Genomic DNA, 56,455 nt, shown 5'->3' on the forward strand with positions numbered 1-56,455 from the left:
TTAATCTTACTGTGTCACAAAATAAGTGGGGAATCTATCTGCCGCTCGGGAAGAGAGCCATCGTTGCATGAGCCGCATTCCAAGCAGGATACGCAACGTAGTAAGGGAATCAGGAACGTGGCGTTGAGCGCGCTGGACTACCCCGGGGGATGTAATCCGGGGGAAGGGCAGACAGCGCGCGTTCAAGGAAGTTTTTTTTATCGCGTCCATCTGATTGCATTCTGAGTCGCTGAGCCATCAGAAACCCATACGCAGCGATACTCAGTGTGGCGTGGTGGTGAAAGCCACGCCAGCCTCGCCCTTCGTAATGACCGAGCCCGAACTCCTGTTTCAGGTCCTGATAGTCGCGCTCGATGCGCCAGCGCATTTTGGTCACGAACACAAGCTGCTCAAGTGTTGCCTCCCCGGGGGCGGTAGTGAGAAAGTATTTGAGCGGCTCCGTATCGCCATCAGGCCATTCAACAAGCAGCCATTCTTCGTCGCGAACGGTGCTTCGCCAATAGTCGCGATGTGCTGGACGAACCCGTACAGCGGCAAAGCGAGACGAAAGTGCTGCGTTGCTGCCTTCGCGCCAGGTTACGGCTTGCCAGGCGTTCACGGGTAATTGCATGGCCAGTTCCTTCACGGCGATCGGTTCATGGCCAGGCGCACGGCGCAACAGCGCCGGTGGCCTGCCGCGCCCGCTCCAGGGTTTAGGAGGCAGCGGCGCCGTACCGGGTGCCCACACCGAGGTGCCCGGCCGGATCCCTACTGAATACAGCAAACCCAGTTCAGTTATCCCGTCCCGGAAAGCAGTTTCGTCGCCGTATCCGGCATCGGCCAGCACGATGCCCGGTGCAATGCCGGATGCCATAGCCTCGCGAAGCTGGGCCAGCGCAATCTGCGGCTTGGTCTCGAAAGCCAGATCGTCGGGAATGCCAGCGCGACGGGCACGTTCCCGGTCGTCAATCCATTCTTTGGGGACATACAGTTGCCAGGCAATCGGCAAACTGCCGCGTTGTGTCGCGATCGACAGGCTCACGGCGACCTGACAGTTGTCCTGTTTGCCGAGCTGCCCGCAGTACTGACGTGCCACACCAACCGAATGACGTCCCTTCTTTGGAATACCGGTGTCGTCGATAATCCAGTAGTAGCCGGTCTCTTCCGCAGCGTGCGCGTCTAACGCGGGCATCACCCATTCGCGTACCCGCTGCAATACCGCACAGTCAGACCAGTCTGCCTTGGCCACAAAGTGGTGGAGCGACTGGTGCGTCGCGCTCGCGTGAAGTGGATCAATGTGCGCGGCCATCGGCTCGACGCTCTTGCGCGACAGCGGCAACACCAAGCCCGAACAGTAACCCTTGAGGCCGGCATGGCGATCGGCGTGCCCTAACGCCTGCCCCAGATGATTCAGATACGCGTCAAATTCGTCGACATCTCCACTCATCGTGATCGCCCGAAGTCTGTATTATTTAATACTACCAGGTATCACCTTGCTGCAAATGAATTTTGTGACACAGTAAGATTAATGAACGGAAGCTGAAGTTATCGAAGCGGTTGCGAGCATACGTTCGAACACCTCGAATGGCGAATGAAATACATGCGTAGCACGCGGTCGGCTGTTGAGGCTGTCGGCGATGGCATCGAGGTCGTCCTGGCTGTAGATCGAGAGGTCGGTTCCTTTTGGCAAGTACTGACGCAGCAGCCCGTTGGTGTTCTCACAGGTGCCGCGTTGCCAGGGGCTGTGCGGATCGCAGAAGTACACGCGCACGCCGGTGGCGGCGCTGAGTTCCTGATGGCGGGTCATTTCCTTGCCCTGGTCGTAAGTGAAGCTCTGGCGCAGAGGGGCAGCGATCGAATTCAGCTTGGCAGTGAAGCCCGCCAGTGCCGAGGCGGCGGTGGCGTCTTCCATCTTCGCCAACAGCACCAGGCGACTGGTGCGCTCAACCAGCACGCCGACGGAAGACTGGTTGCCAGCGCCCTTGATGAGGTCGCCTTCCCAATGGCCTGGCATCACCCGGTCGTCGACCTCAGGCGGGCGCACATGGATGCTCACCATGTCGGGGATCTGGCCGCGCCGGTCAGTGCCCCGCTTGCGTGACATACGCGTGCTGTGGCCGTGGCGCAGACAGGCGATAAGCTGGCGGCGCAGCTCACCGCGTGGCTGGGCATAGATGGCTGTGTAGATGGTCTCGTGGGAGACGTGCTGGGTCGGATCGTTGGGCCACATGCGCTTGAGGGTACCTGAGATCTGCTGGGGCGACCACTTCCATTCCAGCAGGGTGAGTACCACGCGCCACGACACGCTTTGAGGGCGCAGCTTGGGACACGGGCGCGCAGCCTCACGTCGGCTCCTGCTGAGCGCCTGCGCCGGTGCAGACGCATAGCCCACGGCAGAACACGCGTTTCTGGTCAGCTCGCGGCTCACGGTTGATGCTGCGCGGCCGAGTGTTCGGGCCATGGCCCGAACACTCGAACCCTGCTGCTTCATGCTTGCAATCGTCATGCGTTCTTCAGGCTGCAGTTGTTGGTAACTTCTTTTTTGCATTGGCACACCTTACACGAGCAAGGTGTTGCACTTCAAATTTGATCGCGCCAAGCTTAAGCTTATCGGTTCCATGTGGATTACCGACGAGAGGCCCGCGAACTTTGTACCCAAGTGGCCGCACAACCTTTTCTATGACGCTGCTTCACCCAGGTCAGTTCTCTTCACGAACTCAGGGAGTCCCGAAAAGATTGAGGAAGTCAGTTCCTACTTGAACAACCGGTTCAATCAAGCCTTCAGATCCAACTTTCAAGGCGAAAAAGGTCTTCACGCGATGGAAGCCGACGTCAACTCGTGCGTGACTACGAGACCGTCCAATTTATGGATGGGATAAAACAGCCACCGTTGCGATGAATTCAATATTATCGTCCGGACTGCGACATAACGGGCAACTTCAGCGACAACGTTTCCGCGTCGCCATCGACTTCACGCGACACCGTCGTCGCCTTGCCGTCAGCCACCACAACCTTCGACGCGAAGATCGCCTGCGGCAGATTCGCCAGCGCAGCCGGCATCTGGCCCGTCTGGTTCGAATCGTCGTCGATGGCCTGCTTGCCGAGGTTCACCACTTGCGGTCGCTCCTCGTCGACCAGCGCCTTCAGCAGCTTCGCGACTGCAGGCCTTCATTCGATTCGATCAGAATCGCGCGGTACGCGCCCGATCGCCAGCGCCGTGCGCAGCGTTTCCTGACATTGGGCGACCCGCCCGCCGACACGGCGGCCACTTCCGTCGCCACGCCGGCTTCCTTCAGATGTACCGCCTCTTCAACGGCGATTTCGTCGAACGGGTTCATCGACACCTTCACACTCGCAATGTCGACACCCGTGTTGTCCGACTTCACGCGGACCTTCACGTTGTAGTCAACCACCCGTTGACTGCCCCAGGTATTTTCAACGCGCTCTTCCGATGACGGGCACCGCGCTGCAGCCATCGATCTTCATTGCGATACCACTTATGTAGAAAAATCGCACCGCTAGGGTCTTCGTGCAGTCTCTATCTGATCCGCAGGTTGCAATCGACAAAAGGTGAGCTAGAATCAGGTGCATTCTTCACCAACGGATTGCTCACCGTGCAAATGGAAAGCTGGGTTGGGACGATCGAGCGTGAATGGCATCAGTTGCGCCGCGCCGACCCTACACTGGATGTCGAAAAGTTCTCCCGTCACGTCATTGCGGCAAACAAGACTGGATTCCTGTCACCGGAGTCGCTCGCTGCCATCGCAAATGCGCTGCTCACCAGCACGTTAAACCGCGCACCCGATCTGGGACGCTGGTTACTCGAGCGCCTTGGCGCGAACCGTCATCCAGCCTGGCGACTGGCAATGGCCATTTCTCTGGTCACCCCGACTGGAGCGGAGCCGGACCTGGGAAGAGGTAACGCGATTCTCGAGGATGTGATGAAGGATGAAACCGCCGAAGGTCGTCTGCGCGGCATGGCCGCCGCCGCGCTGGCCGATAGCGCGCGCCTCGGAAGAGGCATGCAGGTGGACGTGAGCCGCGCGCGCTCGCTTTACGAGCAGGCCATTGAACTGGGGCATAAAGCCTCGGCACACAATCTCGGTCTTTTCTGGGAAGGCGTGTGGGGCGCAGAAGACAGGAGCGTTGCCCCGGACCGCACAAAGGCCATGCAGAGCTATCGACGCGGTGGAGACGACAAACGTTGCCAACGTCGCCTGGAAGCGCTGCGTTGAGGCAGTACCGCCTGCGAGTCGGGCGGGTGGAAAATCCTGACAGGCACCCGACGGTTTTCTCTCATCAATTGATAAAAGCAAGGTTACGGAGAAGAGACTCCCCGTCCTCCGTGATGCGAGGGCATACTGCCCCGCCCGCAAGTCGCTCCAGTGCGACAAGCTGGCGTTCAAGCAATGTTCCAAGTTCTTCCCGATCGGCAATGTGATCGGCGGAGTCCTTGACCAGCATCAATGTTGCAAATTCGTGGGCGCTCAGCACGGGATGCTCCTGATGCAAAGGGAGAAACGATCGTCGTCAGGTGTTGCGGTGACGGGCGTTCGGTGACCGACACAACGGTGGGCTTACTACCGAGGGCGAAAAAGCTTAACGTCGAAATGTGACAGCATGAGGACGGTCTTTTGGGCGCTGGAGGCCGGTGGCGGAGGACGCATATGTAGCAACTGACGCATTAGATGACAACGTCGCCTCTATAATCAAGATATTCAGAGTATCAACATCGCATGGAGCCCTACGTTATGAGTCAAGCCCGCGGGCGATATGCGGGATCCCGGGACAGCGGCCAACGCCAACCTCGCCACGAAAAAAAATCCCCGCCCAGCCGGCAGGGACAACCGTATGTGAAGGCGCCTCCTCGAGACCCCGCCCAGACTGCCTCAATTTTCAAAACAAGATCGTTTCAGTTTCTGGTCGATGCGGTGGGCGCGGAGAATATCGCGATAGCACTTGAATCGAACATGACGCGCGTGGCCGAACTGATGAAGGGCGAGCGGTTCACGCCCGAGACCGCCTTTCACATGGAAACCACGCTTGGATTGCCGCACGGCTTTTTTGACCAGCCCAATCCCGTACTCGCGGCAGAGACAATCACTCGTCTGAAGTCACCGCTCGACTTCATTCAAACGGACGACGAATCAAACGTGCCTGAAGCAACCACGCGGGCTTCTGCCCTGAACGTCGATCAGCAATCATTTCTTAAAGATAGTTTATCCGAGGAAGCGCAAATGCCAAAGAAAGCAACTGGCGTGTCACCCAGAGCCGTCAAGAATAGTCGAAGCGAAATGGCCGGAGAGACTAAACCTCACGCGCCGCTCAAAGCTTCGCCTTCGAAATACAAGACGTCTCCTAAGACACCCCAACAGCAACCGCTGGCTTTGAGCGACAGCGCTGAGGTGGAGAACATCCGACGCGCTAACCTCCACGTTCTCACGAGTCGCAACGGATCGAAAGTAAGACTTGGCGTGGTCATGGAGATGAGTGCATTCAACATAGCCGATCGACTACATGGCAAGAAGCGCATGGACAGTGTCGAAGCAAACCGGTTCACGGAGCAGTTGGGATTGCCAGTTGGCTGGTTGGACACGCCGCGCTCCGAGGCCGAGATCCCAGAGTCGGTGTCGCGTATGCTTACGCCTGCTTCGCGCGGTCGCGTATCGGTTCAACAACACGAGCCGCTTGCGGCCGCTGCAAATGATGGCGTACCAGGAAAGCTCGCCAATGCGAAGGCGCGCACGGGGCGCGCGCGGGCGGGCGCCCTGGGCGATCTGGAAAGGCCCTCACCTGTTTCGGCGGATGTTGCAGCAGAGAATGAGACGATCGTCGTCAGCCCGCAAGATCATGCAAGTGATTTCCCCGACGATCTTGCCAGTCACTCACTTGAAGAAAGTAATGGGGAAGCCGCGGCAACCACACCGGCAACCCTTGAGTCGCTCCCCGCCTCCGCCATACCGCAGCCAAACCCGGTACTGGTCCCCTTCGCTTGCATGACCAGCCTGGACAATCTTCATGGTATTGAACCGATAGCGGAAGCATTGATCAAGACGCTTGCAAGTAAAGCACGCACGGGGCAATTGGACGAATTGAAAGCGCTCGAGCTTTTGCAGCAAGCTGTCCTGTTGTGAGTAAGTGGTAGCGTGGCAGGCCCCCTCGTGCCATGATGCATCAAGCGCATCAAGCGCATCAAGCGCATCGAGGTGGCGGGGCCCGGTGCGCGAAAGTTCGGGTTCTGTCGCGCTAACGATTACAGCCTGAGCAAAGCGTGATAGCGGTAGTACTGCTCACGCTACCAACGAGTAGAATTGTTCAGCTGCAGTCGGGGCGACGTCATCGTCACACATCTGCCCCTTGCGGATCATGTGTGCGATTTCTATGCCAGACAGGATGATGCGCGCACAGCGGAAATCCTTGAACCCCAGCATCGGTTTGATGATGCGTTTGATGGCACGGTGATCCTGCTCGACGACGTTGTTCAGGTATTTGTTTTGACGGACCTTGATCGGTGTTAAACGCTCGGCATTGAGCGCTTCAAGCGCAGCCAGATTCGCGCCGCTCCTGTCCACGGTGATTGTCTCGGGCTCGCCGTTCTGTTCAATCGCCTTCTCGAAGTAGCGGCGCGCCGCGGCCTTGTCCCGATGGGCGCGCAGCAGGAAATCCACCGTATTACCTGTCTTGTCGACGGCACGGTACAAGTATTTCCATTGGCCTTTGACCTTGACGTAGGTCTCATCGACGCGCCAGCTCTTGCCCACAGGCCGTTTGCGTTTGCGGAATGCTTCTTCAAGCACCGGCAGCAGCTTGATAACCCACCGGTGTACGCTCGAATGATCCACCTCGATACCCCGCTCGGCCATCATTTCCTCGAGGTTACGTAGGCTCAGTGAGTACGCCACGTACCACCGCACGCACAGCAGGATCACGTCCAACGGGTAGTGCAGCCGCTTCAGTACCTTGCCAATGCCAGCGGGCGGCGTCTTGCGCGGCGTTTTCGTCTTTGCCATGATGCTTATCATGCGTTGCGGTCGACGGATTTTACTTGACCGCGTTAATGCGACAAAACCCACCCGACTGGAAGTAACCTTTGCGCGCTTGATGGTCATGTCCAGCCGTGCAGCGAAGGCTCGCCTGGAACAATGGCGCCGCTAGCTGCGAAGTCGCATCACCGTTCCGTTGCCGTTATTCACGGACGCTATCCGTCTCCCGCGACCACAGAGGCACGCCAGCGTCACTCACTCGTTGAAGAGGTCGCGGCACGGGCCGCCATATCGAACGTCGAGCGATGACTCGTCCATGAAAACGAGTCGCTTTACAACTCCACAATCCTGGACTTTTTGAACGGCGTCCCGTTTCACGAAGACGCCTGGACGTTCGTCGGGTAGAACCAGCTGCATCAACGGTCCGTATGTTTGCATGGCGTTGAAAAAGCTGGGTTCCGCAGAGGGCTCCGTCACCCCCAGCCAGTAAACCAGGGCTGCGCCAGGATTTCGGGCGTCGCGTGCAAGAAAGCGCAACGTCTTGCGGGTACCCTGGTAGGACGAGGGTTCGATATGCGGCACATCGCACATGCCGGTCTCCGGTTGGTTGTCCGTCTGTTTTGCGAAATGGGCCGCATTACGGGCCCATTCATCGCGACGAGTGTCGGGCTTGTTACAGCGGCTTGATGTTGGCAGCCTGCTTGCCCTTCGGTCCCTGCTTCACTTCGAAGCTTACCTTCTGATTCTCCTGCAATGATTTGAAGCCGCTGCCCTGAACCTCAGAGAAATGGGCGAACAGGTCTTCTCCGCCGTCGTCCGGCGTGATAAAGCCGAAGCCCTTGGCGTCGTTAAACCATTTTACTGCCCCGGTTGCCATATTCATTCCACGAAAGTTTAATGCCGCATTTTCGTTTGCTGGATTTCACAGCGCAGCGAATCAGGAGGAAGAGGCTTACCACGCTGACACCGTTTCTGCGCGTCACATCGGTCGTTAATGTGACGCGACTGGTCCTGTATTGAGCCATCAATGTGCGTGCCGCAAAGCGGCTTGAATCTCGTCGTCACCTTGTCAAAAACGCAGGCCGGGACCTCTAGCGACCTGCGCGGACCACGCGTCCAAAGAGGCCTCAACCCATATGAAGCCCACCGTTGAGCGAAAAATCAGCACCGGTCGCAAAGCCGGATTCATCGCCGGCAAGCCACGAGACAATTGACGCAATTTCCGACGCCTCCCCAATACGGCGCACCGGAATGCCCTGAATGATTGCGTCCAGCACTTCGGGGCGCACCGCCCGAACCATGTCGGTTCCGATATAGCCTGGTGAGACCGTATTCACCGTGATGCCCTTTGTCGCTACCTCCTGCGCGAGCGACATCGTAAAGCCGTGAATGCCAGCCTTCGCTGTGGCGTAGTTCGTTTGGCCGAACTGTCCTTTCTGACCGTTCACGGATGAGATATTGATGATTCGCCCCCACTCCCTGCTGACCATCCCCTCGATGACCTGCTTGGTCACGTTGAAGAGGCTTGTCAAGTTCGTGTCAATGACATCGTTCCAGTTCTCCCTGGACATCTTGCGAAACGTCCCGTCCCGCGTAATGCCGGCGTTATTCACCAGCACGTCAATCTCACCGACCGCTTTCTTCACTTTCGCGAAAGCGGCCTCTGTCGACTCCCAGTCGCTGACATTGCCCTCTGAAGCCGTGAAGGAGAACCCAAGCTCAGCCTGCTCGGCCAACCACCGTTCCCGTCGCGGCGAGTTCGGTCCACATCCGGCCACGACAGTTAGCCCGTCCTTGTAAAGCCGCTGACATATCGCAGTACCAATTCCACCCATACCCCCGGTTACGTAAGCGATTCGCTTTGACATGCTCTGCCCTCAGTTGCTGTTACGGTTAGGGAATAGAATAGTTTTCCTCGTTAAGTCACTCGGGACACCGACGTGGCGGCTTCGGTATGACTGCTTTTCCCGTGCGAAGAGCGACGCTCCCGTGTCCAGCGGCATCGCGCCAGAGATTTTCACTCTTCTGCTCAGTCCGCCCTCTGCGTCCTGGCGTTCCGGGAGTGCAAGCTCTGGACGCTTTCGGGGCCTGCGAGCAGAGATGGGGCCGGAGGGCGCAGTGGGTGGCGCCTCTGGCAAGCGGCCACGCTCGATGAAGTCGAGAAGCACCTTCACTGCTTCAGGCTTTCCACGCTTTCCCAACCTATCAAGAAGTGCGCGCGCGAACGGCTCCATGTCGTCGCGTCCGCGAGATGCCTCAAACAGGAGAACGGTTTCCCTTATCGCTGCCGCCATGCTTTCCGCGCACAGCGTGCTCGAAATGAGCGAGGCAGTTCGCGCCAGCTCCCTCTGGTAATGCCCGAGGCACCGCGCCTTAGCGGATGCGAGGTTGTGTTTGCCAGCTTTCAAAGCGCTACCCGACTCAACGGTAAATCCTGGGTGGACTGGACTACCCGCAGGCGGCGTTCGTGCAGACGGGACGCCGAGCAGGAAGGAACAGCAAGAGGCATCCAGACCGACGGGAGGACTGCCTGACTTGCTGCGCGCGAGTACGCTCGCTAGACGACGTGAGTCTGCCCGGTGCAGAGCCAGTGAATATCCAGATTAAGAGCAGCGGCGAGACGCGTACAGGCGTTCAGCGGAGGCACTGTGATGCCGCTGCGCCAATACTGCACGTCGTCTTCACTCACGCCTAACCTCTTCGCTGCGTGGGCTGAGCTGATTCGGGCCCGTTTGAATGCCCTGTCAAGCCGTGCGGCCAACGCGCGCCTGAGGCGGTCGTCCTCGACGCTACGCTCGAGGTGGCCAATATTTTGTAGATGCCGATTCATCGCTCAGGTCTCTCAGCTTTATTCTTTATAGATTTCAGCGCCGGTTTGTCCGCGGCGTCGAGTGACGTTACTGGTTCGTCATGACAACCTCGTGACTCAATGTGGCGGACTACATCACCTTGTCAGTACTCCAAAATTCTGTCCCGTCTGGTAGCACAACGATTTACCGGAACAAACATCTGCGTCAAGCGAAAAGCAGTTCCTGGAAAATCCGAACGCAACATCAAGCGGTGAGCCGGACTTTTCCGCTTACGAAACGTGCCGAACCGCCCTCACGATGGCAATCACCCGTCCGTTGAAGCTCGATGCCAGCACTGTCCCCCTTGCCCAAACAGGGCGCCGTTAAGGCGATGGGGCCGATGACGCTTTCACACCGGGTGCGGACGCTGCGGTCTCGCCCTCTAGCTTCCTCGATCACTCCACCATTGAAGCACGAAGCCGTGCACCAGCCTTCTGGCGAACCGGGTAGGTACCGCGTCGCGACCAGCAACTGAACGCGCGAGCGGAAACAACTCCGCACAACGTCGGAACGAGCATGACTGTACAAATTTTCTGCGGCGCTGCACAAGTCATCGTAAACACCAATATGTGGGAAGCCTGTACCGTTTGACTGCTGGGGTTTCTACTTAAATTCATCTTCGCCAATGCCAGTAAGGCTTTCGGCGTCGACCTCCTAGGTCGCGCCTGATGCGTGCCGAAAGGTCATTGACATTCGCCCGAGCCGCTCTAGAATGATTTTGCTGCATCGCATCAATTGCTCGACGTTGTGGCTTTTGGTGGCTGATAGCTCGCGATTCCGTGCATCGGAACCTTGGACGCTGGTCCCACATCCTCTATGGAGTTAATGATGAGCAGTATTCCCCCGGAACAAATCGTCGCTGCGCAGAAAGCTGGTGTTGACACAACATTCGGCCTCCTGACGAAATCATTTGGCGCCGTCGAAAAGCTGGTCGAATTGAACATGCAAGCAGTCAAATCAGGCCTCGCCGAAAATCAGGAAATCCTGGTCAAGGCGTTTTCGGCCGGAGCGCCGCAGGAGTTTTTTGCTCAACAGGCAGGCCAGGCTCAACCCGCCATAGAAAAAGCACAGTCATACTGGCGCCACGTTTACGAAATTATCTCCAGCACTCAAGCCGAATTCGCCGCCGTCGCCGAAGCAAAAATCAAGCAGTTCCAGCACGATGCACAGGCATTTGTCGACAGCATCGCGAAGAACGCGCCGGCAGGAAGCGAAAACGCCGTGGCTGCGTGGAAGACCTTCATCACCACGGCAAGCGAGACGGCGAACACGACGTATGAAGCTGCGAGGAAGGCCGCAAAGCAGGCGGTAGAGACTGCGGAGAGCAATATCAGCGCGGCGGCGTCGACCACGGCAAAGCGGACTCGACAGCTTGCAGCACCGGTCGAAACCAGTGAGAAGTAATAGCGTTTTGTCGTAGCTCACTACTGTCAAATCGTTCAGGCGAGCACCCCGCCCGCCTTGTTTGCGGGGTGGCCGCCTGTGGCGGTGCGAGGCGCCCGGTGCGCCTCGCACGCGGTCGCGGAACTCGTCTCCTGCGCCAGAAATTTTCAAGCGCCGTTGCGCAGGTCGCCTGCCGTAGCTTCGTTTGATTTTGTCCGGCATCCATCACGCGAAGTGACCACTTTCTTCGAGGCCGCAGGCACATCGAGGTGAGTGCCACGGGGCAACGCCGAGCCGACGGTAACGAAACTGAAGGAGGAGCGGATGAACACGGCAGAAAGGTCCCTGCGTTCGCTGGTTGAAAAATGGCTGACGCCAACTGCGGCGACGCCGGTTCGGGTAATCCGATTCAGTCGCACAGGCGCCAGCCGCAGGCGTTACGCACGTGTCGAGGTACAGCGACCGGAAGGTTCGGTTGCGCTTTTTTTCTTCCGGCACGATGACGGCACATGGCACGTCTTCCCGCCCGAGACCCGCGCGGCAGGCGTATGTGCTGGCGCTAGCGCCGTGTGATTGGGTCATCGCAGCAGTCTGTTTGCTGTATTGCTTGATTTCAAAATCCCGACCTATTTTTCGTATTTTTCATATCAGTAAAGTTGGGCGCGACCGTTTTTTCGGACACACGCGGGAAAGTAAAAGCAGGTAAATCAGAGCGCACGCAATGACCTTCACTGACAGAAACCCGACGGGCGTGAGTCCCTACACATTCCGTAATATCGACCCCGCGACTGACCATCTCGAGCAGGTGCTGGGTGCGGAAGGAGCGGAGTCTCTATTCACCAGAACTTACTGGCGCAGGCGCGTGCTTCAGGCACTTGCGACGCAGGGACTTTCACCGAACCAGCAACAACGACTGCAGAGACTGCTGGAAAGCATCGATGCATTCCCGCCTGAAATATCCGTCTCCAGTCCGGAACAGGCGATGAGTTAGGCAAACCCGCGGAGGGCTCGCACATTTAGGCGGAACTCGCCTCATCGATAGCAACTTCGGAGTTTCTATTGCACCATGCCATCGAAGTCGGAGTTGGTTGCAGATGCAACTACAAGGGAAAAAAGTCTCGGGCTATCGTTCGGGACAGGCGCCGCTGCGAACCATCCCGACTGCACTGCGCCCGGTTACTCTATGGGCTGCGGTGACGCTTCCGCTTAACGATAGGGCTCGACAGCGGTCAACCCCGGGGGCCATCTGATTTATTATTGACCGGGTAAGCCAGCGGGTGCTTTCGGCGGCAACCCTGCGTTCGGTCAATAAGGAATCTATGCAACTATGGACGACACCTTCACCGCGGAAACGTGCGTTTCTTCAGACGGAAAAGTCGTTGCTTTCGTTGCATCTTTTCGCAACCAGTCGGTGCACTGCTCAATCACGTGCGACGCGCTCGAACGGCATTTCTGGTTGCCGGCCGGTGCTAACGAGGCGCGCACATTGAAAGCATTTGCCGACGGACACCAGCGCATAACGGCAGCCGTTGAAAGAAGACTGCTCAAGAAGACCGGCGCCCCGATAGTATTGTCGGCAGCAGACTTTGCGGACCGATGACGCGGCTCCAGCGGCGACCATCTATGACGTCTCGCACCGATTAAATCGGACGCATCTTTTAGAGTCGGCACATTGCGTGCTTCCAATGCAGGCAGCCTCAGGGAAGCAACGCCAAACGCCAACCGAAGCGTCCGGACGGTGGTCGCGCCCAGTCCCCAGGAAACAACCACGATGAAAGAGAAAAAGGTCTCGGCGGAGGCACACGCCCTCGAGCGCGTGGTGACCGCCGCGCGAGAAGTACAAGCCGCGTCACTACGGCTGGAAGCGCACTACGCAGGAGACCCACATGAGCAACCATCGACCTTGGCATTGGCCAGATTCGCGGCGGCCATGCAGGAACTGAAGGACGCGCGGGAAGCCTTCGATGCGCTGCTCGAGAAAACAGACCTGACCTCACCCAGACGGCAATCTCACGAGTGAGCTTTGTGAGGCGGCAGTCGCTAGACATTAGCTTTTTCCCGCACTCGCCCTGATGGAATGCCGCAGCCGCATTACCATCGACTGTTCACACCCATTAAGCTGGAGTTCCTGATGGCCCTTCCACCCTCTGTGCAAGACGGGTTTCTTCAGATGTTGTCCAGAGACAAGATGGCTCGCCTGTGCCCATTCGGACACGATGCCGCTGTCGAGAGGGCGCGGAAATTATTGTGGTCCGGCCTGGGCGTTTCCGAGCAACAGAAATCCAATTCATTGACGGTCGGGATTGCCCGCGAACGTAACATTCCGAACATAACGAAGCGCTGCGACGTTTTAGACTGACACATCGCATATACCCGAGGCACGGCATGGAGTCCAAGCCAATCCATCACAAAGAACACGTCATCGTGCCTCTCCCCTCGATGTCGGTGCCAGGGTATGCGGCAAGCGCGTTTGTCACCAGCCCGACCGGAAAGCGCAGCGCATTCGGCATACTCGCCTATTTTGCCTCGGAGAAGGCCGCGCTCAAATTCGCCATCGCGTACGCCAAGGCGGTTCTGTTGCAGTAAGGCGGTCCGCTATGATGGGCGGAACGACACGGACGACTGAAAGCTCGATGAAGACGATGAATCCGGCGATGGCCCGAGTGCTCAAACGCCTGCACTATCCGCTCGACGTGATGCTGACTTGCGTGCGCTGGTACGTGGCTTATCCGCTGAGCCTACGGCACCTTGAAGACATGACGGCTGAGCGCGGCGTTTCGGTCGATCATTCGACTGTGCACCGCTGGGCCATCAAGGTGTTGCCGGTGCTGGAGAAAGCGTTTCGCCGCCGCAAGCGCCCCGTGGGTAAGAGCTGGCGGATGGACGAAACGTACAGTACGCGTCAAGGGGGACTGGCGGTATCTTTACCGGGCCGTCGACAAGGACGGCAACACCTGGTCGAGCAGGATCATCGGGCGATCAAGCGACGAACGCGGCCCATGCTGGGGTTCAAGACCTTTCGCTGTGCCCGGATCCTTCTGGCCGGCATTGAGATTATGCACATGATCGCCAAAGGACAGATGAAATGTGCTCGCGGAGCCCATCCGTCCGCCGCTGACCAATTCTACGAGCTCGCAACATAAGCAGTACTTCGCATATCGATTCCGCTCGCTCTTTGAACCTTACCGCGACAAAGCCCTTTATCCCCGGTCCCCTGTGGCATCGGTGCTCTCCGTTCCCGCTCCCGGGACGACGCCGTCAACTAAAGTTGTAATGCCATGTGCGATTCCAACCAAAGTTGCAACGCAATGGCCGGCCCGGGCGCCCAAAGCGGTCATGGCACGGAAGCCGAGTGACCTGCTCAGGCGCATACGCAGGAAAAAGCGCACACGTGGTAGCAAGACACGCGGGGCGTTACAACTTTAGTTGAAATTTAGCTACAAGATTAGTTGCGTGAACGATGGGGACGAGTGAAAAAAAGCATCGCGAAACCAGGCTATTTGGATAATTTACTTCTCACAACAGCCGTATCTCGTTGCAAAACTTAGCCGATGCAATTCTTGCCGGTTAGCGTGGCCGCGGCCTCGTCGGCAGTGTTGAGTCATTCCTGCGCGGGGCTGCGGCATTTGACTGCCATGTAATTGGTAATCCATATTACTTGCACGTTGCGATTACGCGAGTGTTGGCTTTAGCTCGATGACAGGCCGTACGTCCCTGCCACTTTCGCGGCATTCCTCGAATTTTCGACAAGCGAAGCAGTCACCGGCTTCTGCGTCAGCGGCCCGGTTGCGCGCGGCCGAGACGGCGCTGTCAGGTTGAGAAGGCGCTCGGGTAAGATGTCTGGATGAAGAAAGCAAAATCCCTGTATCACACGCATGAAAGGATTCCGCAGCGCACGCAGGCGTTGCGGTCGGACCGTTCCGTCAGCACTTCGCATTACCCAGACACCGGATGAACGCATCGTGCCATCGAAACGAACTTGAGGCGCGACTCACCGCCTAGCAGCGGCGGACAATTGTCGAAGCCGCCAACCGTGACCATTAATGATGGATGCCATACGTTATCTGCAGAACTCATGCGGCCCACGTCAAGTCGACCACGCCGGAAGGCCCATTGATTGCACTACGGCGACGCAAACACTCATGTAACAACGCCATCCCACTGCATGCATGACGGCATCGCTGGGCGCGTCACGGTCCGCTGCAGAAAATGGCCGTTAGCAAGAGGGGGACAACTTGATGAATGACAGCGCCGCTGCCGGTCTGGCGCGCGTGCGCTTCTACTGACTCGGTGGGGCCGATTACTACCACCCCATAGGCTGAGTCCGGGACGGGCCGGCCATCTCCGCGTTTGAACAGTGCATCGTCGTGTTCATACCCGAGGACGGCGTAGACGGGAAAGCCAAATGCCGTCAACTTGCTGCCGTGCGCCGGTCGAAATGCATTGACCGAGTTTGCTTCGACGCGCATCGGATTCGGATCGATATACTGGCTCTTTAGCAGCGGGGCGATGAACGCGTGTGCGTTCGATCGACAGTCGAGTTGCGGATCGAGCGCGTAGGCGTAGGACGAGCCCGAAGCGAGCCCCGCGGCGATAGCAGTAAGCACCGTTACCCAGGTGTAGATTGCGGAAACCTTCATCAGTCGCTCCACTCAATCGAGCTTGCTCACGATCCGGAACCAGCATGTCCTGCACCCGCTCCGGTTTCATGGCCAGCGCTCATATGCGCATTCCAGGTCAGCGTGAGGGCCTCCCTGGTGGCGCTCCGGCACCATGTCTTCATGGATGACGAAGACTCGGCGCACAGGCCTCCCCGACACCGAGACCAATCGGATTCCTCACCATTCTTCAATGCCGACTCCAACGCATGAACAAAACGCTGAAACGCATCCAGGGTTCCATGGACGCTTCGGTAGTCGGTGCAACCGATCCTGCCATCAAGTACGACCAGCATTCCGGCATTCCCCGCCAGTTCCAGGATGTTCATTCCGTTCTCCTCAGATCGCTCGACTATCGACCCGTCGCTCACGCCGCAAGCCGGTAAGCACGCATCGCGGACCTCCCAGCATCCAGCAAGACCGGGTTCCTCAAACAGAAATCGGTCCGACCTGATGCCGGCATTGCCTTGCCAGCAGGATCCGGCCCAGGATCTCTACTAGTCTCGATGAACTCCTGGGAACATAGGAAAGTGCCCAGCCGGGAACGGGACGATAGACATGCAGTTCCACGCGTGATAAGCGCAGTGCGCTTCGAATACCTGCTCATTGGACAGGTCCCAGGTTCGTCGTACTGCCAGGACCCTCACAACGGCCACCGCCCCCCACTGCTCCAACACCGCCCGCACGCCGTTTCATCGCAGTCCCCTCCGAGGCAGGATCTCCTTGGCGCTCGCCATCCGCAAATATGGCGAGCACCAGGCAGCATTTAAGGCCGGGCGATTCCAGACGTCCGTAACGCGAAACCGCGGCTTGTACTAAAAATGCGAGCCCGGCCGTGTTATCACACGGCCGACCAGGCCGCCCAGACTTCCCAAGCTGACTTGCCAGGTCTGTCTATCCAGTTCATGGGTAGGCATGCATCACTGGCCGTCTGGACGCGGGCGGGAACACGCGCCACGATCCGTCATCGTGCCGGAAGAAGAAAATGGCCAGCGAGCCGGTCGTTCGCAACGACTCCACGCGCACGCAGCGTCTATGGCTCGAGTTTGCACGACCGTATCGGGTCAGGCGGACCGGCATGGCCGGCGTGGGCGCCAGCCATTTGTCGATCAACCATCGCAAGGACTTCTGATCGGTGTTCATCTGCTGCTCCTTCAACCCCATGGCCGTTGATCGGGCGCGCCCCTTGCCGTGCGCCGTCAGGCCGCCACGTCCTCGAGGACACCGGTGTGCAAGTCGGCCGCCGATTCGTTGCTGACGTGCGATTCGTGCTGATAGATCAGGTCACGAAGTTGCTGATAGATCGCAGTGCGCCAGGCATGGCCCGAGAAAATCCCGTAGTGGCCGCAGCCGCGGGCCGTCACCCGGTGTTTGAGCAACGCGTCGAGTCCCGTGCACAGATCGTGAGCCGCGTGGGTCTGGCCCCGCCCGCAGATGTCGTCCCGCTCACCTTCGACGGTGATCAGTGCAGTGGCCTTGATGGCGCCCGGGCGGACGTGTTCGCCGCGCACCTGCCAGGTGCCGCGCGCCAGGCAGAACTCCTGAAAGACCACCCGAACCGTTTCCAGATAGTATTCGGCCGCCATGTCGAGCACGGCGTTGTACTCGTCGTAGAAGCGGCGATGCGCGTCGGCGGCTTCGCTGTTGCCGGCTGCCACGTCGCAGTAGTAGCGCACGTGCGAATCCAGGTGGCGCTCGGGATTCATCGCCACGAAGGCCGCGTGCTGCAGGAAGCCGGGATACACCTGGCGGCCGGCACCGGGATAGTTACCCGGCACGGTCTCGATCAGTTCGTGTGCGAACCAGTCGAGCGGTTTGCTGACGGCGAATTCGTTGACGGTCGTCGGGCCGCGACGCGCGTCGATCGGGCCGCCGATCAGCGTCATGCTTCTGGGCGTCGTCTCGCCATGGGCAGCCATCAGCGAAATAGCGGCGAGCACCGGCACGGTCGACTGGCAGACCGATACAACATGAACGTCCGGTCCCACGAAACGCAGAAATTCGCGCAGATACGCGACGTAGTCGTCCAGGTGAAAGGCGCCCTCGGCGAGCGAAACCGTGCGGGCATCGCGCCAGTCGGTGATGTAGACGTCGAAATCCTGCAGCATCGCCGCCACGGTGTCACGCAGCAGCGTCGCGTGATGGCCCGACAGGGGCGCGACGACCAGCGCGACGGGATGCCTGTGGGGCGTGGCGCGCTCGAAATGCAGCAGCCGGCAGAACGGCTGGTCCAGCACGACAGTTTCAGTCACCGCGACCTGCTGACCCTCGACGACGGCGTCGGTCAGGCCGAATTCCGGTTTCGGGTAGCGCTTGCAGAGCCGCGCCAACAGCTCGCAGCCGGCCACGAGCTGACTGGTGGGCAGCGCGGAAGCGGCGTTGCCGGAACCTGCAAGGAAGCTGGCGGTGGCCTGCAGCCAGGGAAGGAACGGCGCCCAGATCGCAGTTTGCAACTCGCGCAGGGGGTAGGACATCAACACGTCAGCTTCTCCTTGACTACGGCAGCCGCCTCGACGCATTCAGCAACCTGAGCTGCTGAAATAGGTCTTATGACCAAATACTAGTGGTCGTTAGACCAATAATCAAGACCAGTAACGAGGGGAGAAATACCAATAAGTACGAGGATTTAGCAACTGCTCGGTGGGTCAAGCCCAAGCAATTGGTCGTTAAGCGGGTGTTGGGCAGTATGTTAACTGTGCTTAATTGGTTTCTTGACCTACCATACATAGGTCGAATGACAGGAAGGGACGGCTGCTTCCGCTTTGCGGCGGCCCGGCGACACTGACTGACGAATCCCCTCTTGAGCCAGGCGCGAGCCGAGTCAGGCGCACCATTTCGGCGGCCGGAAGGAACTGTCCTGCGGAGATAACCCGTCACTGAGGAGTTGGGCGCAGATGAAAGAAATGACGATCACATCGGCGGAAATGCTAGGCTCGAGCGCGCCAGGCGAGCCCCGGCGGCGAGGCAACAGAACAACGCGCGTGCCGGAGATCCTCGAGGTCGCGATCAGCGTTTTCGCTACCGAAGGTAACGCAGGGTTCACACAACGCCGTGTGGCGAGCGATGCGGGTATTCGCCTGAGCACCTTGCAGCACTATTTCGGTACCCGGGAAGACCTGTTGCGAGCCACGTTGAGAGCGATGGCCAACCGCTACCTTGAGCTTTATCGAACGCTCGCCAGGGATAAGCTTCGATCGCCGGAAGCCCGCCTCGATGCGATCGTCGACGAGGCGTTTGCTGCACTGACGCGGCCTGGCACCAGCACGAGCGCCTTCGCCCTCGAATCGTGGAGTTTGGCCGAGCATGAGGAGTTTGCGCGCGATTTGACGGCGGAAATCACGGGAGAATTCCAGGAAATCTTTACGAGTCTTGTTGCGAAAATAAACCCGGCGCTGACGTCTGGGGAATGCGCGCTCCGAGGTGCTTTGCTCGTCTCGCACTTGCAGGGCCTGGTCGTTTTTATCCGTCGAGCTGGAGATAACGCGCCTGATCTGGGCGCATTTCAGACCGCCGCAAAAGTCGTTTGGAAAGCGCTGAGTAAAGCGCCTCAATAAGCGCGTTCAAATTCGACCACCTGATACGAGCGGGTCGCCGCGGGCGTCCCTGCCTCGTCGTCTCAACGCGGCAAACCCTTGTGGGCGGCGACAATGACTACGTCCGGTCGTGTTGCCTCATGAAGGAATGTTACCCGGACGGATTGTTGTCGTTTCGCTTTCTTTCTTCTCTTCTTTCGTGGTTTGCCGGGCGCGGAGCGCCCGGCCCCCGGCGACTTTCGACGTCTCCGCAACTACACTTCGGCTGGCGCATCAGCGGACTTTCGCAGGCCGCCCAGAATCAGTTCTTTTACGCGCTCTGCTCGCCATGCCTTGCCCCGGCGCTGCAGCGTTCGTAGTTGTGCCTGACTTGCGTACGCCTGCGGAAACATCTCGGCCAACCGATCCATCAATACGTTGGCCGGCATAGAGGGCGGATTCAACCGTCCTTCGATTAGCGGCCACGTCGGCGAACGGATCCACCCGACTTCTCCACCAGTGCTTTGCCTTAGGTTGCTTTCGGTGCGTTGGACGTGCCTCACCTTCCTTCCATGCCGAAGAGAGGCTGGCGAGGAAGACGGCAACGTCTGATTCGCCAGCCGGCGCTGCTTCAGCACGCACGCCGTGGGCTGCGAAGTCGTTCAATGTGGTACAGCGAATTGACATTTTTATTGTCTCAACGTTGACGGCTTTAACGCGTTCTACGCATGACGATTTGCTCAGTCGGCGCGCCGACATCGAGCACGCCTTGCCGCAGCGCATAGATCGGGCTGGTGCCGATGTCGCCGAGCACCACGCCGAGTGCGCCGAGGATTAAGAGGGGCGTTCCGGCGCGGTGTTCGTTGCGCTCAGGCCCAGGCGCTCCGATGACCTACGTGTTCGCGCATGAATGGGGGCTTGGGTGAGCCTCAGATACGAAGGCGTGCTGCAAAAATTGTTCCGCGCGATGCGCGGCCCGACGCCATCGGAGATCGTTCGTTGGATCATGGCTTTTCACCTTCTGTCGGCAAGGGCAAGGGCAGTGGAGGAAAAATTCGTACCGCGCGCGAAGACGGACGACCTGTGCCGGCGGTCGGCCCCAGCAAGGAACAGCGCTTGCTGCACTCCATGTTGCCGCCGCGCAATCCGTTTCAAACGGCAAGTTCCGCAAACCCGGAGCAGGTCTTTTTTCTGGTCTCGTGAGGAGCATGAACATGGAATACATGTCGGTGGAAGAACGCATCAGGACCAGGGCTTACCGTTTGTGGGAAAAGGCGACCGAGCCCAAGGGGACACCTGAGGAATACTGGGAACAGGCGCGTGCCGAGATCGACGATGAAGACGCGCATGCCGACGCTTCGGGTGTGCCCACGGAGCCATCCGGAACGCTGTGACGGATCTCCCGCGATCCGCCGCCCGCGCGGTCCACTGCCTGGGGGCGCGCCGTCGGGCCTGCCCGGCATTCGAAAGGGTTTTGTCGCAGTGAGGAATGCGGGGTGAACGAGCTCGATATGCACAGTACTGCTTATATTGCGAGGTCGTAAAATTGATCGGCGGTGGACAGATGGGTTCCGCGAGCACACTTCATCTGTCCGTTGGCGATCATGCAAGCTTCCGCTGTCGCATAAGACACCTCCCTTGCTTGTGCCAACCATGCCGTCGTTGGCTTCGAAATCAGCCCGCCCCGTTCAGATCCAGCGACAACTGCTTTTTCGCATTTGCGCCTGGCGCTTCACCAGATGCATTCCGTTGTAGCGATGCGGCTTTTAGCACATCAAGATGAAAACCGCCCCCGCGCCGACGCTGACAATGCCATCGAACTCCTGCGCGGGATAATAGCCGCCTGCGGGGACATCGCTGCGCCCCACCGCTTCCTGAAGCGCCTCGCTCAAGCGACGTCCGCCAGTATCGACTGGCGACAGTCCGACGCAGAACACCGGCACGCATACTGCGCCCCACGGAGGTATCGAAACCTGCCGCCTTGAAGGCTTCAAGCCCCTTTCTGTAACCCGCACCCATGATCGAATGTGCAGTGGCGAACTGCTCCATCAACTTACGGCTCCTGCCGTCGCCCAGTTTCGCCAGCAGCATGGCGGTCTGCTCGTGGACGGAACGCTCCTGCTGCTCGAAAGCCGCCCATCCGCTCGTGAGTTTCGCGGGGTTCTTCCCGCGCAGCAGAATGTCCTTCCACTCCTGAACCTGCATCTTGAATGTCACCAGTATGCTGGTGACTACCCGTTCGTTGGCGACGTTATCGCGGACAACGGTGTGGTATGCCGTAATCGACTGATCCTGCGAATGAAGTCCGTACATCGCACCGGCGATCATCGGAAATAGCGAGGCTGCGAACGCCACGGGAAGCTTGATCGTCAGTTTCGTTGATATGGTCGGGTCAGCTACAGAACGGTAGGTGAGCGCGTCATCTTCATGTCCTCAGCGCGGGCTTGACCCACGCGGCTTGACGGTGCAACGACGCACATGCCCGGTTTACGGCCAACCGGTATACGAAATGAATCCATCCCTAATTGTTGAACGCACCTCAGCAGTCCTGGCCGCAAATTACCGGAACGATCACGGGTTGTACGCTTCCGTTATGGGTTTCTGAAAGCGCTGTTGCGAAAGTTGGTAAAAAGCGAGGGACGCATCGAACATAATTTTCGAGGAAGGTCGGTTACCTGAGCGAAGCCGACGTTCGAATGTCCACTTGACAGGGGCGCGCAAACGGCCGTGGATGGCCGGCTAGCGCCAGCTACAGCCATGAATCACGGTCCGAGGCGCCAACGTTCGAGAGGCATAGCGCCGTCCTTCTTCGGTGCTCTGTCGCCCCATGCTGGGAGAGGCTCACGGCAATAGGTATAACGGGGTGCCATGGCGGAATAGTCCTGCGACGCAGCCCAGTCCCCTCGACACTCCGTGCGGCCTGCTTCATCCTTCGCCCAGGAAGAAGCGTTAAATATTTGATGCTATAATTGATGCGATTCAGCATCAACCGGGAGTCATCAAAATGCGAACCACTGTTACGATCGACGACAACCTTTACGAGCGCGCTCTTGAGCTCGCCGACCCTGACATGGATAAGGCCGACCTGTTTCGGGTGGCGATGCAGACGTTTGTTCGCGTTCAGGCTGGTAAGCGTCTGGCGTCCCTGGGTGGCACCGAGCCCGGTATGCCCGACATCCCGCGGCGCCGCTCGGAGCCTGCGGCTCAATGAGCGTCCTCATCGATACATCTGTGTGGGTTGATCATTTCCGTCGCGCGAATATGAGACTTGCCCAGCTGATCACCAGCGATCAGGCGCTCACACATCCAGTCGTGCTTGTTGAACTCGCCTGCGGCACTCCGCCTGCACCCCGCGCACGTACGCTCCACGACATCGGGCTGCTGCAACATGCGACGCACGCGACATGGACCGAGGTGATGGAGTTGATCGAGGCAAGACAAATTTATGGTCGAGGCTGCGGCAGCAGCGATCTTACGCTGCTTGCGTCAACTTTGATGACTCCCGGTGCGTCACTTTGGACCTTGGACAAACGACTCGCCCAGTTCGCCGGTGAACTCGGCATCGCGCACATGCATGACATGCACTAGGCACGGCATCCACCAGGCACGTCATTCGGCACTTTCCAGGATCAGCGCTATCGTTGTGCAACAACCTGCGGTCTTACAGCTCACCCACCTAAGCAGATCCTCACGACGCTTTTCCGGTCTGCAAGTGGATTTTATATACCGCACGCTACTTAGTTATACTAATGAAATTTTGCCAATTCCTTTTATGTCAAATTGCGGTTTTGCATCGTCGCGATGAGATACGTGGGAAAACGCATGATTGCATCTCCTTCCTGTCGTCGAATCCGCGCACCCTGAAGCAGTTGCGGATCCTTGGGCCGATCAGCATTGCGGCTTAGATTTCAGAGACGCCGGAACCCAGATAGCCGCAGACTGCGCGTGCCAACGGACGGGGCCAATACCATGGCTCAGGCGGGAGGACCGGTGGGGCGTCGGGGGCTGTCAAGGGCAATTCTTACCGGGCAAATTTTCCAGATTCTTTCACAGTACTCATCAATCGCTCGATCGGACGAGAATTTCTCCGAGTGCGCCGTATTGAGAATCGACATGCGCGTCCAGCGCCCGGGGTCCTGCCAAGCGGCGCTTACCCGGTCCTGGCAAGTCACGTAGTCCGCATAGTCGGCGAGTACGAGAAATGGATCGACCTGCAGCAGGTTCTCGACGAGTGGGCGAAACGCCTGCGGGTCCCCACGCGAAAAAAATCCGCCTTCGATCAGATTGAGCGCTTCGCGCAACTCGGCATTACTTTCGACATGCACAGCGGGACGATAACCTTCGTGCTTGACCCGCTCTACCTGTTCAGCAGTCAGACCGAAGAGGAAAAAGTTCTCGTCGCCCACTTCTTCGCGGATCTCGACGTTGGCACCGTCCAATGTTCCGATAGTGAGCGCGCCATTCATCATGAACTTCATGTTGCCGGTACCGGACGCTTCCTTGCCGGCGGTCGAGATCTGCTCGGACAAGTCGGCGGCCGGATAGATGAAGTGCGCGTTCTTCACATTGAAATTGGGAAAGAACACGACCTTCAGTCGGCCGTCCATGGCCGGATCGTTGTTCACGACTTCGGCCACGCCGGTGATCAGTCGGATCATAAGCTTTGCCATCGCATAGCCTGGCGCCGCCTTCCCGCCAAAGATGAAACAGCGCGGTACGATGTCCTGCCCGGGATTGAGGCGCAGACGCTGATAAAGCGTGACGATGTAAAGCGCGTTCAGGTGCTGACGCTTGTACTCGTGAATACGTTTGACCTGAACGTCGAACAGCGCATCGGGATCAAGGAGGATGTCCGTGACGTTGCGGATCCGTTGCGCCAAGACCTGCTTGTTCGATCGTTTGACCTCACGCCATTCCTCCTGGAAGGTCGAATCGTCAGCATGCGCGTCGAGATTCCGAAGCCGCCGGAGGTCGGTGACCCACCCATCACCCACCGTCTCGTCAAGAAGCCGCGCGAGGCCCGGATTGCTGAGCAACATGAATCGGCGCGGTGTGACGCCGTTTGTAACGTTGTGGAAGCGCTCTGGCCACAGTTCAGCAAAATCCCGCAGTATGGTCTGTCTGAGCAGCGCGGAATGCAGCGCGGCCACACCATTGACAGCATGGCTGCCGATCGTCGACAGATGGGCCATGCGGACCCTCTTCTCCCCTCTCTCGTCGATCAGCGACATTCGCGCGATGCGGGCATCGTCACCGGGATGCCTTTGCCGAACCTCGTCGAGGAACCGGCGGTTGATCTCGTAGATGATCTCGAGCGGCCGCGGCAGCAGGCTTTGAAACAGTGGTACTCCCCACGTCTCAAGTGCCTCAGGTAGCAGTGTGTGATTGGTATAGGCGAACGTGCGGCGGGTGATGTCCCACGCCTCGTCCCATGGCACGAGACGTTCGTCCACCAGCAGGCGCATCAGTTCGGCTACCGCGATGGACGGGTGGGTGTCGTTCAACTGCGCGGTGAACATGTTCGCGAAGTGTTCCACCGGTTCCCGCCTGCGGTCGAGCAGGCGCAGCATATCCTGCAGCGAGCAGGATACGAAGAAATATTGCTGGGCCAGGCGCAATCGCTTGCCGGCCTCGGGCTCATCGTTGGGATACAGCACCTTTGAGAGCGTCTCGGAGATCACCTTCTCCTGTACCGCCTCATAGTAGTCGCCGGCGTTGAAATCCTGCAGGTCGAATGATTCGACCGCCTCGCTCTTCCACAGACGCAACGCGTTACACGTGTTGACCCGGTAACCTAGTATGGGCATGTCGCAGGCCACGCCCTTGACCTGATGCGCCGGTATCCACCGAACGACAAAACGGCCCTGCGCGTCGATCTCGTTGTTGGTGTGCCCGCCAAAGGCAACATAGAAGCTCACGTCCGGACGAACGAATTCCCATGGATTTCCCCACTGGAGCCACTTGTCAGTCAACTCGACTTGTGAACCGTCACGGATATCCTGGTGGAAGATGCCGAACTCATAGCGGATGCCGTACCCGATGGCAGGGATTTCGAGCGTCGCAAGCGAATCCAGGTAACAGGCAGCAAGCCTCCCGAGACCTCCATTGCCCAATCCCGGCTCTTCCTCGATCGCCAGCAGCGTATCGAGATTCTGGCCGAGCGACCGTAATGCCGCCCGCGCGTTGGCCTCGATGCCAAGGTTAATCAGATTATTGCCCAGTTGCGGTCCAATCAGGAACTCGGCAGAGAGGTAGCAGGCAACCCTTATCTCGCGTTCCGTATAGCTTTCGACGGTCGCGGACCACCGCGCGAGCATCCGGTCGCGCACGCTGTACGCGAGTGCCATGTACCAGTCACGTGGCGTGGCGAGCGCGAGATGGCGTCCCTGCAGGCAGACAAGGTTGTCAACGATGCCACGCCGCAGCGCGTCCGCGTCGAGACCACTTCGTGCAGATTCGGCGCCTTGGGTCATGCTTACACTTGGGGCACTGGCCATGATGCTCCCTCCGGTTTATCGCAACCACCCTCAGAACTGGTCCTCCGACAGCGCCAGCCCCCCGCATCGCCATTCGCGCTGACAATCGACGCTTTCAGCGCCACTGCCTGGGGCAGCACATGTTCGGCAAAGAACTGCGCGGTCGCGATTTTCGCGCCGTTGAATAAAGGATTCTCGGCTTGTTTCTGCGATGCGGCAAGCAGCGAACGCGCCATCTGCCATTGTCTACGTCCTCCGCGAATCCGATGAAGACAGCTGCGCCGGATTACACGTTCCTGCGCTTCTTCGCTTTGCTATTCGACGCGCTTTCACGCGGCGCTCCGTGTCAATCGAATCAGACAAGTTCGCTCACGAGTTCGGGGATGACCGTGAACAGATCGCCGACCACGCCATAATCGGCGACGCTGAAGATGGGCGCTTCGGGATCCTTGTTGATCGCGACGATCTTGCCGGTCTGGCCGACCTGACAGTCGTCCGGCACGAAGCTCGCACCCACTGCCGCACCCGATCCGCCGAGCGCCGCGGTCAGCTGCTTGTCGGCCAGCGGTTCGAGCACCTTCGTGTAGTCCTCACCGTAGCCCAGACCGCGGCCACCCGAGACGATGATCTTGCGGATATGAGTTCCGGACGGTCCAGCTTCATCACTTCGCAGCTCACCAATTGCGAAATTCCGCTGTCTGCGGCGGCTTCGATCTTCTCCATGATCGGGTCAGCCGATTGCACCGTCGTGATGGCGCTGCCCGCGTAAATCGGACGCTCGAACGTGTCGGGGGAGTCCACGGCGGTGACGTCGCTGATCTGCGCGACGTCGAGCTTTGCGGCGATACGTGGCGTGATGTTCTTGCCGTAAGCGGTCGCCGGCGCGAGGATGTGCGAGTAGTCCTTCGCGATCTTCATCACGGTCGCTTCGACGTTTTCCGCGAGGCCCGCTTCGAGCTGCGGCGCGTCGGCCAGCAGCAGCTTCGACACGCCTGCAATCTTCGCTGCCGCATCCGCCGCGGCCTGCGCGTTGTGACCTGCCACCAGCACATGAATGTCACCGCCGATCTTCTGCGCCGCTGCGATGGTGTTCAGCGTCGCAGCCTTGATCGACGCGTTGTCGTGTTCTGCTATCACCAGATTCGTCATTTCGTCCGTCTCCGCGTTTTCCTTAAAGCGCCTTGGCTTCGGTCTTCAGCTTCTCGACCAGCGTCTTCACATCCGGCGCCATCACACCGACGCACGGCAAGCTTTATCTCTGGAAAGCTCGCGATCATTGGATTTCCTGCGCGTCACGCCTAAGAATAATATCTGGCCGATTTCTCAAATGCATCACGCGTCGGTCCGGCATGCGCCGGCCTTCCCCGAAGACGCAGGACACCTATCTGCGCATCGTGCGCGAATTTCCGCGATTTCTCGGGCGCTCACCGGGCCCGCCCACCGTCGGGAACCTGCGACTCTACCAGTTGCATCTGGTCGATCACCGCAAATCACCCGTGTAAATGAACCATGCAAATACCGCCTGAAGTTCTTCTTCGAGGTCATCGACTACGCGCGCCTCTCTTCTGCGATCAACCCGGCGAACGCGTTGCTGCAGGCAGCGTTTCACGGCGCGCTGCCAGGTCGGTCCGATTTTTGGCAAATATACGTCCTCTGCCCACTGGCGTCGCCCGAACTCGACACGACAACCTCTTCTACACCTATATAGGTGTATGATTCAGCTGTTCTCGTCCTGCTCACTTTCGCACCGGTAGTCAGCAGCCTCATCGACTCGCAGGCGCGGTCCTCGAAGTCAGCGGGATCGCAAATTTCCGGGTCCAACGCAGCCGCCGAAGCAATATGACAAAGCTCTCCAGCGTCTCTGACGCGATCATCCGTCACATCGAATCCGGGTCACTGCGCGAGGGTGACCGCCTTCCCTCCGAGGGCGAACTCGCGGCATCTCATGGCGTAAGCGTTGGCACCATTCAGAAGGCTCTCGCCCGTCTCGTGCACTCCGGACTGATAACCCGCGAGCAAGGCCGCGGCACGTTTGTGTCGGGTACGCGTGTGGTCCCCGCAGACGTCCGCTACCTGCGCTTTCGCGACGCCGATGGCAACGAATTGCCGTCCTATGTTCACGGGCGCTCCGTAAGGCGTATGAAACGCAAAGGACCGTGGTCAGAATTTCTCAACGGTGACGGTTTCGTTCGCATTGAGAGAATCATCAGCGTCGGTGGACGCTTTGACCTCTATAGCGAATTCTGGCTGCGCGAGGAGCAATTCGTCGGACTGGGCAGTCTCGACAATGAGGCTCTTGATAAGAACCTGCGTGAACTCATCGGTCAGCGACTATCACTTCCCACGCTACGAGTCGACCAGTGGATCCGCTTCGGTGCACTTCCCCCGACGGCCGCTCGCGAGCTTGGGCTTGAGGCCGACGCGCCCGGCTTCATCATGGAGTTGCGCGGCTACACCCTGCGCGACCTGCCGCTTTACTATCAGAGCGTCTATTCCGGGCCATTTTCGGAGCGCCTCGTGGTCGTGCGTGAGAACGCAGCATAAGCCTGACGGCTTCATCGTCCGCGCACGCAGGAGGCGCTCTCGGGCGCCTCCTGTTTTTGGAGCTGCAGTTGCCCGCGAGCGTCGCATCAGAACTGATCTTCCGACAACGCCAGCACACCCTCGTCACCCTTCGCGCTGACGATCGCCACTTCGAGCGCCGCCGCCTGCGGCAGCACATGTTCGGCGTAGAACCGCGCGGTCGCAATCTTCGCGTCATGGAACGCGGGATCCTCGTCGCGCCTGGCCGCCGCGGCCAGCTGCGCACGCGCCATCTGCCAGCCGCCGAGCACGATGCCCGCGAGCTTCAGATACGGCACGCTGCCCGCGAACACCGCATTCGGATCGCCCTTCGCGTTCGCAACGACAAAATCGACGACCGCGCCCAGCGCGCGTTGGCCCTGCAAGAGTTGCGTCTTCATCGACGCGAACGCCGCGCCCTGCTGCGCGCCAAGCGCTTCCACCGTTTCGGCGATACCAGCGAGCAGTTCCTTGGCGACCTTGCCGCCGTCGCGCAGCGTCTTGCGGCCGATCAGGTCGTTGGCCTGGATCGCCGTCGTGCCTTCGTAGATCGGCAGAATGCGCGCGTCGCGGTAGTACTGCGCGGCGCCGGTTTCCTCGATGAGACCCATGCCGCCGTGCACCTGCACGCCGAGGCTCGCGACATCGATCGACAGCTCCGTGCTCCAGCCCTTCACGATCGGCACCAGGTATTCGTAGATCGCCTGATGCTTAGCGCGCGTCGCGTCGTCCGGATGACGATGCGCGAGATCGCAATGCGAGGCCGCGACGTACCCGAGCGCGCGCGACGCCTCGGTGAGGCTGCGCATTGTCGCGAGCATGCGGCGCACGTCCGGGTGCTGGATGATCGCCACAGACTGCTTCGCGGAGCCATCCACCGGACGGCTCTGCACGCGATCTTTCGCGTAGGCAACCGCCTTCTGGTAAGCGCGATCCGATATGCCGACGCCCTGCATCCCCACCGCGAAACGCGCCGCGTTCATCATGATGAACATGTATTCGAGGCCGCGATTTTCTTCGCCGATCAGCTGACCGAGCGCGCCGCCGTGGTCGCCGAACTGCAGCACCGCGGTCGGGCTCGCCTTGATGCCGAGCTTGTGCTCGATCGACACGCAATGCACGTCGTTGCGCTCACCTAGCGAGCCGTCCTCGTTGACGAGAAACTTCGGCACCAGAAACAGCGAGATGCCCTTCACGCCTTCAGGCGCATTCGGCGTACGCGCGAGTACGAGATGGACGATGTTCTTCGCCATGTCGTGCTCGCCCCACGTGATGAAAATCTTCGTACCGAACAGCTTGAACGAACCGTCGCCCTGCGGCTCGGCGCGCGTGCGCACCATCGCGAGATCGGAGCCGGCCTGCGGCTCGGTCAGGTTCATCGTACCGGTCCATTCGCCTGAAATCAGCTTGGGCACGTAGGTTTGTTTTTGCGCTTCACTGCCTCCTGTGAGCAATGCCTCGATCGCGCCATCGGTCAGCATCGGACACAGTGCGAACGACAGGTTCGACGCGTTCAACATTTCTATGCACGCGGCCGCGACCACCTTGGGCAGGCCTTGCCCTTCATATTCGACGGGATGCTGCACGCCCTGCCAGCCGCCCGCTGCGAACTGGCGAAACGCGCTGGCGAAGCCGGGCGTCGCGCTGACGTTGCCGTCCTTCCAGCTGCTCGGATTGCGATCGCCGTCGACGTTCAGCGGCGCGAGGACTTCGCCGCACAGTTTCGCGGACTCTTCGAGCACGGCCTGAGCCGTATCGAAGTTCGCATCCTCGAAGCCTGGCAGCGTCGCGGTATCTTCGAGACCGGCCAGTTCTTTCATCGCGAACAGCATGTCCTTGATGGGCGCCGTATAGCTCATTTCGGTTCTCCTCCCTTGATATGAAAAAAGGACGCGGGACTCGGTCGGTCCTGCGCCCTTCATGTGCTGCCAGACGCATTTTATTCGGCGTTGCGGCGCTACGGCTGCTAACCGAGTTCGCTGACGAGTTCCGGCACGAGCGTGAACAGGTCGCCGACCAGACCGTAGTCAGCGACGCTGAAGATCGGTGCTTCGGGGTCCTTGTTGATTGCGACGATCACCTTCGAGTCCTTCATCCCGGCCAGATGCTGGATCGCACCCGAGATGCCGACGGCCACGTACAGCTGCGGCGCGACGATCTTGCCGGTCTGGCCCACCTGATAGTCGTTGGGCACGAAGCCCGCGTCCACTGCCGCACGCGATGCGCCCAGTGCTGCGTTCAGCTTGTCGGCGAGCGGCTCCAGCACCTTGGTGTAGTTCTCGCCGTTGCCGAGACCTCGGCCGCCCGAGACGATGACCTTCGCCGAAGTCAGTTCAGGACGGTCCAGCTTCGTCACTTCGCGGCTCACGAACTGCGAGATGCCGGCGTCTGCTGCGGCTTCGATCTTCTCCACCGATGCGCTGCCGCCAACGGCTGCCACCGCATCGAAACCGGTCGAGCGCACCGTGATGATCTTGATCGGATCAGCCGATTGCACGATCGCGATTGCGTTGCCCGCGTAGATAGGACGCTCGAACGTGTCGGCGCTATCCACTGCGGTGATGTCGCTGATCTGCGCGACGTCGAGCTTTGCGGCGATACGCGGCGTGATGTTCTTGCCGTAGGCGGTCGCCGGCGCGAGGATGTGCGTGTAGTCCTTCGCAATCTTCATCACGGTCGCTTCGACGTTTTCCGCGAGGCCCGCTTCGAGCTGCGGCGCGTCGGCCAGCAGCACCTTCGACACGCCTGCAATTTTCGCCGCTGCATCCGCCGCGGCCTGTGCGTTGTGACCTGCCACCAGCACATGAATGTCACCGCCGATCTTCTGCGCCGCTGCGATGGTGTTCAGCGTCGCAGCCTTGATCGACGCGTTGTCGTGTTCTGCTATTACCAGGTTCGTCATTTCGTCCGTCTCCGCGTTTTACTTAAAGCACCTTGGCTTCGGTCTTCAGCTTCTCGACCAGCGTCTTCACGTCCGGCACCTTCACACCGGCGGAGCGCCTGGGCGGCTCGGCGACTTTCAGCGTTTTCAGGCGCGGCGTGACATCGACGCCGAGGTCTTCGGGCTTGAGCGTTTCCAGCGGCTTTTTCTTCGCCTTCATGATGTTCGGCAGCGTCACGTAGCGCGGCTCGTTCAGGCGCAGATCGGTGGTGACAACTGCGGGCAGCGTCAGCGACAGCGTTTCCGCACCGCCGTCCACTTCGCGCGACACGGTCGCCTTGCCGTCAGCCACGACCACCTTCGACGCAAACGTTGCTTGCGGCAGGTCAGCCAGCGCAGCCAGCATCTGGCCGGTCTGGTTCGAGTCGTCGTCGATGGCCTGCTTGCCGAGAATCACGAGCTGCGGCTGTTCCTTGTCGACCAGCGCCTTCAGCAGCTTGGCGACGGCCAGCGGCTGCAGCTCTTCGGAGGACTCGATCAGGATTGCCCGATCCGCACCGATTGCGAGCGTGGTGCGCAGCGTTTCCTGCGCCTGTGTCACACCGGCCGACACGGCGATCACTTCAGTCGCGACGCCCGCTTCCCTCAGAGGCACCGCTTCTTCCACCGCGATTTCGTCGAACGGGTTCATCGACATTTTCACGTTTGCGATGTCGACGCCCGTGCCGTCCGATTTCACGCGGACCTTCACGTTGTAGTCGACCACACTCTTCACTGGCACAATAATCTTCACAACGCTTTCCTCACTAGTTCGAATCCGATGGACCGGCAAAAGTCATTAATACCGGTACACACCGTGGCCTGATTTACGTCCGAATCGTCCCGCCGCCACCAGTTCGCGCAGAAGCGGACATGCGCGGTACTTTGGATCGCCAAGGTCTTTCAACAAGACATCCATAACCGAAAGACAAACATCGAGCCCGACGAGGTCTGCGAGTGCCAGAGGACCGACCGGCTGATTGGCGCCAAGCCGCATTGCGGCGTCGACTTCCTCGGCGCTGGCCACGCCCTCCGCCAGCACGAAAAACGCTTCATTGATCATGGGCACCAGGATACGGTTGACAACGAATCCCGGCGAGTTCTTCACGTCGATTGGCGACTTTCCAAGCCGCACGGTCAATTCACGAACTGCTTCAGCGGTATCGGCGCTGGTTTGCAGACCGCGAATGATTTCCACCAGCGACATCAGTGGAACCGGGTTGAAGAAGTGCATGCCGATGAAGCGCGACGGATCGGCCAGCGATGCAGCGAGCGTCGTGATTGAAATCGACGATGTGTTTGATGCGACTATCGTATCGCGTCTGACTACCGACTCGATCTGCGTCACGATACGCAGCTTGAGCTCGATGCTTTCGGTGGCTGCCTCGATCACCAGATCGACGGCAGCCAGTCGCTGATAGTCAGTCGAAGTTTCGATACGCGCGAGCGCCGCATCACGCGCTGGACGCTCGAGCTTCTCTTTTGCGACAAGCCGGTCCATGCTTGCGCTCAGGGCGGCCATGCCATTCGCGAGCGCCTCATTGGTGACGTCGACCATCACGACCTTCACGCCAGCGATGGCCGCCGTCTGTGCAATGCCATTGCCCATCGTGCCGGCGCCGACGACACCTATCGTTTCAATTGCCATGATTTGTCTCTCAATGCGCTATTGCGCACGCACTATGCGCGACGAAGGTTTTCGAACACGGCCGCGATGCCCTGGCCTCCGCCAATGCACATCGTGACGAGCGCAAAGCGTCCATCGATACGCTGAAGCTCGTACAACGCCTTGACCGTAATCAGTGCGCCGGTCGCAGCGATCGGATGGCCCAGCGCAATGCCTGATCCGTTCGGGTTGACCATGGCCGGATCGAGTTCGAGCAGTTGCGTCACTGCGCAGGCCTGCGCCGCGAACGCTTCGTTCGATTCGACGACATCCAGATCCGTTACATCCAGTCCCGCCCGCTGCAACGCGATGCGTGTCGCCGGCACCGGGCCGATACCCATATAGAGTGGGTCGACCCCGGCGTGCGCGTATGAGACAAGCCGCGCGAGCGGCTCGATGCCGCGTTGCTCGGCTGTCTTGCGCTCCATCATCACGACGGCTGCGGCGGCATCGTTGATGCCGGACGCGTTGCCGGCCGTGACCGTGCCCCCATCCCGCAGGAATGCAGGACGCAGTCCCGCGAGTTCGTCGAGATCGAGTTGCAGACGGACGTGCTCGTCGGTGTCGAACACTGTCGACTGTCCCTTGACCTTGCGCGTGACCGGAACGATCTGCTCCTTGAACCTGCCTTCGGCAATCGCGTGCGCTGCCCGGCGGTGCGACTCAAGGGCCAGCGCATCCTGCTGCTCGCGCGTAACCCCATACTTGCGCGCAACATTCTCGGCGGTCATTCCCATGTGCATCGAATGGATCGGGTCGTGCAGCGCGCCGAGCATCATGTCGATCAGACGTGTGTCTCCCATGCGCGCGCCAAAACGGGCGTCAGGCGTCACGTAAGGCGCGCGGCTCATGTTCTCGGCGCCGCCGCCGATTGCTATGTCCGCATCGCCAAGCAGGATCGTCTGCGCAGCCGAAATGATCGCCTGCAAACCCGAGCCGCAAAGGCGGTTGACAGTGAACGCAGGGGTCGCTTCGCTCACGCCCGCGTCGAGCGCCGCAACGCGCGCGAGGTAGAGATCTTTCGGCTCCGTCGCGATCACGTTACCGAACACCACGTGGCCGACCTCGTCTCCCGACACGCTGGCTCGCGAAAGCGCTTCGCGCGCCACCAGTGCCCCGAGCTGGGTCGGCGGCACGTCTTTGAGACTGCCACCGAACTTGCCGATTGCGGTGCGCACACCGCTTACAACGACGACTTCCCTTTCCATTGCTACTCCTTTGCCGACAGCGAATGCGCGCAGCGTGCGCTAGCGACGCTCGCGATACGAAAAAACATCGCTCTCAAGCCGATTGCGTGCGCCGGTAGCGGGCCAGTTCCAGCCTGGCGATCGCGTTGCGGTGAACTTCATCAGGTCCGTCGGCAAGACGCAGCGTGCGCTGGTTCGCCCACGCATAGGCAAGCGGAAAATCGTCCGATACACCAGCCGCTCCGTGCACCTGGATTGCCCAGTCGATCACCTTCAAGGCCATGTTGGGCGCGACCACCTTGATCATCGCAATCTCGGCCCTGGCCTCCTTGTTGCCAACCGTATCCATCATGTATGCGGCCTTGAGCGTCAAAAGACGCGTCATTTCGATTTCACACCGTGCCTGTGCGATGCGTTCCTGCGTGACGCCATGCTCGCCGAGCGGTTTGCCGAAAGCGGCGCGTTCCAGGCTGCGCGTACACATCAATTCGAGCGCACGCTCGGCGGCGCCGATGCTGCGCATGCAGTGATGAATACGCCCCGGACCCAACCGCCCTTGCGCGATCTCGAAGCCGCGCCCTTCTCCAAGCAACAGGTTGGAAACCGGAACCCGCACATCGCGCAACTCGATCTCCATATGACCATGCGGGGCATCGTCGTAGCCGTACACCGGCAGGAAGCGCTTCACCGTGATGCCAGGCGTATCCGCCGGCACGACGATCATTGACTGCTGTGCGTGGCGTGGCCCGTCGGGATCGGTTTTACCCATGACGATATAGACTTTGCATCTCGGGTCGCCGGCGCCAGACGACCACCACTTCGTGCCATTGATCACGTAGTGGTCGCCGTCGCGATCGATCCGGCAGGCAATATTCGTTGCGTCCGATGACGCGACTGCTGGCTCCGTCATCAGGAACGCCGAGCGGATCTCGCCGCGCAGAAGCGGCTCGAGCCAGCGGTCCTTCAGTGCCTCGCTCGCATAGCGTTCGAGCGTTTCCATGTTGCCCGTGTCGGGCGCCGAACAGTTGAATACTTCCGGCGACCATGGCACCCGGCCCATGATTTCGCACAGCGGCGCATATTCGAGATTGGTCAATCCCTCAGGCGCACGCGTCGAGCGCGGCAGGAACAGATTCCACAAACCCGCCTTTCGCGCAAGCAGCTTTAGCTCGTCTATGATGCGAGTTGGCACCCAGGGATTGCCCGCCTGCCGGTTGGTCCGCACCTCCTCGATGTAGCGCGCTTCGTTCGGGTAGATGTGTTCGTCAAAGAACGCCAGCAACCGCTCCTGCATGTGCCTGACGTTCGGCGTGTAGTCGAATTCCATGATGTCTCCGTTGTTGCTGGCGTCAGAGGGTCAATCCACCGTCGACGACGATGCATTCACCGTTCGTGTAACTCGCGGCGTCGGACACGAGGTAGAGTACGGTACCCGCCATCTCGTGCGGCTCAGCGTGACGACGCAAAGGAATCCGCCCCATCCATTCGTCGTAGATCGATTTCGTTTCGAACAGTGCCCCCGCGAACTTCGTTCTGGTCAAACCTGGAAGGAGCGCATTCACGCGTATTCCGTAGGGACCGCATTCTTTCGCGAAAGCCTTCGTCATGTTGACGACGGCCGCCTTGCTGACCGAATAGATGCCCTGCATGTCCCCCGGCTGCAATGCGTTGATCGACGCAGTGTTGACTATCGAACCGCCGCCCTGTTCCCGCATCATCTTTCCGGCTTCGACCGACATGAAGAAATAGCCGCGGATATTGACCTCCACGGTCTTGTCGAATGCCGCAAGGTCCGTGTCGAGTATGTGGCCGAAATAGGGGTTCGCCGCCGCGTTGTTGACCAGAATGTCCAGTCGCTTGTGGACTGCCCGGATGTGCTCGAAGGTCTTTGCGATGTCCTCCATGCGCCCGACGTGGCATGCGAGTGCCTCGGCACTCCCACCGCTTTCACGGATGCGCCGGCATACGGCTTCGCAGTCTTCCAGCTTCCGGCTCGTCACAATCACATGCGCGCCCTGTTGAGCAAGCAGGCTGGCAATCTCTTCACCGATTCCCCTGCTTGCACCGGTGACGAGTGCAACCTTGCCGGTCAGATCGAATAAATTAGTGCTCATGTCGATGGTTACTCTTTAAATGAATAGGTCTGGCCGGTCGGCATCGGCCGGAGATCGACTCCGTTCCAGTGCCCGCCGACACCCGGATGTCACCGTCGGTTCGTCATTGACCTGACGGATCAGCCTTGTTCCTCGAGGACGTCTACCGCCATGCGTGCCAGCGCTCCCACCATTGCCCCGACCTCCTGCGCGTTTGCATGTGACGCGTTACCGTCGATCGCACGCTTTTTGACCCCTTGCACGATGGCGGCCAGCCGGAAGAAACTCATCGCCAGGTAGAAAGACCAGCCGTAAATCGCCGAAATGCCGCGCAACTCGCAATATCGGGCAACGATTTCCTTTTCGCCCGGCAGGCCTAGTGCGGCTCTGTTCTCGCCTTGAAGCCCGACGATGGGGGCGTTCGCGGGAAGCCGCAGACACATGCAAAAATAGGCAAGGTCGGCAAGCGGGTGACCCAGTGTCGACAGCTCCCAGTCGAGCAATGCCTTGATACGGCATTCGTGCGGATCAAAGATCAGATTGTCGATGCGAAAATCGCCATGCACGAGGGAAGGCGCAACCTGTTGCACGGGGCAATGAACAGGCAACCATTTGATCAGGGTCTCCATCGCTTCCATGCGCTCTGTCTCGGCGGCGCGATACTGCCGAGTCCAGAGGCCGATCTGTCGCTCGAAGTAATTGCCCGCACGGCCGTAATCGGACAGACCCACGACGTCGATATCCACATCGTGGAGCGTCGCCATCGCGCGGACGATCGCGTCGTAGTAGTCCCGCCGCTGTTCGCGAGCGATCTCAGGCAACGCCGGGTTCCAGAAAATGCGCCCCTCTTCGAAGCTCATCACATAGAACATCGTGCCGATTACATCCTTGTCTTCGCACAGGTGATACGCGCGAGCGACCGGCACATCTGTCTTTGCGAGCGCGTCCAGTACGCGAAACTCGCGATCCACCGCGTGAGCCGATTTCAGCAGCGGTCCCGTGGGTTGTCTGCGCAACACATAGTTGCCACTGGCGGCCTTGAGCAGGAAGGTCGGGTTCGATTGACCGCCCGCGAATTTGTGCGCGGACGCCGGACCGCTGAAGCCCCGAATCGACCTCTCGAGATAGGGTGCGAGTGCGCCGATATCGATATCGGTAGTATTCGTAGTCGTCATTCAATCGTTTCCTGTCATTACGCGTAGGTCTGATACCGTCGGCGGTCGACGCGATCAAGATGCGGATCGCTATTGAAGCTGCCAAGATGCCACGCACGTTCGTTAAAGAAGATCCGGCAAAAGCTGCTGTTGCCGACCTGCATGTTCAACGCAATAGCCGTCTCCGCCGGCGCCCTCAACGACTGCTGCGCCATCACGGCCATCACACCGCCCGAGGTCACCGCCAGCACGCGTTTTCCCGGACCGTCCTGGATCGCGCGCCTTGCCTCCGACACGCGATGCTCAAAGCTCGCCCATGCTTCGGGAATGGGTCCGTCGATCCGGTCTTCCGACCACAGTTTCAGCACCTGCCGCAGCCCCCGTTGGAAGTCGCCTTTCGATCCATGCCGTAGCGACTTCAGCGCCCCATGCTCCGGCCCAAGTGCTTCGAACAGTGCGTGAAAGTCGTATTCGTCCAGTCCGGCGTGCTGCTCGATATGCGTCACGGGGTAGCCGAGGCCCTGAATGATCGCGTCGAGCGTCTGTCTGTGCCGACGCATCGTGCCCGTGATGACACGATCGAATCTCGCGTCCTGTTGCGAGAAATATTCGCCGAGCCACACGGCCTGGCGCTCGCCGACCTCGGAAAGCAGGTCGTAGTTGCCGCTGCCGAACGATGCCTGCCCGTGCCGGACCAGATAGAGTTCCGCCATACATCCTCTCGTCTGTTTTGCAGTGAATGCGCGGACTTACGCCGCTGCCTTCACCATGTCCTCGATCACCTTCTTCGCATCGCCGAACACCATCATCGTCTTGTCCATGTAGAACAGATCGTTGTCGAGCCCGGCGTAGCCCGCTGCCATCGACCGCTTGTTGACGATCACCGTGCGCGCCTTGTACGCCTCGATGATCGGCATGCCCGCGATCGGCGACTTCGGATCGTTCTTCGCGGCCGGATTCACCACGTCGTTCGCGCCGAGCACCAGCACCACGTCGACCTGACCGAATTCGCCATTGATGTCTTCCATTTCGTGGACAATGTCGTACGGCACTTCAGCTTCTGCCAACAACACGTTCATGTGCCCCGGCATGCGGCCCGCGACCGGGTGAATTGCGTACTTCACCTCGATACCCTTCTCGATCAGCTTGTCGGTCAGTTCCTTCAGCGCATGCTGTGCGCGCGCCACGGCCAGCCCGTAGCCCGGCACGATCACGACGGTTTCCGCGTTACCGAGCATGAACGACGCGTCATCGGCCGAACCTGATTTCACCGGACGCTGCTCCGCCGCGCCGCCGGCCGCCGCCGCGCCCGGTTCATTGCCGAAGCCGCCCAGCAGCACGTTGAAGAATGAGCGGTTCATCGCGCGGCACATGATGTACGACAGAATCGCACCCGACGAACCCACCAGCGAGCCCGCGATAATCAGCATCGCGTTGTTCAGCGAGAAGCCGATGCCCGCCGCCGCCCAGCCCGAGTACGAGTTCAGCATCGACACGACGACCGGCATGTCCGCGCCGCCGATCGGGATGATGATCAGCACGCCGAGCACGAACGCGATTACCGTCATGATGATGAACGGGAGCCAGGACTGCGTGATGAAGAAGAGGATGCCGAAGCCGAGCATCGCGAGCGCGAGCATCAGGTTGATCAGATGCTGGCCGCCATAAACGACGGGCGCGCCCTGAAACAACCGGAACTTGTATTTGCCCGATAGCTTGCCGAATGCGATCACCGAACCCGAGAACGTGATCGCACCGACAAACGTGCCGATGAACAGCTCGACGCGATTGCCGTATGGCAGAAATCCCGCCACGCCCTCTTCGGCGCCGAGCCCGAACGCAGCCGGTTCCGACACGACTGCATACGCGATGCACACTGCGGCGAGACCGATCAGTGAGTGCATGGCCGCGACCAGTTCGGGCATCTTCGTCATCTCGACGCGCGCGGCGACGAACGCACCAATCGCGCCGCCGACAATCAGTGCGACAGACACCAGCGACAGACCGAGCGCAAGGTTCGAACCCAGCGCCGCCGCCTGCTGCGCGATCAACGCGACCGTCGTGAGAATCGCGATGGTCATACCGGCCATGCCGAACATGTTACCGGCGCGCGCACTCTTCGGATTGGACAGCCCCTTGAGCGCCTGGATGAAGCACACCGACGCGATCAGATAAAGGAGCGTAACGACGTTCGTGCTCATTACACACCCTCCTTTACAGCGATGCCATGAACTGCCTTCTTCTTCGGCTCTTTCTTCCGGAACATCTCCAGCATGCGCCGTGTGACGAGAAAGCCGCCGAACACGTTGACCGCCGCGAGCGCGACAGCGACCGTGCCGAACAGCTTGCCCGTGCTGCCGACGGTCAGCCCCGCCGCCAGCATCGCGCCGACAATGACGATCGCCGAAATGGCGTTCGTCACGGCCATCAAGGGCGTATGCAGCGCCGGCGTAACGTTCCAGACAACGTGGTAGCCGACATAGATCGCCAGCACGAAAATGATCAGATTGATCACGGTGTGGTTGATAACTTCCATCACCCGTCTCCTCTTAAGCCTTGCGCGTAACTTCACCGTCGCGAGCCAGCAGTGTGGCCGCGACGATGTCGTCCGCGAGATCGATATTGAGTACGCCTTCCTTCGTGATGATCAGCTTCAGGAAGTCGAGCAGATTGCGTGCATAGAGCGCCGATGCGTCGGACGGCACCATCGATGCGAGATTCGTGTAGCCCACGATCTGCACACCGTTCTCCGTGACGATGACCTTGTCCGGCTCGGTGAGCGGACAGTTGCCGCCGCGGTGGCCGTTCAGGACGCGACCCCGTCCCGCTGCGAGATCAACGATCACCGAGCCCGCCTTCATCGCCCGCACGGTTTCGGCGGAGATGAGCGTCGGCGCGGCGCGGCCCGGAATCAGCGCCGTCGTGATGATCACGTCCGCCTGCTTTGCGCGCTCATGGACGAGCGCCGCCTGGCGTTGCAGCCAGCTCGCCGGCATCGGCCGCGCGTAGCCGCCGACGCCCTGCGCGGCTTCGCGCTCTTCGTCGGTCTCGTAAGCGACGTTGAGGAACTTCGCGCCGAGCGATTCGATCTGTTCCTTGACAGCGGGGCGCACGTCGGATGCCTCGATCACGGCGCCCAGACGCTTGGCGGTGGCGATCGCCTGCAGACCCGCGACGCCCGCGCCGAGAATCAGCACGCGTGCCGCCTTGACGGTGCCCGCCGCCGTCATCAGCATCGGCATAAAGCGGGGATAGTGGTGCGCCGCAACCAACACAGCCTTGTAGCCCGCGATGTTGGCCTGCGACGAAAGCACGTCGAGACTTTGTGCGCGCGTGGTGCGCGGCGCGGCTTCCAGAGCGAACGCGGTTACGCCGGCGGCTGCAAGGCGCTGCGCGTTCTCGGTGTTGAACGGATCGAGCATGCCGGCGAGCACTGCGCCGCGTTTCATCAGCGGCAACTCATCGGCAGTCGGCGATGCGACCTTCAGGACGATCTGCGCACCGAAAGCCGCTGCCGCATCGCCAATCTGCGCGCCAGCAATACGGTACGCGTCGTCGGTGTAGTGAGCACGCTCGCCCGCACCCGCCTCGACAGTGACCCCGTGCCCCTGGGCGACGAGCGTTTTGACCGTCTCGGGCGTCGCCGCGACCAGTGCCTGGCGGCCTTTCGCCTCCGCGGGTATTCCAATCTCCATTTGCAACCTCACATTGCGCATATCTGCGCGATACTGTTTTGAATCTGGTGAACGAATCAGACAGTCGTCAAGTTCGCGACTGCGACTCGCCCGCACACGCGGTATTTGTCGAGATGCAACCCATCACTGTCCGCCGCAGGCGTTCGCGTTGCGCGACATGGCCGTGCCGATCTTGCGATCAGAAAAGATGACGAATGCCGATCTCGCCGCCCAGCTGATTCGATCCGGGGTGCGGAGCCGCTGGCACTGCACTGGAAGCCGACACCGAATAGATGCCCTGTTTGCCGCTGTTCTTCATGTAGGCGAATACACCGTAAAGCGCGGTGCGCTTGCTGAGGTTGTAGTTCGCCCGCAATGTGCCCATCGTGCCGTTGGCGTCGAAGTCGCCGTTATGGATATGCGCAACCTGCGCATCGAAGATCCATGCGCCGTAGGGCACTGATGCGCCGAGGTAGCCGATATCCACTCTGGCCGACCGTACGTCGCCCTCCACCACCCGGTGCAGCCATCCCGCGCCTAGCCGCACCGACTTGATGTCGACGTGTGCGGCCACCTGGTAACGTCGGTCGGTATCGCCGGACTTCGTGAAGGCAATACCCGGCGCTCCCGGGACAACGGTGACGGGCGTCGCACCTGCGCCGCCGCGCTGTTCGTCATAGGTGGTGGCCACGCCCCAGGCATTACCTTCGTACTTGAGCATGCCTGTGACTGCACGACAGGCGAGAAAGTCATTAGCCGACTGGCCAGGGCAATTTGCCGTCGCACTCGAATCGCGGCCGAACGAGTAACTCGCTCCGACCGTCACGCCGTAGAACGTGCCCATGTACACCACGTCGTTATCGAACCGGGCTGCAAGCAAAAACGGATCAAACGACGCAAGACCGCCGAATCCCCCTGAGCCGATGATGTTCGATTCCACCATCCCCCAGTTCGTCATGCTGTACTGCCGGCCAAACGTGAGTTGCCCCCAAGGGCCGCTCAAGCCGACATAAGCCTGCCGGCCGAACAGACGTCCGCCCTGCTGGAGCGCACCGTTCGACGCGGAAAAGCCGCTTTCCAGTGTAAAGACCGTTTTCAGTCCGCCACCCAGGTCCTCCGTGCCCCGGATCCCCCAGCGCGACGGCACGTCCCCTCCGCCGATCACTGGCATGCGCGCAACGGAGCCGCCCGTCGGTGTGGCATGCGTCAAAAACTCGATGCCTGTATCCACGATCCCGTACAGCGTGACCGAACTTTGCGCAAATACAGGCGCCGATGCGATCGCGGCCGCCGCCGTCATTGCGATTCTTGTCTTTTTCATCTGATCCCCTCTTTCCGCCCAATATGCTTTTGCTTCGCAATCGGTTCGCTGAACCTATCAATAAAAAGACACAGCCAGCAGCTATTCGCCGCGACGCCCTACCATCTGTTGACTGAAGCGAGGCGCGTCAGACCGGCACTTCCCCTTCGAGCGTGATCCGGTTCAAGACGCGCTCTGCCTCGCCGTAGTCATGCACGGCATAGTGCATCGTGCAACGGTTGTCCCACATCACCACGTCGCCCGCTTGCCACATGTGGCGGTAGACGTTGTCGGGGCTCGTCGAATGTTCGTACAGGAAGTCGAGCAGCGGCCGGCTCTCGGCGACCGTCATGCCCTCGATCTGCTGCGCGGTCTCCGGGTGGCCAACGTACAGTGCCTTACGGCGCGTCTCCGGATGGGTGCGCACGATCGGGTGGACGGCCGAAGGAATCTTGTCGATCCCTCTCATGCGTGCAAGACGCAGCCCCGTGAAGCGTGCACGCAGACCCTCGAGCATGCGCTGCATGGTCGGCGACAGGCGGTCGTACGACACGTACTGGTTGCACCACATCGTGTCGCCGCCATGCGGCACCACAACCGCGGAAAGAATCGAGATTTTGGGCGGAGCCGGGGTGTAGATCGAATCCGAATGCCAGGCTTCCGTCGAGGCCGTCTCTTTCGGGATTTTCGTGACCTGGATCAGACCGGGGTAGCCCGGCACCGCCGGATCCAACGGATTGCTCTGGGCCGGGTTGCCCCAAAGCCTCGCGAATTCGACGTGCGCCGCCGGCTGCAGATTCTGGCCGCGGAACACGAGGACGCAGTGTTCGAGGAATGCCCGATGCAGGACCTCGAACGTATCGCGGCTGACAGATTCGTTCAGATTGATGCCTTCGACCAGGGCTCCAACCGAGCCAGTCAGCGGAGTAATGCGGATGCTCATTTGCGTCTCCTGTTTAGCGATGCTGTTCATGTGAGGTTCTCATGCCACCGTCAGCACGATTTTGCCGACGTGCTGATCGAGTTGCATGTAGGCGTGCGCGTCGGCAATCGCGTCAATCGAAAATGTCCGGTCGATCGGCAATCCGAGGCGTCCCGCCTCGAGAAACGGCAGCAGGTCGCGCGCGCACGCCTGGATGCATTCGAGCCGTTCCTGCTCGGTACGGGTGCGGAACGTGACGCCAATCAGCTTCAGACGCTTGAGCCACAGCTTGGTCAGATCGATCTGGGCGGTGGCGGACCCGAGCCGCGCGATATTGACGAGACGCCCCTTCACCGCGAGGCATTCCATATTCGCTTCGAAGACCGGGCCACCCACCGTGTCGATGATGACGTCGACGCCGCGCCTGTCGGTCGCGGCCATCACGGCGTCGACCTGCGACTCGCGCGACGAATCGATACCGACGTCAACGCCGAACCGCGCGAGCTTGTCGAGCTTGGCAGCCGAGCGCGACATCGCGATTACAGGTTTCGCCCCGAGCACCGACGCGATCTGGATCGCAGCCATCGCTACGCCGCCTGATGCGCCATTGACCAGGATCGACTCGCCTTTGCGTAGTTGACCGTTGGTCACGACCGCATCATGTGCCGTGACGAAAACATTCGCGAATGCTGCTGCATCGATCCACGACAGGTTCTGCGGAATGGGCATCAGCGCAAGCGGATCAGAGACCACATATTCCGCCTGACAGTTGCGGCCATGACCCATTACCCGGTCTCCTTCGCGCCAGCCACTCACGCCGTCGCCGACCTCGGCCACCTCGCCGGCGAATTCGACACCCGCGGTAATGACGTTGCCCGAGCGAAGCTCGCGAGCCTGGTTGATCTCGCCACGATTCAGGCCGGCCGCCCGCACTTTGACCAGAACCTGTCCAGCACCGACCTGCGGAACGGGAATGCCCTGGATCTCGATCTTGCCGCCGTCCGGCGTCGGTACTACGCGTACTGCTTTCACTGTTGTCTCCTCCGTTGAATACGGGGCGCTCCTGATGTCGATCAGCCGGCGCCCGCCATCACTCTTGTGCGAATGACCGATAGCAGCGCGAGCGCACGGTCCGCTGCTGCCTGCGCGCCCGGCCAGTTGCCGCGCACGAATGGCGCACGCAGATCTTCGATCTCCGACAGCGCGCGGAGCATCTCGCCGTCCGCGACGCACAGCCGTCGATATTCGTTGATCGTCAGAAGGTAGGTATGCATAACATCAGTCGCTGGCAGCGTCACGCCCATGCGATGCAGCGCAGCATTCAGCCAATGTGTGCCGGCAAGCATCGCCCCTTCAATCTTCATCTCGCAGTCCTGCGCAAGGCACTTCTCGAGCGATCGCTCGATGCGCGCTGCCGCTGCAATGTGGTGCTCGGTATTCATGTGGCGCCTTCCTCCATTCGCTTGTTCAGCAGCCGAAGACACTCGCCCAGCGCAGCATCGCATTCGTCCACGATCGCCACGGTGGGCGCGACGCCGTCTCGCACGCACGGGTCGCGATGCCCTTCGATGATCTCCATCTGGTGCATCATCGCCGCGACATCTTCCGGCACCGCCGCCTCCACCTTCGGGCGCCCAACGTGCAGCACATCTCCCAGCGGATGGAAAGAGGGCCTGAGCGATCGGTCCGGCTGCGCAACCAGATAGACGCCAGGCTGCATCGGAAACACATCGTCGTCTCGCGTCACCGCTGCATGGTGGAGTGCAGCATTGACGGCGTGCGTCCCCGCTGTCATGCCTGCCCAAAACCAGAGCTCGAAGTCCTGCAGCGGTTCGAGCCGGGCACGCAGCCCCTCCAGACTCCGGATCTTCTCGAGGTGTGAAGCCACCTTCATGTCTGCGTCTCCTGTAGGTTCCGGCAGAACTGCACCGTCATTGCTATCGAATATAGGCGTCCCTCAGCGTCATCGTCAAGAACTTCTATATAGGTGTTACTTCTGATACGGCTGGTTGGTACAAGCACCTAGGCGAATTATTCTTGACTGTGCGCCGTACGATAGCTACATTTCAATCACACTTCTATATAGGACTTTGATCATGTCTCGCGCCATCGTGCTTAACCGGTCCGACAATGTGGCTACGCTGATCGACTCTGGGCGCGCAGGAGAAGCCTGCACCCTGCAGGGAGAAGCGTCCGGCCACGTCACGCTGCTCCAGGATGTGCCGTTCGGTCACAAGGTCTGTGTCGTCGACACCCCGAACGGCGCCAACGTGCTCAAGTACGGCCAGGTCATCGGCAAGGCCAGCCGTGCGCTGAAGGTAGGTGAACACACCCATGTGCACAACATCGAATCCGCCCGCGGCCGCGGCGATCTGAATAAGGAGTAGGCAGATGATTCAAACTTTTCTTGGCTACCGGCGTGAAAACGGCGCCGTCGGCGTACGCAACTGCGTGGCAGTGATCTCGGTCATGGATAACTGCAATCCGGCCACGCGCGCAATCGCCCAGGCAGTGAACGGATGCATTCCGATCACCACGCTTTTCGTACGCGGGCAGTTCGGTGCGGACCTCGACTTCACTTTCGAATCACTGGCTGGCCTCGGGCGCAATCCCAATATCGCAGCCGTGCTGCTGGTGGGACTGGAACCGTCGTCGACCGAAGAAGTGGCGCGCCGCATCAGGTCCACCGGCAAGCCGGTCGAAGCAGTCCATCTGCAGCCCGATGGCACCATCAACTGCATCGCCGACGGCACCCGGCGGGCCGCGCGGCTCGCGCTGGGCGCATCAAAAGCCAGACGGGAGCCGTGCCCCGTTTCTGAACTGATCATTGGCGTGGAATGCGGCGGGTCGGACACGACTTCGGGGCTGAGCTGCAATCCGACTATCGGCCGCATGGCGGATCATCTGATCGAAGCGGGAGCCACGGTGATCATTTCGGAAACATCGGAATTCATCGGCGCCGACCATCTGTTTGCCGCGCGCGCCATCGACGATTCGGTCAGAAAGGCCTTCGTGGAAGCCGTGCGCAACATGGAGAACGGTGCTATCAGCCGGGGCGTCGACATGCGCGAGGCGCAGCCGTCGCCTGACAACAAGCGCGGCGGCCTGACGACCGTCGAAGAAAAAGCGCTCGGCGCGATGGCCAAGGCCGGCTCGACCCCGCTGGTCGGCGTGCTCGGCTACGGCGAAGCGCCGAAGCGCAAGGGCCTGCACTTTATGGACGCGCCGGCTGCCGCAGTTGAAAACCTGACCGCGATGGCCGCAAGCGGCTGCCAGCTGATCTTCTTTGGCACCGGGGTGGGCAATCCCATCGGCAATACGATCGCGCCGACGGTCAAGGTCTGCGGCAACCTGAATACGGTTCGCACGATGGCCGACAACATCGATTTCGATGTCAGCGCAATTCTCGAAGCCGGAATGAAAATTTCCGCGCTCGGCGATCAGCTCTTTGAATACGCAATGGACGTCGCCTCCGGTACGCAACTCACGAGCGAGGTGTTGAACGTCCGGGAGATTGCGATCAGCCGGTTCGAACGCAGCCTTTGAGGATAGCGAAGTGAGCAAGCTTGCCAGCGTGGCCGACGCCATCATCCGTCACATTGAATCGGGGTCGCTCCGCGCGGGGGACAAGTTGCCCTCCGAGGGAGAACTCGCGGCGAGTCACGGTGTAAGCGTAGGCACCATTCAGAAGGCTCTCGCCCGGCTAGTGCACTCTGGACTGATTACCCGCGAGCAAGGCCGGGGAACGTTTGTCTCGGGCACGCAAGTAGCGCCCGCCGACGTGCGCTACCTGCGCTTTCGCGACGCGGAGAACAAGGAGCTGACGTCCTACGTGCATGCGCGCTCCGTCAAGCGGATGAAGCGCGGCGGACCGTGGTCAGCGTTCCTCGGTGGCGAAGACTTCGTACGCATCGAGCGCACCATCAGCATCGGCGGACGTGTGGATCTCTACAGCGAGTTCTGGCTGCGGGAGGACCACTTTGCGCGACTGGGCGATCTCGATCGCGTTTCGCTCGAGAAGAACCTGCGTGAACTCCTCGGCCAACGGCTCGCGCTGCCCACGCTGCGAGTCGATCAATGGATCCGCTTCGCGGCGCTTCCGGCCGCGGCCGCTCGTGAGCTCCAGTCGAGCACGGACGCACCCGGCTTCATCATGGAGTTGCGCGGGTACACATTGCGCGACCAGCCTCTTTATTACCAGTGCGTCTATTCCGGGCCGTTTTCAGAACGTCTCGTGGTCATGAGTTAGGAAAAGCGATGGCGAATAACCAATGGAATTGTCAGGCACTCGAGGACTGGACAGCGCGGATCTTCGAAGCCTGCAGCATGCCAGCTGACCAGGCGGTCGAAGCCGCCGCGGTGCTGGTGCGCAGCGAACTGCGAGGCTATAAGACACACGGCATGACGCGCATGGCCTCTTATACCGAGCGTCTGCGAGCAGGCGACTTCAACCCACGCCCAGCCATGCGCCACCGCACGTTCCCAGGCGGGATCGTGCTCGATGCAGACGGCGCGATGGGACAACTCGCCGGCCCCTACGCGGTACGACTGGGGATCGAGGCCCTCGCCACCAGCGCATCGGTGCTGATTGCGGTGCAATCGAGCGGCCACCTCGGCGCGCTCGGCATCCACGCCTTGCTCGGCGCCGAGGCGGGTGCATTCAGCATGATCGGCCAACGTACGCCGCCGATCCTCGCGATGGAAGGCTTCCAGCACGCAGCCATCGGCCACAACCCGATCGCCTTCGGTTGTCCTGTGCCTGGCCAGGCTCCGCTCGTTTTCGACATCGCATGCAGCGTCGCCGCGCGCGGACATATTCTGCTCGCCGCACGCGAAGGTAAGCCGATCCCCGCAGGCTGGGCGCTGGACGCGTCGGGTACGCCGACCACCGACGCGGATCGCGCGCTAGGTGGCTCGCTGCTGCCAATGGGCGGACACAAGGGAATCGGCATTGCGATGATGGTGGAATGCCTCGCTGGTGCACTGACCGCCACCGCAGATTCGCTCGGCACCGCAAGAGACGATGTTCAGAAGGCCGGCGCCGCAGGACGACAGGGTGGCTTTCTCTGGATGGTGAAACCCGGCGCATTTGCCACGCAGGGAGTCTTTGACGAATACATGTCGCAATGGACCGGGACCTACCTGAACTCGGGCGGCGACGACGCGAGGTTGCCTGGCCACCGTGGCGACGCAATGGAACGCGAGCGCCGGCAGCGCGGCATCATGCTGCCCCCCGAGATCGCGCAGGAGCTTCGCGCGCTGGGTGAGCAGTTCGGCATCAGCTTCCCGGCATCAACGACACAACCTACTGACACCCGTCGGGATCAATGAATCGCGACGTAAGCGGCCCGGGCACTCTCGCCCGCCGTCCGCTCACCACTTCGGAGTAACCGCTACATGAATGCCCCGCTTTCCGATGCCACCCGCAAGGCTCTCGAAGTCGTCACACTCGACGACAAATACACGCTGGAGACGGGCCACGCGTTCATGAACGGCGTCCAGGCGCTCGTGCGCCTGCCGATGCTGCAGCGCGAACGCGATGCACGCGCGGGACACAATACCGCGGCGTTCATCTCTGGCTACCGGGGCTCGCCGCTCGGCACTTATGACCAGGCACTGTGGCAAGCGAAAAAACATCTCGCTGCTCACCACGTCGTGTTCCAGCCCGGCCTCAACGAGGAACTGGCCGCTACGGCCGTCTGGGGATCGCAGCAGCTTGATTTCGATCCCGCCACCAGGAAGTACGATGGCGTGTTCGGGATCTGGTACGCGAAGGGACCGGGCGTGGACCGCAGCGCGGACGCACTGAAGCACGCCAACCTGGCTGGCACAACGCCGCTGGGCGGTGTGCTCGCGGTGGCCGGTGACGATCATCTGTCCAAGAGCAGCACCCTTGCGCATCAGAGCGACCCGACCCTGATCGCTTGCGGGATGCCGGTCTTCTTTCCGGCGAGTGTTCAGGAGATTCTCGATCTCGGACTTCATGCGTTGGCCATGAGCCGTTATTCCGGTCTATGGGCCGGGATGAAAACGGTTCAGGAGGTGATCGAGGCGGCGTCGTCAGTTGTCGTCGATGCTGGCCGCGTTCCGATTCTGCTGCCCGAAGACTTCCAGATGCCGCCAGGCGGCGTTCATGCCCGTTGGCCGGACGAACCGCTGGTTCAGGAAGCGCGGCTGATGGAGGTCAAGTGGCCGGCCGCGCTGGCCTACATCCGCGCCAACCGCCTCAATCGCAACGTGATCGAGGGGCCGCGGGATCGCTTCGGCATCATCGCGAGCGGCAAGGCCTTCAGTGATACGAGGCAGGCGCTGGCCGACCTGGGTCTCGATGACGCGCTGTGCCGCACCCTCGGCATCCGTCTGCACAAAGTCAGCGTGATCTGGCCGCTGGAGCCAACCGGCGTGCGCGAATTCGCACACGGTCTGCGAGAAATACTGGTTGTCGAGGAAAAGCGCCCGCTGATCGAGCAGCAACTCAAGGACGAGCTCTATCACTGCGCGCCCAACGCTCGACCTCATGTAATTGGTAAATACAACGAACGCGATGGCGAACACTTTGGCGGAGAGTGGAGTCACAGCAACCCTGGCGCGAATTGGCTGCTGCGCGCCAACGCAGACCTCACGCCTGCGCTCATCGCCAAGGCTATTGCCCGTCGCCTGAAGATGCTGGGTGTGCCTGAAGACGTCGCCGCGCGGATGGATGCGCGCATCGCAATCATCGAGGCCAAGGAGCGCGAACTCGTCGCCAACGACGGCAGCGATGGCAATCGCCTGCCATGGTTTTGCCCTGGTTGCCCGCACAACACGAGCACCCAGGTGCCTGACGGCTCGATCGCGATGGCCGGCATCGGCTGTCATGGAATGGCGGTCTGGATGGACCGCTCGACGACCTCCTGGAGCCAGATGGGTGGCGAGGGCGTGCCATGGGTCGGTCAGGCGCCGTTCAGCACGCGCTCGCACATGTTCGCCAATCTCGGCGACGGCACGTATAACCATTCCGGGTCGCTCGCTGTCCGGCAAGCGATCGCTGCGGACATCAACATCACCTACAAGATCCTGTTTAACAGCGCAGTGGCCATGACCGGCGGGCAGCCGGTCGGCGGGCAACTCGACGTGCCGGCCATGACGCGCGAGCTCGCGGCAGAAGGCACGAAGCAGATCGTCGTCGTTACCGATGAGCCGGACAGGTATGAGGGCACGGCGAACCTCGCGCCCGGTGTCACCGTCCGTCACCGCGACGACCTCGATGCCGTGCAACGCGAGCTTCGCGACGTACCGGGCGTCACCGTCATCGTCTACGACCAGGTCTGTGCGACCAAGAAGCGACGCGAGCGCAAGCGCGGCACCATGGCGGACCCGGCGAAGCGTGTGATCATCAACGAGCTCGTGTGCGAGGGCTGCGGGGACTGTTCCGTGCAGAGCAACTGTCTCGCGGTTCAACCCGTGGAAACCGAGTTCGGCCGCAAACGGCGCATCAATCAGGACACCTGCAACAAGGACTTTTCCTGCGTCAAAGGTTTCTGTCCGAGCTTCGTCACGGTCGAGGGCGGGCAGCTCAGAAAGCCTGCGGCGGCGGCCAAGGCGAAGCACACCGACTTCCCGTCGATTCCGGAGCCGGTGTTGCCGACGGCGGATTCGGCGTGGGGCATCGTCGTGGCGGGCGTGGGCGGTACCGGCGTCGTCACCATCGGCCAGGTGCTCGGCATGGCTGCCCACCTGGAAGGCAAGGGCGTCATCACGCAGGATGCCACTGGCATGGCGCAAATGGGCGGCGCCACCTGGAGCCATATCCAGATCGCCCGCGACCCGGAGGCGCTTCACGCAACCAAGGTCGCCGTCGCCATGGCCGATCTGGTGATCGCATGCGATGCGATCGTGGGCGCCAACAAGACGACGCTCGCGACGATGCGCCAGGGTCACACTTTCGTCGCCTTGAACACCCACGGCGTGCCGACGGCGGAAGCGATCCGCAATCCAGACTGGCAGTCTCCGGTCGACCGTTGCATGACCTCCATCTCCGCGGCGGTCGGCGCTGACCACCTTGGCATGTTCGATGCCGAGCAGGTTGCCACCGCGCTACTGGGGCAGTCGATCTACACCAACCTGCTGATGCTCGGCTACGCATGGCAGAAAGGCCGCGTGCCGCTGACGCGTGACGCCCTGATGCGGGCAATCGAATTGAACGCGGTGCAGGTCGAAAACAACAAGGCGGCTTTCGAGTGGGGCCGTCGTTGCGCCCACGATCTGCAGGCTGTGCAAGCGAGCTTTGCGGCCCCGAAGGTGATCGAGTTCGTCAGAAAGCCATCTATCACGGATATGGTTGCCAAGCGCGTTGAGTTCCTCACTGCTTACCAGAATCGTGCCTACGCCAGTCGATACAGTTCGTTCGTCGAGAAGGTTCGCGCTGCCGAAGCTCCGCTTGCCAGCACCCAACTCACCGAGGCGGTCGCGCGTTATCTGTTCAAACTGATGGCTTACAAGGACGAATACGAAGTAGCGCGGCTGCAAACCGCGCCGGAATTTACCGCCAAAATTGCGGCGATGTTTGAAGGGGATTACAAACTTGTTCATCATCTGGCGCCGCCTTTGCTGGCCAAACACAACGAAAAGGGCGAACTCGTCAAGCAGGCCTTTGGCCCGTGGATGCGCCGCGCTTTTCGCGGACTCGCCAGGCTCAAAGGCCTGCGCGGTACCGGGCTGGATCCGTTCGGCTACACCGACGAACGCAGGACGGAGCGTGCATTGATTGGCGAATACCGCGCCTGTATCGAAGAACTTCTCACGGCGCTCTCGACCCACAACCTCACGTTGGCGCTGGAGATCGCGCGCCTGCCTGAAGAGATTCGCGGCTACGGCCATGTCAAGGCACGTAACCTGGCCGCGGTGCGGACAAAGTGGGATCGCTTGATGGCGCGCTGGCGTGTTGGCGAAACCGCCGGCGCCGAGCTTGAGCGAACGCTCAACCTGAGCGCGACGTAGCAGGACAGATGTGATGCGCGCCGCCAACCCGGCAGGGTGCATCGTGTGCGAACGCGCCGAGGCGGCTGCCGCGCGATCACAGTGCCGATCATGAATTTGATGACCGCCGTTACCTAGCCCGAGCTGCGAACCGCACACAACCGTGCGGATCATGCAGCAACAGTCAGAACGAGCATCGAGCTCGTCACAATGGAGACATCATGTACAACGATTCAGCCAAAAGAGCACCGCTTCTCGCCATGGCCAGCGACGCACCGCCACGCAAGGCATTGTCCAACGCGTGGGCCATCACTGCGATCACCATAGGCAGCGGCCTGGAGTTATACGACTCCGTGGTCTACAACTTCTTCGCGACCCTGATCGGCCCACTCTTCTTCCCAGTCGGCAATGCGTTCGGACAGACGCTTCTGTCCTTCGCAACCTTCGGCATCGGCTATGTGATGCGGCCCCTCGGCGGCTTGGTGTTTGGCCGCTACGCCGACCGCGTCGGCCGCAAGCCAGCGGTGATCCTCACGTTGTGGCTGATGGGGTTGAGCGCAATGATCCTCGTGCTGGCGCCTTCCTATGCCCAGATCGGCCTGATGGCACCGGTGCTGGTTGTCCTCGCCAGGCTGCTTCAGGGCTTCGCGATCGGCGGCGAAATGGGACCCGCCAGCGCCATGCTGCTCGAGTATGCCGACGAGCATTCGCGCGGCTTCTACACCAGCTGGCAACCGTTCAGTCAGGGTCTCGCCGCGGTGCTCGCTGCGCTGGTCGCGCTGACGCTGAGCAATCTGCTGAACCCGAGCGCCCTGAGCGGCTGGGGCTGGCGCATCGCCTTCGTCATCGGCATCATGGTGATTCCGGTCAGCATGATAATCCGGCGGCGTCTGGAAGAGACCTTGACGCCTGCGCATGCGAAAGCGGCGACGGCAGGCGGAGCCAGGCAGCTGCTGAAAGAGCACTGGGCCAAGCTGGTGGCCAGCGTTCTGGTCATGATCGGTCTTGCATCGGCCGTGCATATCGTCGTCTTCTATCTTCCCAACTACGCAGTCATCCAGCTGCATATGCCCCTCTCGCAGACGATCTGGGCCGGCTTCGTCGGGTCACTGATCCTCGCCGCGTTGTCACCCTTCTCCGGCTGGCTCAGTGATCGGATCGGCCGACGCAAGGTTGTGTTCTGGTCCCGGGTGGCACTGGTCGCCATGATCTACCCCGCTTTCGTGCTGCTTAACGCGCAACCGACCCTCGTGCGTCTGCTCATCGTGGCCGCCTGCCTCGCAGTGCCAATGGCGATGACTTCGGCCGCTACGCTCGTGCTGGTCAGCGAAGTGCTGCCCCAGAGGCTGCGCGCCACAGGCGTGGCGGTCAGCTACTACGGGGCTGTCGTGATCTTCGGCAGTTTCTCGCAGTTCTTTTCGACCATACTTATCCATCTGACCGCCAATGCCAACGCACCCGCCTTCTACGTGATCGGCTGTGGCCTGGTCTCACTTCTCGGGCTGGCGATGGTGCCGGAAACGCTGGGCAAACGGCTATCGTAATTCAGAGGACGGTGATCAGTTGCGCCGCGCGCCCGCGGTGCACTGATCCTTTCGGTTTTAGCTGAGCGTGCGTGACATCGAGGAGCGGCCGTTTGGGCCTGGCGTGGTGAGGAACCGATGCTTCAGCGTGCCGAAGAACTACCTGACGATGCGACGTCGCGAACCGACCGGTCTCGCGACGACCCGTCAGAGCTGGAACCGCGCCACGAATTGACCCGCTGCGCGGCCTGCTGCCTGAGGCTCTCGGCCTGCGCACTGCTTTCGACCAGTGCGGCATTCTGCTTCATCGTCTGAACCATCTGACCGACAGCTTCACCCACCTGCTCGACGCCGGTTCCTGATTCGGATGGGCGTGTGTGCGACCGAAAAGCCTTCAGTTGCAAAGATTCGTGAGTCGGTGATCATCAGCGACTTCCGGCGATGGTTGCAAATGCACCGACGCTTCGACTCTATCCTCCCCAACCAGGACAGTACAGATCATGAGAGAAAAGCCGCATCCGATCATCATTACCGGTACATCGCGTGGCACTGGCGCCGCATTGACGCGAGCATTACTCAAGCCGGGGAACCGCCTGATATGCGTATCCCGTAGCCGCAATCTCGATCTGGAGGCAACTGCAGCCGCCAGCGGCCGGCTGGGGTCGGGCCTGCTTTTCGACCGTATCCACGCCGGTGCTGTCGTGTTCGTGTTCTTCGTCGCGGGTGCCGCTGGGGTATTCCTACTGCATTCCGCACGGGACTATCGCGAACTTCTTCTGGCCGCTACGCTAGTCGGCCTCACCATCGGCGCGGAAGGAGACTTGATTTCTTACCTGGTGCGATCGCATTTTGGACTTCGCGCGTTTGGCACACTCTACGGCATCGCCTTTTCGGGATACGGGCTCGGCGCCGTAATTGGTCCGGTAGACCTCAGCGCCTGCGTCGATCGCCACGGCAGCTACGATCTTGCTCTCCATGTGATACCGGTTCTGCTGCTGACCGCCTCCGCGCTGACGCTGACACTTGGGCGTTACCGGCGTTCCGGGCCGCTCGATGGGGCAACGCCATCTTTCCTCGGCGGCGCCTGACTGTGCGTCATGCAAGTGGTCTCCCGACGATGGATCACCCCCTGCGCTTGCACCTCGCAAACGAACTACATGCGCGCCCGTTTCTCCGGATTGCCGGATCGGTCGCGCTGACGCACTACGCCATCTACGCCGTTGGCGACACGGCAGTCCATCACTCACTCCTCAAGTCATTGTGCGAACTCACCGGTCTGCCTGAACCCGCGCCGCAGGCCACACACTACAACGAACGGTGGTGCCCCGAACGGCAGTTGAAGTGGGAGCGACATACCGAGTTCTCCACGTTCAGCTTCATCACCCACCGCCACGATGCGGACTACTTCTCGGGGCTCGCGACGGAACACATTCCTTCCGCGTGGTTGCAAACGCTGAGAGGGAAGCGTTTCGTCGCCACTCGCATCGAACTCGTGTCCAGCGAAGAAACCAGTATGGCGGCCGACAACGCGAGCGCGTGGTTCGACGGTTCGTCGATGGTAGGAAGCCAGGTCCTTGGCGGCGCACAGGTGTTCTGCGACTGGACAATACAGGCCGACGGATTCCTGCGTTTCCTTATCGTCGACAAAAGCTTACGCCCGGTACAAAGTGGTCGCCTTGTGCAGCGTCTTTATGAAATCGAAACCTACCGCATGATGGCCTTGCTTGCCTTGCCGGTTGCACGCGAGATGAGCAGGAGTCTGGACGAACTAGAACTATCGCTTGCTTCACTGATGCGGAGCATGGATGAACGGCAGGGCAGACAACATGACGCGGCGCTGCTAGTACAACATCCCGTAAATAGCTTGATTAAATAATTGCCTTGGCTATCATTTCGGGATGAGCCAAGGTCGTCATGCAACGCCAGTGAAGTTGGCGAAGAAAGAACGAGAAGAACTACTGTCGCTGATCGAGCGGAAGACCGCGACTCAGCGAGATGTGATGCGGGCACGCATCGCGCTGTGGGCGCACGAAGGACACGCGAATACGGTGATTGCTCGGGAGCTGCGCATATCGGTGCAGACGGTCTGCACGTGGCGCAAGCGCATCGCACAGCAAGGTGCGCGGGGCCTGCGCGAGGGTGAGCGCAGCGGCCGTCGTCCTCGCATCACGCAAGAAACACGACTGCAGTTGATTGCGTTGGCATGTGAAGCACACGAACCCGAGGGACGCGTTACGCCAACGCTGGACGAGATCGTAGCGCGCGCGATCGAGCGCGGCATTGTCGAACAGATCAGCCGCAGTCATGTGCAGCGCATTTTGCAGGCCGGTGACGTTCGACCGCACCGGGTTAAGCAATGGCTACACAGTCCCGACCCGGCTTTTCGTGAGAAGGTCAATGTGATTTGCAGGTTCTACCGCAAGGTCCCTCGAAACGCGGTGGTACTCAGCATCGACGAGAAGACTGGCATTCAAGCCATCGAACGTAAGCACCCGGGGCGTGCGCCGGCGCCGGGACGGCTGCGTCGTAGGGAGTTTGAATATATTCGCCACGGCACCCAGGCGCTGATTGCTGCGCTGGATGTACATACCGGGCAGGTGCTGGCAGATTGTCGCGAGCGCCGCACCCAGGGCGACCTGGTCGCCTTCATGGAGCG

At 60.5% G+C, this 56,455-nt stretch carries 56 protein-coding genes and 5 pseudogenes (1 of these 61 cut by a window edge); 25 read left to right on the forward strand and 36 right to left on the reverse strand.

Annotation, left to right across the window (positions count from 1 at the left end; translation table 11 throughout):
* Positions 1-109: 109 nt before the first annotated feature.
* The 4 genes from HWY30_RS28385 to HWY30_RS42530 all read right to left on the reverse strand — a co-directional run bounded on the left by HWY30_RS28385 (position 110) and on the right by HWY30_RS42530 (position 3,392).
* Positions 110-1,426, reverse strand: a complete 1,317-nt coding sequence (locus HWY30_RS28385; RefSeq protein ID WP_090812136.1) for an IS701 family transposase — start codon at positions 1,424-1,426, stop codon at positions 110-112.
* A gap of 78 nt (positions 1,427-1,504) precedes the next feature.
* Positions 1,505-2,527, reverse strand: coding sequence for an IS30 family transposase (locus tag HWY30_RS28390; RefSeq protein WP_090811291.1), 1,023 nt, complete (start codon positions 2,525-2,527; stop codon positions 1,505-1,507).
* Between the two features lie 359 nt (positions 2,528-2,886).
* Positions 2,887-3,093, reverse strand: a complete 207-nt coding sequence (locus HWY30_RS42525) for an adenine nucleotide alpha hydrolase family protein (RefSeq protein WP_279613306.1) — start codon at positions 3,091-3,093, stop codon at positions 2,887-2,889.
* A gap of 29 nt (positions 3,094-3,122) precedes the next feature.
* Positions 3,123-3,392 (reverse strand): hypothetical protein, encoded by a 270-nt coding sequence (locus HWY30_RS42530; protein ID WP_279613307.1) that lies wholly within the window; start codon positions 3,390-3,392, stop codon positions 3,123-3,125.
* Positions 3,393-3,533: 141 nt separating this feature from the next.
* Between HWY30_RS42530 and HWY30_RS28400 the strand changes: the two genes are divergently transcribed.
* Positions 3,534-4,214, forward strand: a complete 681-nt coding sequence (locus HWY30_RS28400; protein WP_244145042.1) for an SEL1-like repeat protein — start codon at positions 3,534-3,536, stop codon at positions 4,212-4,214.
* Between the two features lie 64 nt (positions 4,215-4,278).
* Here the strand turns inward: HWY30_RS28400 and HWY30_RS28405 are convergent, their stop codons facing one another.
* Positions 4,279-4,473: a hypothetical protein gene (locus HWY30_RS28405; RefSeq protein WP_090812521.1), complete on the reverse strand. Its 195-nt coding sequence runs from the start codon at positions 4,471-4,473 to the stop codon at positions 4,279-4,281.
* Between the two features lie 257 nt (positions 4,474-4,730).
* Here HWY30_RS28405 and HWY30_RS28410 point away from each other — a divergent pair, with 257 nt between their 5' ends.
* Positions 4,731-6,113, forward strand: a complete 1,383-nt coding sequence (locus HWY30_RS28410) for a hypothetical protein (RefSeq protein WP_090812646.1) — start codon at positions 4,731-4,733, stop codon at positions 6,111-6,113.
* 156 nt (positions 6,114-6,269) lie between these two features.
* On the opposite strand, the gene HWY30_RS28415 is transcribed toward HWY30_RS28410, so the two are convergent.
* From HWY30_RS28415 to HWY30_RS28430, 4 genes are all read right to left on the reverse strand, one after another.
* The gene (locus tag HWY30_RS28415; RefSeq protein ID WP_090812522.1) at positions 6,270-7,001 is read right to left on the reverse strand and encodes an IS6 family transposase; all 732 of its coding nucleotides are present in this window, start codon (positions 6,999-7,001) and stop codon (positions 6,270-6,272) included.
* A gap of 216 nt (positions 7,002-7,217) precedes the next feature.
* On the reverse strand, positions 7,218-7,553 hold the full coding sequence (locus tag HWY30_RS28420) for a hypothetical protein (protein WP_090812523.1): 336 nt from the start codon (positions 7,551-7,553) through the stop codon (positions 7,218-7,220).
* 82 nt (positions 7,554-7,635) lie between these two features.
* The gene (locus tag HWY30_RS28425) at positions 7,636-7,839 is read right to left on the reverse strand and encodes a cold-shock protein (RefSeq protein ID WP_090812647.1); all 204 of its coding nucleotides are present in this window, start codon (positions 7,837-7,839) and stop codon (positions 7,636-7,638) included.
* A 250-nt stretch (positions 7,840-8,089) separates the two neighbouring features.
* Positions 8,090-8,830 carry a 3-ketoacyl-ACP reductase gene (locus HWY30_RS28430; RefSeq protein WP_090812524.1) on the reverse strand — a complete coding sequence of 247 codons (741 nt, stop codon included), beginning with the start codon at positions 8,828-8,830 and terminating at the stop codon, positions 8,090-8,092.
* Positions 8,831-10,639: 1,809 nt separating this feature from the next.
* Between HWY30_RS28430 and phaP the strand changes: the two genes are divergently transcribed.
* The 7 genes and pseudogenes from phaP to HWY30_RS43085 all read left to right on the forward strand — a co-directional run.
* Entirely contained in the window at positions 10,640-11,215 is a 576-nt protein-coding gene (gene phaP / locus HWY30_RS28440) for a TIGR01841 family phasin (RefSeq protein ID WP_090812648.1), read from the forward strand.
* Between the two features lie 700 nt (positions 11,216-11,915).
* Positions 11,916-12,185 (forward strand): hypothetical protein, encoded by a 270-nt coding sequence (locus HWY30_RS28445; RefSeq protein ID WP_090812527.1) that lies wholly within the window; start codon positions 11,916-11,918, stop codon positions 12,183-12,185.
* A gap of 336 nt (positions 12,186-12,521) precedes the next feature.
* Positions 12,522-12,794 (forward strand): DUF1488 family protein, encoded by a 273-nt coding sequence (locus tag HWY30_RS28450; RefSeq protein ID WP_090812528.1) that lies wholly within the window; start codon positions 12,522-12,524, stop codon positions 12,792-12,794.
* A gap of 171 nt (positions 12,795-12,965) precedes the next feature.
* A complete protein-coding gene (locus HWY30_RS28455) occupies positions 12,966-13,214 on the forward strand; it encodes a hypothetical protein (RefSeq protein WP_090812529.1) in 249 nt (82 codons plus the stop codon).
* Between the two features lie 365 nt (positions 13,215-13,579).
* Complete coding sequence (locus HWY30_RS28460; protein WP_090812531.1) at positions 13,580-13,780, forward strand: hypothetical protein; 201 nt, start codon at positions 13,580-13,582, stop codon at positions 13,778-13,780.
* A gap of 47 nt (positions 13,781-13,827) precedes the next feature.
* Positions 13,828-14,337 (forward strand): annotated as a pseudogene (locus tag HWY30_RS43080) (IS6 family transposase).
* A 732-nt stretch (positions 14,338-15,069) separates the two neighbouring features.
* Positions 15,070-15,196 (forward strand): annotated as a pseudogene (locus HWY30_RS43085) (IS6 family transposase); the annotation flags it as partial.
* 188 nt (positions 15,197-15,384) lie between these two features.
* Here the strand turns inward: HWY30_RS43085 and HWY30_RS28470 are convergent.
* The 4 genes from HWY30_RS28470 to HWY30_RS28485 form a co-directional block, all read right to left on the reverse strand.
* On the reverse strand, positions 15,385-15,834 hold the full coding sequence (locus tag HWY30_RS28470) for a hypothetical protein (RefSeq protein WP_090812532.1): 450 nt from the start codon (positions 15,832-15,834) through the stop codon (positions 15,385-15,387).
* A gap of 26 nt (positions 15,835-15,860) precedes the next feature.
* A complete protein-coding gene (locus tag HWY30_RS28475; protein WP_176078963.1) occupies positions 15,861-16,181 on the reverse strand; it encodes a hypothetical protein in 321 nt (106 codons plus the stop codon).
* Positions 16,182-16,755: 574 nt separating this feature from the next.
* Positions 16,756-16,995 carry a hypothetical protein gene (locus tag HWY30_RS28480; RefSeq protein WP_090812650.1) on the reverse strand — a complete coding sequence of 80 codons (240 nt, stop codon included), beginning with the start codon at positions 16,993-16,995 and terminating at the stop codon, positions 16,756-16,758.
* A gap of 56 nt (positions 16,996-17,051) precedes the next feature.
* Entirely contained in the window at positions 17,052-18,326 is a 1,275-nt protein-coding gene (locus HWY30_RS28485) for a polyhydroxyalkanoate depolymerase (protein WP_090812533.1), read from the reverse strand.
* A gap of 420 nt (positions 18,327-18,746) precedes the next feature.
* Here HWY30_RS28485 and HWY30_RS28490 point away from each other — a divergent pair, with 420 nt between their 5' ends.
* Positions 18,747-19,406: a TetR/AcrR family transcriptional regulator gene (locus HWY30_RS28490; protein WP_090812534.1), complete on the forward strand. Its 660-nt coding sequence runs from the start codon at positions 18,747-18,749 to the stop codon at positions 19,404-19,406.
* Between the two features lie 670 nt (positions 19,407-20,076).
* Here HWY30_RS28490 and HWY30_RS43090 read toward each other — a convergent pair.
* Positions 20,077-20,253, reverse strand: a complete 177-nt coding sequence (locus tag HWY30_RS43090) for a KUP/HAK/KT family potassium transporter (RefSeq protein ID WP_425199409.1) — start codon at positions 20,251-20,253, stop codon at positions 20,077-20,079.
* A 29-nt stretch (positions 20,254-20,282) separates the two neighbouring features.
* Between HWY30_RS43090 and HWY30_RS28500 the strand changes: the two genes are divergently transcribed.
* Positions 20,283-20,567 (forward strand): hypothetical protein, encoded by a 285-nt coding sequence (locus HWY30_RS28500; RefSeq protein WP_143037355.1) that lies wholly within the window; start codon positions 20,283-20,285, stop codon positions 20,565-20,567.
* Positions 20,568-20,578: 11 nt separating this feature from the next.
* Entirely contained in the window at positions 20,579-20,758 is a 180-nt protein-coding gene (locus tag HWY30_RS28505) for a DUF2934 domain-containing protein (RefSeq protein WP_244145043.1), read from the forward strand.
* 131 nt (positions 20,759-20,889) lie between these two features.
* Here the strand turns inward: HWY30_RS28505 and HWY30_RS28510 are convergent.
* A pseudogene (locus tag HWY30_RS28510) lies at positions 20,890-20,970 on the reverse strand (IS6 family transposase); the annotation flags it as partial.
* Between the two features lie 68 nt (positions 20,971-21,038).
* Positions 21,039-21,719, reverse strand: coding sequence for a hypothetical protein (locus HWY30_RS28515; protein WP_143037356.1), 681 nt, complete (start codon positions 21,717-21,719; stop codon positions 21,039-21,041).
* Positions 21,720-22,368: 649 nt separating this feature from the next.
* On the opposite strand from HWY30_RS28515, the gene HWY30_RS28520 reads away from it, so the two are divergent.
* A complete protein-coding gene (locus tag HWY30_RS28520) occupies positions 22,369-22,575 on the forward strand; it encodes a type II toxin-antitoxin system VapB family antitoxin (protein WP_018420240.1) in 207 nt (68 codons plus the stop codon).
* A complete protein-coding gene (locus HWY30_RS28525) occupies positions 22,572-22,952 on the forward strand; it encodes a type II toxin-antitoxin system VapC family toxin (protein WP_090812537.1) in 381 nt (126 codons plus the stop codon). The genes HWY30_RS28520 and HWY30_RS28525 overlap by 4 nt, the downstream gene beginning before the upstream one ends.
* 386 nt (positions 22,953-23,338) lie before the next feature.
* Here HWY30_RS28525 and HWY30_RS28530 read toward each other — a convergent pair whose 3' ends face one another.
* The 3 genes and pseudogenes from HWY30_RS28530 to HWY30_RS28540 all read right to left on the reverse strand — a co-directional run bounded on the left by HWY30_RS28530 (position 23,339) and on the right by HWY30_RS28540 (position 26,989).
* A complete protein-coding gene (locus HWY30_RS28530; protein WP_425199410.1) occupies positions 23,339-25,837 on the reverse strand; it encodes a glycogen/starch/alpha-glucan phosphorylase in 2,499 nt (832 codons plus the stop codon).
* Between the two features lie 54 nt (positions 25,838-25,891).
* Positions 25,892-26,082, reverse strand: a pseudogene (locus HWY30_RS28535) (acyl-CoA dehydrogenase C-terminal domain-containing protein); the annotation flags it as partial.
* A gap of 113 nt (positions 26,083-26,195) precedes the next feature.
* Positions 26,196-26,989: pseudogene (locus HWY30_RS28540) on the reverse strand (electron transfer flavoprotein subunit alpha/FixB family protein).
* Between the two features lie 200 nt (positions 26,990-27,189).
* On the opposite strand from HWY30_RS28540, the gene HWY30_RS28545 reads away from it, so the two are divergent.
* Together HWY30_RS28545 and HWY30_RS28550 are read left to right on the forward strand one after the other, a co-directional pair.
* Complete coding sequence (locus HWY30_RS28545) at positions 27,190-27,342, forward strand: hypothetical protein (RefSeq protein ID WP_176078964.1); 153 nt, start codon at positions 27,190-27,192, stop codon at positions 27,340-27,342.
* A 337-nt stretch (positions 27,343-27,679) separates the two neighbouring features.
* Positions 27,680-28,384: a GntR family transcriptional regulator gene (locus tag HWY30_RS28550; protein ID WP_090812540.1), complete on the forward strand. Its 705-nt coding sequence runs from the start codon at positions 27,680-27,682 to the stop codon at positions 28,382-28,384.
* A gap of 86 nt (positions 28,385-28,470) precedes the next feature.
* On the opposite strand, the gene HWY30_RS28555 is transcribed toward HWY30_RS28550, so the two are convergent.
* The 17 genes from HWY30_RS28555 to HWY30_RS28635 form a co-directional block, all read right to left on the reverse strand.
* Positions 28,471-30,261 carry an acyl-CoA dehydrogenase gene (locus HWY30_RS28555; protein WP_090812541.1) on the reverse strand — a complete coding sequence of 597 codons (1,791 nt, stop codon included), beginning with the start codon at positions 30,259-30,261 and terminating at the stop codon, positions 28,471-28,473.
* 107 nt (positions 30,262-30,368) lie between these two features.
* A complete protein-coding gene (locus tag HWY30_RS28560; RefSeq protein WP_090812542.1) occupies positions 30,369-31,304 on the reverse strand; it encodes an electron transfer flavoprotein subunit alpha/FixB family protein in 936 nt (311 codons plus the stop codon).
* 22 nt (positions 31,305-31,326) lie between these two features.
* Positions 31,327-32,076 carry an electron transfer flavoprotein subunit beta/FixA family protein gene (locus HWY30_RS28565; RefSeq protein WP_090812543.1) on the reverse strand — a complete coding sequence of 250 codons (750 nt, stop codon included), beginning with the start codon at positions 32,074-32,076 and terminating at the stop codon, positions 31,327-31,329.
* Between the two features lie 45 nt (positions 32,077-32,121).
* Complete coding sequence (locus tag HWY30_RS28570; RefSeq protein WP_090812544.1) at positions 32,122-32,970, reverse strand: 3-hydroxybutyryl-CoA dehydrogenase; 849 nt, start codon at positions 32,968-32,970, stop codon at positions 32,122-32,124.
* A gap of 32 nt (positions 32,971-33,002) precedes the next feature.
* Positions 33,003-34,196: a beta-ketothiolase BktB gene (gene bktB / locus HWY30_RS28575; RefSeq protein ID WP_090812545.1), complete on the reverse strand. Its 1,194-nt coding sequence runs from the start codon at positions 34,194-34,196 to the stop codon at positions 33,003-33,005.
* Between the two features lie 73 nt (positions 34,197-34,269).
* Positions 34,270-35,502 carry an acyl-CoA dehydrogenase family protein gene (locus HWY30_RS28580; protein ID WP_090812546.1) on the reverse strand — a complete coding sequence of 411 codons (1,233 nt, stop codon included), beginning with the start codon at positions 35,500-35,502 and terminating at the stop codon, positions 34,270-34,272.
* A gap of 22 nt (positions 35,503-35,524) precedes the next feature.
* Positions 35,525-36,289: an SDR family oxidoreductase gene (locus HWY30_RS28585; protein ID WP_090812547.1), complete on the reverse strand. Its 765-nt coding sequence runs from the start codon at positions 36,287-36,289 to the stop codon at positions 35,525-35,527.
* Positions 36,290-36,408: 119 nt separating this feature from the next.
* Positions 36,409-37,443 carry a phosphotransferase gene (locus HWY30_RS28590; protein ID WP_090812548.1) on the reverse strand — a complete coding sequence of 345 codons (1,035 nt, stop codon included), beginning with the start codon at positions 37,441-37,443 and terminating at the stop codon, positions 36,409-36,411.
* Positions 37,444-37,460: 17 nt separating this feature from the next.
* Positions 37,461-38,135 carry a histidine phosphatase family protein gene (locus HWY30_RS28595; protein WP_090812549.1) on the reverse strand — a complete coding sequence of 225 codons (675 nt, stop codon included), beginning with the start codon at positions 38,133-38,135 and terminating at the stop codon, positions 37,461-37,463.
* 36 nt (positions 38,136-38,171) lie between these two features.
* Positions 38,172-39,623: an NAD(P)(+) transhydrogenase (Re/Si-specific) subunit beta gene (locus tag HWY30_RS28600; protein ID WP_090812550.1), complete on the reverse strand. Its 1,452-nt coding sequence runs from the start codon at positions 39,621-39,623 to the stop codon at positions 38,172-38,174.
* Positions 39,623-39,958 carry an NAD(P) transhydrogenase subunit alpha part 2 gene (locus HWY30_RS28605; protein ID WP_090812551.1) on the reverse strand — a complete coding sequence of 112 codons (336 nt, stop codon included), beginning with the start codon at positions 39,956-39,958 and terminating at the stop codon, positions 39,623-39,625. Before HWY30_RS28605 ends, HWY30_RS28600 begins: the two co-directional genes overlap by 1 nt.
* A gap of 13 nt (positions 39,959-39,971) precedes the next feature.
* The gene (locus HWY30_RS28610; protein ID WP_090812552.1) at positions 39,972-41,117 is read right to left on the reverse strand and encodes a Re/Si-specific NAD(P)(+) transhydrogenase subunit alpha; all 1,146 of its coding nucleotides are present in this window, start codon (positions 41,115-41,117) and stop codon (positions 39,972-39,974) included.
* Between the two features lie 178 nt (positions 41,118-41,295).
* On the reverse strand, positions 41,296-42,396 hold the full coding sequence (locus HWY30_RS28615) for a porin (protein WP_244145044.1): 1,101 nt from the start codon (positions 42,394-42,396) through the stop codon (positions 41,296-41,298).
* A 148-nt stretch (positions 42,397-42,544) separates the two neighbouring features.
* Positions 42,545-43,339 carry a TauD/TfdA dioxygenase family protein gene (locus HWY30_RS28620; RefSeq protein WP_090812651.1) on the reverse strand — a complete coding sequence of 265 codons (795 nt, stop codon included), beginning with the start codon at positions 43,337-43,339 and terminating at the stop codon, positions 42,545-42,547.
* Positions 43,340-43,378: 39 nt separating this feature from the next.
* Positions 43,379-44,350 carry a zinc-binding dehydrogenase gene (locus HWY30_RS28625; RefSeq protein ID WP_090812554.1) on the reverse strand — a complete coding sequence of 324 codons (972 nt, stop codon included), beginning with the start codon at positions 44,348-44,350 and terminating at the stop codon, positions 43,379-43,381.
* Between the two features lie 41 nt (positions 44,351-44,391).
* Positions 44,392-44,760 (reverse strand): hypothetical protein, encoded by a 369-nt coding sequence (locus HWY30_RS28630; protein ID WP_090812555.1) that lies wholly within the window; start codon positions 44,758-44,760, stop codon positions 44,392-44,394.
* Complete coding sequence (locus HWY30_RS28635; protein WP_090812556.1) at positions 44,757-45,212, reverse strand: hypothetical protein; 456 nt, start codon at positions 45,210-45,212, stop codon at positions 44,757-44,759. Before HWY30_RS28635 ends, HWY30_RS28630 begins: the two co-directional genes overlap by 4 nt.
* Positions 45,213-45,414: 202 nt before the next feature.
* Between HWY30_RS28635 and HWY30_RS28640 the strand changes: the two genes are divergently transcribed.
* The 9 genes from HWY30_RS28640 to HWY30_RS28680 form a co-directional block, all read left to right on the forward strand.
* Complete coding sequence (locus HWY30_RS28640; RefSeq protein WP_090812557.1) at positions 45,415-45,705, forward strand: UxaA family hydrolase; 291 nt, start codon at positions 45,415-45,417, stop codon at positions 45,703-45,705.
* A gap of 4 nt (positions 45,706-45,709) precedes the next feature.
* Positions 45,710-46,864: a UxaA family hydrolase gene (locus HWY30_RS28645; protein ID WP_090812558.1), complete on the forward strand. Its 1,155-nt coding sequence runs from the start codon at positions 45,710-45,712 to the stop codon at positions 46,862-46,864.
* A gap of 10 nt (positions 46,865-46,874) precedes the next feature.
* Positions 46,875-47,567 (forward strand): GntR family transcriptional regulator, encoded by a 693-nt coding sequence (locus HWY30_RS28650; protein ID WP_090812559.1) that lies wholly within the window; start codon positions 46,875-46,877, stop codon positions 47,565-47,567.
* An 8-nt stretch (positions 47,568-47,575) separates the two neighbouring features.
* Positions 47,576-48,649 carry an Ldh family oxidoreductase gene (locus HWY30_RS28655; protein WP_090812560.1) on the forward strand — a complete coding sequence of 358 codons (1,074 nt, stop codon included), beginning with the start codon at positions 47,576-47,578 and terminating at the stop codon, positions 48,647-48,649.
* A 66-nt stretch (positions 48,650-48,715) separates the two neighbouring features.
* Positions 48,716-52,297 carry an indolepyruvate ferredoxin oxidoreductase family protein gene (locus HWY30_RS28660; protein ID WP_090812561.1) on the forward strand — a complete coding sequence of 1,194 codons (3,582 nt, stop codon included), beginning with the start codon at positions 48,716-48,718 and terminating at the stop codon, positions 52,295-52,297.
* 200 nt (positions 52,298-52,497) lie between these two features.
* Positions 52,498-53,820 carry an MFS transporter gene (locus HWY30_RS28665; protein WP_090812562.1) on the forward strand — a complete coding sequence of 441 codons (1,323 nt, stop codon included), beginning with the start codon at positions 52,498-52,500 and terminating at the stop codon, positions 53,818-53,820.
* 479 nt (positions 53,821-54,299) lie between these two features.
* Entirely contained in the window at positions 54,300-54,887 is a 588-nt protein-coding gene (locus tag HWY30_RS43095; protein WP_244145045.1) for a hypothetical protein, read from the forward strand.
* Between the two features lie 29 nt (positions 54,888-54,916).
* Positions 54,917-55,675, forward strand: a complete 759-nt coding sequence (locus HWY30_RS28675; protein ID WP_090812563.1) for a DUF3422 domain-containing protein — start codon at positions 54,917-54,919, stop codon at positions 55,673-55,675.
* Positions 55,676-55,697: 22 nt separating this feature from the next.
* Positions 55,698-56,455: the 5' portion of an IS630 family transposase gene (locus HWY30_RS28680; RefSeq protein ID WP_090812564.1), read on the forward strand. Its footprint extends 325 nt past the window's final position; only the first 758 of its 1,083 coding nucleotides appear in the window; its start codon is at positions 55,698-55,700; the stop codon falls past the right edge of the window.

The organism is Paraburkholderia tuberum STM678, from assembly GCF_902833905.1.
GTDB lineage: Bacteria > Pseudomonadota > Gammaproteobacteria > Burkholderiales > Burkholderiaceae > Paraburkholderia > Paraburkholderia tuberum.

Bases quoted from the DNA above. Each gene is read 5' to 3' on its own strand.
- HWY30_RS28385 (WP_090812136.1), bottom strand. From the start codon at position 1,426: ATGAGTGGAGATGTCGACGAATTTGACGCGTATCTGAATCATCTGGGG.
- HWY30_RS28390 (WP_090811291.1), bottom strand. From the start codon at position 2,527: ATGCAAAAAAGAAGTTACCAACAACTGCAGCCTGAAGAACGCATGACG.
- HWY30_RS28410 (WP_090812646.1), top strand. From the start codon at position 4,731: ATGAGTCAAGCCCGCGGGCGATATGCGGGATCCCGGGACAGCGGCCAA.
- HWY30_RS28415 (WP_090812522.1), bottom strand. From the start codon at position 7,001: ATGATAAGCATCATGGCAAAGACGAAAACGCCGCGCAAGACGCCGCCC.
- HWY30_RS28420 (WP_090812523.1), bottom strand. From the start codon at position 7,553: ATGTGCGATGTGCCGCATATCGAACCCTCGTCCTACCAGGGTACCCGC.
- HWY30_RS28425 (WP_090812647.1), bottom strand. From the start codon at position 7,839: ATGGCAACCGGGGCAGTAAAATGGTTTAACGACGCCAAGGGCTTCGGC.
- HWY30_RS28430 (WP_090812524.1), bottom strand. From the start codon at position 8,830: ATGTCAAAGCGAATCGCTTACGTAACCGGGGGTATGGGTGGAATTGGT.
- phaP (WP_090812648.1), top strand. From the start codon at position 10,640: ATGAGCAGTATTCCCCCGGAACAAATCGTCGCTGCGCAGAAAGCTGGT.
- HWY30_RS28445 (WP_090812527.1), top strand. From the start codon at position 11,916: ATGACCTTCACTGACAGAAACCCGACGGGCGTGAGTCCCTACACATTC.
- HWY30_RS28450 (WP_090812528.1), top strand. From the start codon at position 12,522: ATGGACGACACCTTCACCGCGGAAACGTGCGTTTCTTCAGACGGAAAA.
- HWY30_RS28455 (WP_090812529.1), top strand. From the start codon at position 12,966: ATGAAAGAGAAAAAGGTCTCGGCGGAGGCACACGCCCTCGAGCGCGTG.
- HWY30_RS28460 (WP_090812531.1), top strand. From the start codon at position 13,580: ATGGAGTCCAAGCCAATCCATCACAAAGAACACGTCATCGTGCCTCTC.
- HWY30_RS28470 (WP_090812532.1), bottom strand. From the start codon at position 15,834: ATGAAGGTTTCCGCAATCTACACCTGGGTAACGGTGCTTACTGCTATC.
- HWY30_RS28475 (WP_176078963.1), bottom strand. From the start codon at position 16,181: ATGAACATCCTGGAACTGGCGGGGAATGCCGGAATGCTGGTCGTACTT.
- HWY30_RS28480 (WP_090812650.1), bottom strand. From the start codon at position 16,995: ATGAACACCGATCAGAAGTCCTTGCGATGGTTGATCGACAAATGGCTG.
- HWY30_RS28485 (WP_090812533.1), bottom strand. From the start codon at position 18,326: ATGTCCTACCCCCTGCGCGAGTTGCAAACTGCGATCTGGGCGCCGTTC.
- HWY30_RS28490 (WP_090812534.1), top strand. From the start codon at position 18,747: ATGAAAGAAATGACGATCACATCGGCGGAAATGCTAGGCTCGAGCGCG.
- HWY30_RS28505 (WP_244145043.1), top strand. From the start codon at position 20,579: ATGGAATACATGTCGGTGGAAGAACGCATCAGGACCAGGGCTTACCGT.
- HWY30_RS28520 (WP_018420240.1), top strand. From the start codon at position 22,369: ATGCGAACCACTGTTACGATCGACGACAACCTTTACGAGCGCGCTCTT.
- HWY30_RS28525 (WP_090812537.1), top strand. From the start codon at position 22,572: ATGAGCGTCCTCATCGATACATCTGTGTGGGTTGATCATTTCCGTCGC.
- HWY30_RS28530 (WP_425199410.1), bottom strand. From the start codon at position 25,837: ATGACCCAAGGCGCCGAATCTGCACGAAGTGGTCTCGACGCGGACGCG.
- HWY30_RS28545 (WP_176078964.1), top strand. From the start codon at position 27,190: ATGCGCCGGCCTTCCCCGAAGACGCAGGACACCTATCTGCGCATCGTG.
- HWY30_RS28550 (WP_090812540.1), top strand. From the start codon at position 27,680: ATGACAAAGCTCTCCAGCGTCTCTGACGCGATCATCCGTCACATCGAA.
- HWY30_RS28555 (WP_090812541.1), bottom strand. From the start codon at position 30,261: ATGAGCTATACGGCGCCCATCAAGGACATGCTGTTCGCGATGAAAGAA.
- HWY30_RS28560 (WP_090812542.1), bottom strand. From the start codon at position 31,304: ATGACGAACCTGGTAATAGCAGAACACGACAACGCGTCGATCAAGGCT.
- HWY30_RS28570 (WP_090812544.1), bottom strand. From the start codon at position 32,970: ATGGCAATTGAAACGATAGGTGTCGTCGGCGCCGGCACGATGGGCAAT.
- bktB (WP_090812545.1), bottom strand. From the start codon at position 34,196: ATGGAAAGGGAAGTCGTCGTTGTAAGCGGTGTGCGCACCGCAATCGGC.
- HWY30_RS28580 (WP_090812546.1), bottom strand. From the start codon at position 35,502: ATGGAATTCGACTACACGCCGAACGTCAGGCACATGCAGGAGCGGTTG.
- HWY30_RS28585 (WP_090812547.1), bottom strand. From the start codon at position 36,289: ATGAGCACTAATTTATTCGATCTGACCGGCAAGGTTGCACTCGTCACC.
- HWY30_RS28590 (WP_090812548.1), bottom strand. From the start codon at position 37,443: ATGACGACTACGAATACTACCGATATCGATATCGGCGCACTCGCACCC.
- HWY30_RS28595 (WP_090812549.1), bottom strand. From the start codon at position 38,135: ATGGCGGAACTCTATCTGGTCCGGCACGGGCAGGCATCGTTCGGCAGC.
- HWY30_RS28600 (WP_090812550.1), bottom strand. From the start codon at position 39,623: ATGAGCACGAACGTCGTTACGCTCCTTTATCTGATCGCGTCGGTGTGC.
- HWY30_RS28605 (WP_090812551.1), bottom strand. From the start codon at position 39,958: ATGGAAGTTATCAACCACACCGTGATCAATCTGATCATTTTCGTGCTG.
- HWY30_RS28610 (WP_090812552.1), bottom strand. From the start codon at position 41,117: ATGGAGATTGGAATACCCGCGGAGGCGAAAGGCCGCCAGGCACTGGTC.
- HWY30_RS28615 (WP_244145044.1), bottom strand. From the start codon at position 42,396: ATGACGGCGGCGGCCGCGATCGCATCGGCGCCTGTATTTGCGCAAAGT.
- HWY30_RS28620 (WP_090812651.1), bottom strand. From the start codon at position 43,339: ATGAGCATCCGCATTACTCCGCTGACTGGCTCGGTTGGAGCCCTGGTC.
- HWY30_RS28630 (WP_090812555.1), bottom strand. From the start codon at position 44,760: ATGAATACCGAGCACCACATTGCAGCGGCAGCGCGCATCGAGCGATCG.
- HWY30_RS28635 (WP_090812556.1), bottom strand. From the start codon at position 45,212: ATGAAGGTGGCTTCACACCTCGAGAAGATCCGGAGTCTGGAGGGGCTG.
- HWY30_RS28640 (WP_090812557.1), top strand. From the start codon at position 45,415: ATGTCTCGCGCCATCGTGCTTAACCGGTCCGACAATGTGGCTACGCTG.
- HWY30_RS28645 (WP_090812558.1), top strand. From the start codon at position 45,710: ATGATTCAAACTTTTCTTGGCTACCGGCGTGAAAACGGCGCCGTCGGC.
- HWY30_RS28655 (WP_090812560.1), top strand. From the start codon at position 47,576: ATGGCGAATAACCAATGGAATTGTCAGGCACTCGAGGACTGGACAGCG.
- HWY30_RS28660 (WP_090812561.1), top strand. From the start codon at position 48,716: ATGAATGCCCCGCTTTCCGATGCCACCCGCAAGGCTCTCGAAGTCGTC.
- HWY30_RS28665 (WP_090812562.1), top strand. From the start codon at position 52,498: ATGTACAACGATTCAGCCAAAAGAGCACCGCTTCTCGCCATGGCCAGC.
- HWY30_RS43095 (WP_244145045.1), top strand. From the start codon at position 54,300: ATGAGAGAAAAGCCGCATCCGATCATCATTACCGGTACATCGCGTGGC.
- HWY30_RS28675 (WP_090812563.1), top strand. From the start codon at position 54,917: ATGGATCACCCCCTGCGCTTGCACCTCGCAAACGAACTACATGCGCGC.